The sequence below is a fragment of the Alphaproteobacteria bacterium genome (assembly GCA_017302575.1).
Classification (GTDB): Bacteria; Pseudomonadota; Alphaproteobacteria; order Rickettsiales; family UBA3002; genus JAFLDD01.
Genome location: JAFLDD010000001.1, coordinates 57,672 through 115,342, shown reverse-complemented (window position 1 = coordinate 115,342; position 57,671 = coordinate 57,672). Strand labels below are relative to the sequence as shown.

Sequence of the window (57,671 nt, the reverse complement as noted above, 5' to 3'; positions counted from 1 at the left end):
AATCCGCCATGAGCCTGACACGGCCAGCCAGCCAAGAATGGCGGCGACGATAATATCTGGCCAGATGGTGCTGGATGCGAATACGCCAGCAGCGGCGATCATCACTGCGATGTTGCCGATGGCATCGTTGCGGCTACATATCCATACGGATTCGCGGTTGCTATCGCCGCCACGGTATTTATAGAGCAGCACCGCGCAGCCGACATTAGCCGCCAGTGCAACCGCGCTGATAACGGCCATAATGAGGGGTTCAGGCATTTCAGGCTGTAGGGCGTGGTGGAGCGTTTCAAATGCCACCCACAGCCCCACCAAGCCCAAAGAAATGCCTTTGAACAGCGAAGCCTTAGCACGCTTGCGAAGTGACTGATCCAGCACATAGAGGCTGATGCCGTAATTGGCAGCATCGGAAAGAAAATCTGCGCTATTGGCCAACAGCGAAACGGAATGCGCGGCGTAGCTTGCCACCATTTGCGCCACAAACATCACCGCGTTAGCAATCAAACATATCCACAGCACCTTGCGGTATTCTGCCGATACGACTGATTGCCCGCTGTTATTGCAATGATTGTGGCAGCCGCTCATAAATCTCCTTTCGCCAGCAGGTCACGGGCGAGGTTGAACCGTTTGTAAATGGCGGGAAGCACCAGCAACGTCAGGATGGTTGCGGTGATGAGTCCACCGATCACCACGGTTGCCAGCGGTTTTTGCACTTCCGCGCCAGCACCCGTGGCAATCGCCATCGGCACGAAGCCCAAGGAAGCAACAAGCGCAGTCATCAGTACGGGGCGGAAGCGGGAAAGCGCACCTTCGATGATGGCTTTATTCGCCTCGATACCTTCACGCACCAGCTGGTTGATACGGGTAATCATCACCAGTCCGTTCAGTACCGCCACGCCCGAAAGCGCAATCAAGCCCACCGCCGCCGAGATAGAGAACGGCATCCCGCGCAGCCAAAGGGTGATAATGCCGCCCGTGAGTGCCAGCGGCACGCCAGAGAACACCAGTAAAGCTTGTTTGACTGAGCCAAGCGCGGTGAATAGCAACAGGAAAATCATGAAGAAGCAGGCTGGCACAACAACACTGAGCCGTGCTTTAGCTTCCTCAAGGTTCTTGAATTGCCCACCCCATTCCAGCCAGTAGCCAGCGGGGATTTGCACCTTGCTGCCGATAGCGGCTTGTGCGTCCTCCACAAACGAGCCGATGTCGCGCCCACGCACGTTGGCTTGCACCACCACGCGGCGTTTGCCATTCTCGCGGCTGATTTGGTTGGGTCCGTCCGTCACTTCCAGCTTCGCCACCTGCTTGAGCGGAATATAAGCTGGGCGGCTGTGCGGCTGGCCACCGATGCGGTCTGACATATTATCGTCATCCACTGGCAGCAGCACGGGCAGGTTTTCCAGCACCGTTAAATCCTGCCGCATGGCATCGGGCAAGCGCACCAGAATATCGAAGCGACGATCCCCTTGGAACACCAAGCCAGCCTCGCGGCCTCCTACAGCAATCGCCAGCACGTCCAGCACATCACTGACATTCAGGCCATAACGGGCGATGGCGTTTTTATCCAACTTCACTTCCAGCATGGGAAGACCGCTGGTTTGCTCCATCTTTACATCCGCGCTGCCTTCAATGGATTTTAGCGTCTGCACCAGCTGGGCGGCGGTTTTCTCCATCACGGCGAAATCATCGCCGTAAATCTTCACTGCCACATCTGAACGCACACTCGAAATCAGCTCGTTAAAGCGCATCTGAATCGGTTGGGTGAACTCGTAGTTATTCCCTGGAACATCAGATACAGCCTTATTAATTTTGCGGATGACTTCAGATTTTCTGATACCAGAATCTGGCCACTGGTCTTTATCTTTCAGGATAATGAACGTGTCGGATACGTTCGGCGGCATCGGGTCAGCAGCCATTTCCGCCGTACCCGTTTTAGAGAATACAAACTCCACCTCTGGCACACTGCTCACGGCGCGTTCCACGGCGAACTGCAATTCCTGCGACTGCGTGAGTGAGGTGGAAGGAATCCGCATCGCGTTCATGACAATGTCTTTTTCATCGAGCGTTGGGATGAATTCCTGCCCCATCGTGGAAAAAAGCACGAGTGAAAACACGAAGCCTGCCGCCGCTGCGCTGATGACTTTCATCGGCGCACGCAATGCCCAATGCAAGGCAGGTTCGTACCACCCTTTGCTTTTGGCAATAATACGGCTTTCTTTCTCCTCCACTTTACCTTTCACAAAAATAGCAATCATGGCGGGAACGAACGTAAGCGACAAAACGAATGCGGCAATCAGCGCAAAAATAACCGTCATCGCCATCGGCTCAAACATTTTGCCTTCCACGCCGCTGAATGTCAGCAGCGGGATATACACCATGATGATAATCGCCTGACCGAACACGGAAGGCTGAATCATCTCTCGGCTGGCCACCATCACCTCATGCAAGCGTTCTTGCAGGGTGAGTGTTCGGCCTTCATGGTGCTGGCGGTGCGCCAAGCGGCTCAGGCAGTTCTCGGTGATAATTACCGCACCATCAACAATTAGTCCGAAATCAAGCGCACCAAGGCTCATAAGGTTGCCGCTGATGCCAGCGCGAATCATACCCATGCTGGTCATCAGCATCGAAAGCGGGATAACAAGTGCAGTAATCAGCGCGGCGCGGAAATTGCCAAGGAGCGCAAACAAAATCACGATGACGAGCAATGCGCCCTCAGCCAGATTCTTCTGCACTGTGCCGATAGTGCGATTCACCAGCTTGGTGCGGTTCAGCACCGTTTTAGCGTGGATGCCAACCGGCAGCGATTTGTTAATCTCCGTGATTTTTTCATCCACCGCTTGCGACACCGTGCGGCTATTCTCGCCAATCAGCATGAGTGCCGTGCCAACCACTACTTCATAGCCGTTTTCAGAAGCTGAACCCGTGCGGAGCTCCTTGCCGATACCCACGGTAGCGATGTCTTTCAAGTAGATGGTGATACCGCCACGATTCACCACCACGATATTGCCGATCTGCTCGGCGTCCTCGATACGGCCATCTGCACGCACCACATAAGCTTCGCCGCTGCGCTCGATATAACCCGCGCCAATGCTGGTGTTGTTGCGCTCCAGCACGTTCACCACATCCGAGAAACTAAGGCCAAGCGCCACCAGCTTTTCGGGGTTGGGCTGCACATGATATTGTTTCACATAGCCGCCGATAACATCGACACCCGCCACACCTTTCACGCCTTTCAGCTGAGGGCGGATAATCCAGTCCTGCACGGTGCGGAGATAAGAAGCCAGCTCCACATCGGTTTTTAGCCGCTGGCCTTCGGGCGTGAGGTAGCTGCCATCGGATTGCCAGCCAGCCTTACCATCTTTGATCTCTGCGCCTTTGCCGCGTGGATGTTCATATTCCACTGTCCACATGTAAATCTCGCCAAGGCCAGTTGAGATTGCGCCCATCTTCGGGTCAACGCCTTCTGGCAGGCTCTCTTTCGCTTCTGCAATACGTTCATTCACTTGAGCGCGTGCGAAGTAAATATCTACGTCATCGTGGAATACGGCAGTTACCTGAGAGAATCCGTTGCGCGAAATCGAGCGGGTATATTCAAGACCAGGAATCCCTGCCAGTGCAGTTTCCACTAGGAATGTCACCTGCTTTTCTACTTCCATCGGAGAAAAAGCAGGCGCAATTGTATTGATCTGCACTTGATTATTAGTGATGTCAGGCACAGCATCAATCGGCAGGTTCTTAAGAGAGTAAATCCCAAACACTGCGACCGCTGCCGTGAGTAGCGCAATCAAATAGCGGTGATGCAGGGAGAATCCTAAAATACGCTCAATCATGACTTATCTCCCAATGTTCAATCTGTATCTTCCACACCGGCTTTCCCGATGTCGGCTTTCACCACGAAGCTGTTTTTAGCTACATAGCGTTGACCTGCGCTCAGGCCGCTTTTAATTTCCGTCCATGTCGCATCGCCCATACCTGTTTCCACGGGCTGCGCTTTGAATGTGCCAGCATCCTCTGCCACAAACACCACGGTGTTGCCTTCCATGCGCTGAATGGCTTCGGTTTTCACCGCAAGCGGGGCTTCTTTTTCAGACAGCACCACATACGCACGGATATTCATGCCCGAACGCCAGTGATTATCGGTATTCTCAATCACCGCACGCGCCACTACCGTCTGGCTAGAGGCTTCGGCGGTAGGTAATACCAGCGCAATCGTCGTGTCGGTATTGATAGGGTCATCAAGGCATTGGATACGCACCTTCTGGCCAGCTTTGAGCTTTTCGCCATCTTTGGAGAAAATGAATAATTCCACCCATAACTTGCTTAAATCCGCCACCACGAACAGCGGCGTATCCGCCGCCAATTCACCTACATTGGCATTGCGAGTTATGATGTTGCCAGAAACGGGCGACTTGACCGCATAGACTTGCAGACTGTCGTTACTCTCCACCGTGGCCAGCGTGTCACCAGCTTTCACCACTTCGCCCGGTTCTTTCACCACGCTACGGATTACACCGGGGAAGCGTGCCTTCACTTGCGCGGTGGTATTCTGATTCAGGGTCACGCGGCCACTGACGCTAACGGTTTCCTGTACCATCGCGCTGCCAGCTTGCAGAATCTCGATATTCAGGTTCTTCACCGCATTGTCGCTGATCGTACTTTCCTCTGCATGGCCGCCTTCTTCGCCACTATGCCCGTGGCCATTGGTTGCTTCACAGAGGTAAAGTCCTGGTTTGTAAAGCAAGTGATATTGGTGGAGGAAACTTCGCAGGAAACAGCCCAGAGAAAGCAGCTGACAGATTTGCGGCTGCATTGTTAATGCCGCATTCAATCTTAAAACCAAAGTTACATAAAGCACCGAAGCTAGACTTCGCCTTTATTGACCAGATGGCGCAAGATTTTAAAACTAGTAGAACTGCGATGGCTATACGAATTATAGAAAGCGGAACATTTCCAGCACTGCTAGTTTGTCATGGACATGGGGGCAGGAAATGGTTCGTGCGCCCGTCCAACTTACCAGACTACTATTTCCCGCAGGATGAGCTAGATCCCGAAAGTTTTGCCTTTGATATTTTGTTTGGCAGCGCAGCGGAAGACGTGAGACCAAGAAAAATCGGAGCAGATGCTTGGTTCGGTTTCCGCAATGCAGACCGCTACGAAATTCACGAACAGAGCGTTAGAGTCATGAATAATGATATACTAACACTACTGCAATTTAAGGCTTAATAGTCGAAGGCAGATTTCAAATCTGATTTAATAGCAGCATTCTAGCTAACAAAGGTCAATTTCGGGACAATTAACTTTTGTCCTGGCCACATCAAAAAAGTCAAAGTTCAGTAGATCTCCAACAACAAGAGACGAATTGAAGAAATGGGCATAAATTGCTCAATTTCACCATATCTCTACTTAACTCTAGAATAAAAAGACCGCGGAACGTGCGGCCTAGGGGCATCTATCGAGAAATACTGTGAGGAGATAAAAAGGTTGGTGGAGCGTAGGAGAGTCGAACTCCTGACCTCTTCCATGCCATGGAAGCGCTCTACCAGCTGAGCTAACGCCCCACAAAGGGAAGGTTTGACTAAACGGTTTTTTTTAGCGGCGCAAGCCCTTGTTTAGCGCAAAGAGAGCATCTTTGCGGTGATTTTCTCGTTCGCACTACCCAAAACCTTCAGGCTCACTGCCTTATATTTTGCGGGGACTGCCGTGATCTCAAACGAACGCGTCTGGTTAGTGCCGCCGCCCAATACTGCCGAGAAGATATTTGCTGCCGTTTCTACGGCTACACCTGCATCGGTCGAGGTGTTCTCAATCGTACCGAATGTATCACTCGAAGAAACAGGCTGGCCGAAGAGAATCGCGCCATTGGCCGAGCTGAATGTGCCGCCCTGCCCGCCAATAATTCTCACACCGCCGCCAGGAGGCACCGAAATACCCTGCCCAACTTCAACCGCCGAGGTGGTGATGCCCGCATGGCCACCCGCTTTATTGGCAAAGTCCACTTGATAGGTCACAAACACTACCGGTATTTTATTTTCTTCCGCGAAGTTAATCGCCGCCACTTGCGGATTGCCAAATCCGAAGCCACCCGAACGACCCGACTCACCCGTGAAATACAGCCCTTCCATATTGGAAGGCGCTACATACGTAATCGTCGCATCAGCACCTAAGAATGACGACTCTTCACGTAATGGTGATTTCTCTTTATTCGCGTTGGCGTAATCACGATTTTTGAGCAACTCGCCACGATCCGCCACCGTGTAGCCACGCTTTTCTAGCTGCGCGATGAAATCAGCATACGCTGCATCGGTGATTTCCTGCATCAACGCTGCATCTACCCCTTTAAGGTCGACTTTTGCGGTCGACTTACCGCCAAACCCACCGCCCATCAGGCCACCCGATGCTTTGTTGGATGCTTTGGTTTCCTCAAGGAATCCTACTTTAAATCCGCCAATCACCACCTGCTTCACGTTCTTGAATGCACCTTCTGTCTGCACATCATAATCGGCAGCCGTACCAAGACCAAATAATCCACCACTACGCGTCTCTGCCTTTGTGCCCTTGTCGGTGCTTTGCACTGAGCATGCAGCAAGTAAGATAATCGAGGTTGAAATAAGCAGCGCTTTGGTGAACTTCATGGTAATCTCCGTTGTCTATGAATGTCAGTTCGTCAACAAAGCAGATTCAGCAGAGATGGCAATGAATTTTCTTAGTTATCATCACCCCTTTCTATCGCCCTATCCAATCGATTGATGATATCGCCAATATTCATCAAATCTTCATATTGCTGACTACCCAATAAACTATAATCAAACTGCCAATTTCTATTGGGAGAAGATGGTTACGCAGACGCCACAACAACAGACAGAGAAAACAAACGACTCGGAACATGTTAAGCCGAGCGCTCTAGATGTATTACGCCAAAACACACCAAAAATACTGACCGACAACGCGCCACGCGTCGTCGCTGGCTTTAAGATTGCAGGCTCCGCAGCAATGATTGCTACTGGCAACTGGGCGTTTCGCGTTGCAGGCAGCATGTTCATCCTCGGCAATATCGTTATGTCGATTTTCGGACAAAAGAAAACCGACGAAGAACGTGAAAAATTACAGAACCAAGAAGCAATTGCTATAAAATCGCCCAGTAATAATCCTTTCCTTAATCATATGGGTAAGGTAGTGAACCCGCAAAAATACCCGATTGAATCCGCATTAAGTATCTTCTCAGTTGGCAGTATATTCTGGGCATTATCGGGGCTTGTAAAAGGTAAAGGCGGTAGTCTGGGTGGCGGCCTTTTCAGCATGGCGTCGGACTTGAACGGCGCTTTGAATAAAGAAAATACGGACGACGACCGCAGACTAAAAGATCTGCATTCGCCTCAAGACTGGTTTCAGTATTTCAAGAATCGACCTATTCTTACGTCTTCGCTGTTAAATATCGGTGCGGATGTAACAACCGCAGTCGATGGCATCAAGCATTTACGCACTGGCAACCCCTTCCAGCTTGTCGCAGGCCTTAGTATTCTCTGTGGAAATATATTTCAGGCGATTTATGTCAATAAGAACGATTATAATATCGAGAAGCGCAAACCTCTAAAAGATACAGCAGCGCAACTACCATTAACTCAAGCAGCAACCAGCGCCCCAGCTACGCGAATAGACACTGTTTCTCATGAATCATTGCTGCAACTAAACCAAGCACAACAGCAGCGTTAGTTATCATCACCCATTTTGAGTGCCGCAATGAAGGCCGATTGTGGGATTTCGACATTCCCAACTTGGCGCATGCGTTTCTTACCTTTTTTCTGTTTCTCAAGCAGTTTGCGCTTACGGGAAATGTCGCCGCCATAACACTTCGCGGTTACGTCCTTACGCAAAGCCGAGATAGTCTCACGCGCAATAATTTTTCCGCCAATCGCCGCTTGAATAGCAATCTGGAACATGTGTCGTGGAATCAGTTCTTTGAGGCGACCACATAGAGCACGGCCACGCGGGTCAGCCTGCGAGCGATGCACGATGATACCCAGCGCATCAACGGGCTCACCATTCACCAGAATCGACACTTTCACCAAATCCGACTCGCGGTAGCTGTCGATATGATATTCGAAAGAAGCATAACCGCGAGTACCCGATTTCAAGCGGTCATAGAAATCGAACACTACTTCGTTGAGCGGCAATTTATATTCCACCAATGCGCGCGAACCTACATACGTCAGGTTCACCTGCTGGCCGCGTTTTTCGGTACAAAGCGCCAGCACGTTACCTAGATATTCATCTGGCACGAAGATGGTCGCATGAATCCATGGCTCTTCCTGCGTTTCAATATACGTCACATCAGGGTAATCGGCAGGGTTATGAATCTCGACCTCACGCCCATCGGTCATTTTCAATTTATAGACCACGCTTGGCGCAGTGGTAATCAAATCCAAATCGAATTCGCGCTCCAAGCGCTCTTGGATGATCTCAAGGTGCAAGAGTCCCAAGAACCCGCAACGGAAACCAAAGCCAAGCGCATTGCTGCTTTCCGCTTCGAACTGGAAACTCGCATCATTCAGACGCAGCTTGGCGAGCGATTCTTTGAGGTTCTCAAAGTCCGCCGACTCGGTGGGGTAAAGACCGCAGAACACCACGGGCTGCACAGGCTTAAAGCCTGGCAATGGCTCACTTGCCAGATTTTTTTCATCGGTAATCGTGTCACCCACATTACAGTCGGCAACCAGTTTAATGCCCGTTTGGATATAACCAACTTCACCAGGGGTGAGTTCATTCACGGCCAGTTTTTTCGGCGTGAATACGCCCACTGCTTCAACGGTTTGTGTAACACCAGCATTCATGAAGCGAATCTTCTGGCCTTTTTTCATCGTGCCTTCAAATACACGCACCAGAATGATCACGCCCAGATACGTGTCGTACCAACTATCCACCAGCAGCGCTTTAAGAGGCGCATTCGCATCTCCCTTGGGGTGCGGGATACGCTGCACAATCGCTTCCAACAAATCAGGGATACCAAGACCCGTTTTGGCACTCACTCTCAGCGCGTCGGTACAATCAATGCCGATCATATCTTCCACTTGCTGCGCCACGCGCTCTGGCTCGGCTGCGGGCAAGTCGATCTTATTCAAGACTGGTACAATCTCGTTATTATTATCGAGCGCTTGGTACACGTTGGCGAGCGTTTGCGCTTCCACACCTTGCGACGCATCCACCACCAGCAACGAACCTTCACATGCCGCCAAGCAACGGCTCACTTCATAGGCAAAATCCACGTGGCCTGGGGTATCCATCAGGTTCAGCGTGTATTCCACCCCGTCCTTCGCCTTGTACTTCAGGCGTACTGTCTGCGACTTGATGGTGATACCGCGCTCTTTCTCGATATCCATGGTATCGAGCATCTGCTCGGTCATCTCGCGGGCTTCCACGGCGTTAGTGGCCTGAATGATGCGGTCAGCCAGCGTTGACTTGCCGTGGTCGATATGGGCGATAATCGAGAAGTTGCGTATCTTGGTAAGTTCCGTCATGGGCGCGGTTTTATAGGAAATGGAAGGGGTTGCAAGTCCTAAAACGTCATCAAACTGTCACACAACGTCTTAGGTAAAATGGCTAGAATGCAAAGGAATGGAGAATCCTATGCAAGAACCTAAAGAGACTGCACCTGTTGCTCAAGAAATCGCGATGGATGCGCTAGCACCCGCTCCCGCACCTGTTGCAGAGCCTGTAGCAGCGCCAACCCCAACGCCTGCGGCAGTCGCTGAAGCCACTCCAGCGCCCGTCGCACCCGCTCCATCACAACCATCCGCTATGCCGATTGAAAACCCACCCACACTTGCCCCTACCCTTAGCGCGCAAGAAAAAGAGGTGATGTACGGTGCACTACGCAACAAAATTAAAGGCAGTGCCACAACGGTAGGCGGCGGCCTTGGTACGCTCGCTGGTCTTGTTGGCGGCGGTATCTTTGCATTGGTTACGAAAAGCAAAATCAAAGGCAAAGCGAACGGTATGCATTGGTCGCTTAAAACCCTGCTGCCTGCGGTAGCTATTGGCGCGATTGGCGCTGTGGTAAGCCGTATTACTTGGGGCAAAGGCGAGGCTGATAAAGCCATCACCAACCTTGAACAGCAAATTTCAGCACTGCCACCCGAGCAGCAAGCTGCCGCCTATGAGGAAATTCGCGGTCATTTGGGCGTTAATAACAATACGCCTAAAACCTCGGTTGCTGCGGATACCGCGCAAATTCAGCCAATGCAGGCTATGCAGTCCGCACAACTGGGCGCATAAGACCGTTTCTGTATTCGCTATTTACTTTTTAGCCCATAAAGCTAGCCTTCCTCCACATTCACATTTGGAGGTTTTATGCGCCATTTTCTTGCTACTAGCACTGTATTAATGTCCCTTTCCACTGCTGCATTCGCTGCTGGGGAATGGACACCACCCTCCACCGCACTCGATAAAGTACCAAGCGGCATTTATACGCTCGACAAATCGCACGCCAGCGTCACCTTCACGGTTAAGCACCTTGGTTTCTCGAACTACACCGCCCGCTTTGATGGAGTAGATGCCAAGCTGGACTTCAACGCTAAAGACGTCACCAAAAGCAAGCTAGAGGTGACGATTGACACAGGCAGTGCCAGCGTGAACAACCCCAAAATGGAAGAAAAGTGGGATGGCCCAGCATTCTTCAATATCGCCCAATTCCCAACAGCTACCTTCAAAGCCACAAAGATCGAAAAAACGTCCGATACGGAAGGCACCATTACGGGTGACTTTACTATGCTAGGCGTTACCAAGCCTGTCACCCTGCGCACCACCTTTAATGGCGCTGGTTTCAACCCTTACGCAGCAGCCAATGTGCTAGGCTTTAGTGCTATTGGTAAACTGAATCGCTCAGATTTTGGCTTGAAAGAGTATTTGCCAGCCGTAGGCGATGAAGTTAAGTTCTACGTCGAAGTGGAATTTAACCAGCCGGCGGAGAAAAAATAATGTCACAGGAGCGCTATCATCGTGTTGCCGTATTCCTGCACTGGGTAATCGGCCTTTCAATTATTTTGATGATCGCGCTCGGGTTGGTCATGGAAGATATTAAGCCGATCTCATTGCGGATCGACGCTTATGGCTTCCATAAATCGCTCGGTATAACGATATTATTCCTCTCTCTCTTCCGTGTGTATTGGCGGCTCACTCACCCCGCGCCCGCACTGCCAGCAGGCATGAAATCGTGGGAAGTGCTCGCATCTAAAGCGACGCACATCGCTTTCTACGCGCTCATCATCATCATGCCGCTTTCAGGTTGGCTGCTGGTTTCAGCATCAGGCAAGTATCCTACCATTTTCTTCTGGTTATTTGAAATGCCGCACTTACCTGTCACGGGTCAGAAGGCATTGGGTAAACAGGCATACGAAATCCATGAGCTCACCACGCAATGGATTGCGATACCGCTTATCGCGCTGCATGTCCTTGCCGCGCTCAAGCATCACTTCATCAATCGCGATACAGTGCTGACGCGTATGTTGCCACGCTTTATCGCGGTGAAGCTGGGGCGTTAATGAAACGCACGCTTCTAGCGTTAGCCTTTCTACCAAGCCTTGCTATTGCGCAAGAATGGCAGGTGGACCCTGCCAAATCATCGCTCACATTCACTGCCGAACAAGCGGGTGATGTCTTTGGTGGCGGCTTCAAGCGCTTCACACCTGCCATCACTTTTGATGCAACGGCACTCGACAAAACCAATATTCGCGTGAGCATCGACCTAACATCCGTTGAAGTCGAAGGCAGCGACAGACAGGCCGAGATTAGTAACACCGAATGGTTAGATACTAAGCAGTTCACCAGTGCTGAATTTTCCGCCACCAGCGCACGCAAAGAGGGCGACCACTACATCGCCGACGGTACGTTGAATCTGAAAGGCATCAAAAAGCCTGTATCGTTGAATTTCTCGCTAAGTGAAGCAAATGGCACAACCACTGCAAAAGGAACGGCGCAGTTCAATCGCCGTGATTTTAATGTGGGTGCTGGTAGCGAATGGGAAAGCGACCAGTGGGTCGCCTTCCCTGTTCACATACAATTCACCATTGTCGCAAAGCCCAAAAGCTAGGCCGCTTTTTTCGCACTCTTTTCTGCATCCACCGACGACACATAGCTCTCACGGCTACGAATCTTCTCCAAATAAGCGGTGGTTTTCGCACCAAACGTAATCTCTGGTGAAATGAGCGGCGACCAACTAGCAATCACGCTCAACAAAATATCGCCGACTGTAATCGTATTGCCCGCAATATATTCCTGCGTTGCTAAAACAGACTCTACTTCTGCCCAATATTTTTTAATCGCAGCAACGCCCATTTGGTAAAACTCATTCTCTGGCGCCTTGTCACCAAGCTTGCCTTTCATGCCAAACAAACGACCATAGACTGGGTGCAACGTGCTATTGCCAAACGCCAACCACTCCATCGCCTTGGCACGCTCCCAGCCCGAAGAGGGCAACAACGAACTTTCGTGCGTTTCTGCAATATATGTCAAAATCGCTGCACCTTCGCGCAGCACCTTTCCATCCACCACCAAAATAGGAACCGACCCGCGCGGGTTCAGTTTCATATATTCAGCATTGCGTGGATTGGCTTTGATATCTTCTTTGATCAATTCAAACGATGCGCCCACTTCACGCAATAACACGTGCACCGCAAGTGAGCATGTACCTGGTGCAAAATACAGTTGATAGGTCATAAAATCCTCCTTGGTTAACGTTAAGCAGCTTGCGCGTTGAGAAATGGATAATCCGTGTAGCCCTTCTCTGCACCACCATAGAACGTTGCGCGGTTGTAGGGGTTAAGCTCTGCACCGCGTGCAATACGCTCTGGCAAATCAGGGTTTGCTATGAATGGACGACCGAAGGCAACTGCATCCACCTGTCCGCTTTCTACGGCCTGTTTAGCACTTTCAGGTGTATATCCACCTGCCGACATAAATACACCTTTGAAATGCGCGCGGAATAGTTGCGACGTCGATGGCGCATCCGCATTGACCGCATCACTGCCGCCTGCAGAGGTTGCGCGTGGCTCAATCACATGCACATAGGCAATACCTCGAGCAGAAAGCTGATCAAGCACGTAAGTGAACAGTGCAACAGGGTTGCTATCGCTCATATCGCTGAACGTTCCGTAAGGCGACAAACGCACACCCACGCGCCCCTTACCCCACACACCAATCACTGCATCGACGACTTCCAGCAATAGTCGCGCACGATTTTCAATCGAGCCACCATATACATCGGTGCGTTTATTCGTACCGTCTTGCAAGAACTGGTCGAGCAGATAGCCATTCGCGCTATGCACTTCAATGCCGTCAAAGCCTGCTTCTTTTGCATTCTGCGCGGCCTTTACATAGTCAGCGACCAGCGCAGGCAACTCGGAGGCCTCAAGTGCTCGCGGCGTTTCATAAGGCACTTGCTTCCAATCTGCTGTGAAGGTTTTGCCACTTGGCGCAATCGCCGAAGCGGAGACTGGTAGGCCACCATGGAAGGAAGAATGCGAAATGCGCCCAACATGCCAAAGTTGCAAAAAGATTTTGCCACCTTGCTTATGCACCGCGTCTGTCACCAGTTTCCAGCCCTCCACTTGCTCAGCCGAGTGAATGCCAGGCGTTGCGGGATAGCCTTGGCCTTGCGGCGAAATCTGCGTGGCTTCCGCAATGATCAACCCTGCGCTGGCACGCTGCGCGTAATATTCAGCATTGAGCGCATAAGGAATATTTCCTGGCTGCTTCGAGCGCATGCGCGTTAGCGGCGCCATGATAACACGATTCGCTAATGTTATGTCCCCAAGCTGCATCGTATCAAGTAAAGTCGTCATATCGAATCCTTTCGAAAAGCTATGCGTTAGTACCACCGTCAACGAGCAGCGTTGCACCAGTGACATAGGTAGAATCAGGGCCTGCAAAAAACGCCACTGCTGCAGCGATCTCATCTGGCTTGCCGTATCGTCCTAGCGCTGTCTGGGCAATTTGCTGTGCCGAGCCTTCCCCATTTGCTGGGTTCATATCGGTATCAATGGGCCCTGGGCAAACGGCATTCACCAGAATACCCTTCGCGCCCAAATCCTTTGCCCAACTGCGGGTGAACCCCGTGACCGCAAATTTGCTGGCGTTATACACGTTAAGGCCTGGGCCAATCGCGCGTTCACCGAGGATAGAACTTATATTGATAATACGCGCACCAGATTGCAAATGCGGCACCAGCGCGTTGGTCAATGCGAATACCGACTCAACATTCACATCGAAAATACGACGATAGTGATCATGCGGGATATCACCAATCAGTCCGAAATCTGCAACGCCTGCATTATTGACCAATACATCGACTCGACCGAACTCCTTAATGAACGCGTCCGCAAATGCCTTCATGGTCTCAGGCTTCGAAGCATCAGCCAGATAGGCTTTGCCACCGATTTTTTGTGCTAGCTTCTCTGCTTCCGTCGCTGACTTGCTATAGGTGAGGATGACCTTTGCACCATCCGCCGCCAGTCGTGTGCTAATCGCTGCGCCTATCCCGCGCGCGCCACCCGTTACTAGTGCTATTTTTCCTTGTAGTGGTTTGGTCATCGCGCGCTCCCTTAATGTCAGGGAAAGCTAATCCGATTAGCTGAAGATACAAGAACAGCCTTCGAAATGGACCGTGAGGTTTTAGGAAACAATGGTGCCGCTGAAGAGAATTGAACTCCCGACCTTCGCTTTACGAAAGCGCTGCTCTACCCCTGAGCTACAGCGGCACACTGCGGGGCTTCTAGCGAACCCCCGATTGAAAGCCAAGCGTTATTTCACCGTTTTGTTCGTTACGCTATGACGAATACCGTAAACGAGGTAAATCACCGCACCGCCTAAGAAAAACAGCTTAAGCTGAACGAAGGTGCTCCAAGGCATCTGCGCAATAAGGTACCCGCAGAATGCAATACCCGCCAGTGGCACAAATGGCTTGAGCGGCGTGCTATACGGACGCTCAAGGCCTGGCTGCTTATAGTGCAGATAAAGCACGCAGAGGCAAACCATCGCGAACGCACAGAGTGTACCCAGTGATACTAAGTCGCCCAACTGGCTAATAGGCATCGTGCCTGCCGCAACTGCCACAACCGCACCCACCAATAAAGTGTTGAGGTATGGAGTTTGGAACTTAGGGTGAACCTTAGCGATGAATTGTGGCAACAAGCCGTCCTTCGCCATGGTGTAGAAAATGCGGGTCTGGCCATAAAGCAGCACCAGCATCACCGAGCTGAGGCCCATGATTGCACCAATCTTAATGATGAACGCAAACCACCCCAAGCCAATCGCGTCGACCGCAACTGCAATCGGATCTGGCACGTTCAGCGCGCTATAATGCACCACGCCCGTAAGCACGAGTGCCACCATCATATAGATGATGGTACAAACAACGAGCGAACCGATGATGCCGAAAGGCATATCTTTTTGCGGGTCTTTGGCTTCCGCCGCCGCAGTCGACACCGCCTCAAAGCCTACATAGGCAAAGAAGATGATCGATGCCGCGCGCAATACCCCGTCAAACCCATATTTACCAGGTCCTTCATTTTCTGGCATAAATGGCACCCAATTATCGGTATTCACATAGAAGATACCGATACCGATAAACGCCATGATCACGGTTACTTTTACCGCTACGATGAAGTTATTAACGGTAGCCGATTCTTTCACACCCACGATGAGCAACAACGTAACCGCCGACACGCCAATGACTGCAGGCAGGTTGAAAATAGCTTCTGCTTGCGAGCCATCTGCCAGCGTAACCATCGTACCCGTTGCCGCTGTGTAAAGTGGGTCTAACGCCACGCCAAGTGTTTTTAGGAAGCTCACCACATAGCCCGACCAGCCAACCGCAACAGTTGATGCGGCAAGGCCATACTCAAGTACCAAGAGCCAGCCCATGGTCCAAGCGAACACTTCACCAAGCGTTACATAGGTATAGGTATAAGCACTGCCCGAAACGGGAAGCACCGAAGCCAGCTCTGCATAACAAAGTCCTGCGAACGCACAGGCAAAACCAGCAAATACGAAGGAGAGAATAATCGCAGGTCCTGCATGGTTTGCTGCTGCTGTTCCCGTCATCACGAAAATACCAGCGCCGATAATGCAACCAATACCGAGCGATACCAGATTCCATTTACCAAGCGTGCGCTTGAGCGCATGAGATTTTGCCTCACCCTGAATCTGGGCAACGGATTTACGTGCGAACAGTTTGTTAAGCATGAGAAGCCTCATTTAAGGATTTGAAAGTCCAAGGCTTATCAGCCATTTTGCCAATGCACAAGCATTAGTCTCGCAGGTGCAAAAACACGCGCAAATCCTGCGTACTAGGCAGCTTTCAATGAGCTCAACAGCCCATTTACTTTCTCGCTTAACAATTCAAGCTGCTCATGCACCAAACTACACGCACTGAGCATATCGCGTGACGCATCGCCCGCCTGTACCGATGTCTTAGAAACACTCTCTGTGGTTTCCGCCAACTGGTTGGTGTAGCCCGCAGCTTCACGAATGTTATTAGCAATACCACGTGTCGAGGCATCTTGCTCTTCCACGGCGGCGGCAATCACCGTCGAAATATCATTAATCTGGCGAACCGATTCCGTAATTTCCACAATCGAGCTTACTGTCGACTGTGTTTCGCTTTGAATACCTGAAACAATCTCGGCAATCTGGTCGGTTGCCTTGGCGGTTTGCGTCGCAAGCGTCTTCACCTCCGAAGCAACAACCGAGAATCCTTTGCCTGCCTCACCCGCACGCGCAGCTTCAATCGTTGCGTTGAGCGCCAGCAAGTTAATTTGCGCTGCGATTGAGCGTACAATCTCAATCACATCACCAATTTTCGCCGCACCATCCGCCAATGCTTGAATAGCAGTGCTGGCGTTCTGCGCCTTCTCCACTGCGGATTGTGTAATTTGCGACGACTTAGAAACTTGGCGGCTAATCTCTTCAATCGAGCTTGAAAGCTCTTGCGCTGCTGTACTGACGCTACCAACATTGCTTGAGGTTTGGTTAGCGATAGAGAACAACTCCTTCACGCGCGACGCTACCTTGCCCGACGAGTCCGCAACCAACCGACTTGCAGAGTCCAATTGTCCAGCCGACTCATCTAAACGGTTCGTAATCGCTTTCACCGACTGGTCCATCGTATTAGCCAAATCATTCAGCAACTGCTTGCGGTCCTGCTCAGCCTTGAGGCGTGCTTTTTCTTGCTCAGACTCCAAGCGACGAAGGTTAACTGCATTCTCCTGAAAGATTTTCACCTTACGCGCCATGCTGCCAATCTGGTCACCACTATTAATGTAGGGAACTTCAATCTCCAGTCTGCCTTCAGTTAAATCACGCATACGCTCAGCAAGATTAGTAATGCGCTTCGTAGTATTGCGGTGAATATACCAACCCACCAGCGCATTGACGATAATCGCCGCGACAATCTGCTTGTATAAATCAAGTTTGAAAATATGCGCCGCTTCCGCACCAAAATCGCCTTCTACGTGTAAGTAGGAACGCACTCCAAATGCAACGCCAACCAGCGAAAGGAACAACAAAGAAAATTGTAGTTTGGTAGAAAGCGAAGAGAGAAAGCGATTGGATTGTTTGTTGCTCATAAAGCCCTGACATAGATAAGAGATAAGTTATGGCGTCTATAGCAACCCAAGCTATTCAGTGGCAACTAAAATCTATAAAGTAACTTTTCGTAATTTTGCCAAGGCGATTCGTTTAAGCTCTTCCTCGCCTGCCTTTGGATCACCCACTATGCTTACTTCTTTTCCACTGAGCATATCAATCGCCGAGACCTTCACATAGTTTCCCATACGAATGAACTCAAAAGCAACGTCTTCGCTATTCTTGGGCATCTTCGAATTCATCTTCCGTTGGCAAGCGCTCAACAATTAGCTCGGTTAACTGGTGTCCCTTCTTCTCTGAGACTGTAAAGCGGGTACCAGCAAATTCAAATACCGCGCCTTTTTCTGGAATCACACGTGCATGGTGTAGTACCAGACCCGCAACGGTTGCTGCTTGATCTTCGGGCAAGTCCCAGTCCATTTGGCGATTCAAATCACGTACAGGCAGTCGCCCAGCGACGCGGTAAGCATTCTCGCCGAATGGAATCACTTCTGCCATCTCGAGCGGGTCATGCTCATCATCGATTTCGCCAACGATTTCTTCCAATATATCTTCAAGCGTCACAATACCTTTCCAAGCACCATACTCATCGACCACGCAGGCAAAATGCTTACGCTTGCTACGAAACGCGGAAAGCTGGTCGGCAAGGTTCGTCGTCTCAGGAACAAACCATGGCTTATGCGTAATGCGGCGTATCATCTCACGCGTAATACCAATGCGCTGCTCACGAATCAGGCGCAGCAAATCTTTCATATGCAAAATGCCAATGATATTCTCTGGCTCATCTTTCCAAAGCGGAATGCGGCTATGGTTAATCGCAATCGCCGCATCGATAATCCCTTCAGGCTCAAGACCAAAATCGATCATATCCACCTCTGAGCGGTGAATCATGATTTGCCCAAGCGTACGGTGATCAAGGTCCAGAATACTGCCCAGCATATCGCGGTCGTCTTTTTCGACTTCGCCTTCGCTGTGATGCAATTCAATAGCCCCACGAATCGCGTCATGCGCCGTGCTAAGGGATTTTGCCTTCGTGACATCAAGCCCAACAAGTCGCAGCATATGACGCACCATCCACTGCACTGTAATAGTCACGGGGTAGAGCAGCTTAAATATCACCATCAACCATGGCGAAAGTAACATCGCCGTACGCTCACTATGGTGTATTGCAATCGTTTTTGGCAGCACTTCACCGAAAATAAGCACGACGATTGTCATAAACACAGTGGCATAAAGAGGCCCATACTCTTCACCAAACATCTTGATGCAAATCACTGTCGCAATCGACGCCGCACCAATATTAACAATGTTATTACCCAGCAAGATAGTGCCAATGAGCGCATCTTTCTTGTCGCGCAGTTTAATCACCAGAGCAGCGCGTTTCACGCCCTCCTGCATCAAGGCAAACATACGTGCGCGTGAAATTGCCGTCAGCGCTGTTTCCGAGCAGGAGAAAAATGCCGAAAAACAAAGGCAGATGAAAATAAGAATCAACTCAAACGTCAAACTATCCACCTATAAACTCCTTCACTACCTCGGATGCTAATACCGCATCCACATCCTTTTGCACGCGCGCCTTACCAAGCGCATCAAGAACGATAAACGTAAGTGTGCCAGCCTCCGCCTTCTTGTCCGATGCGAAGTGGGAAACGATACGCGCTACATCCCAATCCTTGCGAATATCCTTAGGTGAGCATGGCATGCCAGACAGCTTCAAATGCGCGCTTAGCCGCTCCTCCAGGCCATCCACATTCAAACCCAACTTTGCAGACAAACGCAGCGCCATCACCATACCAATCGCTACGGCTTCACCGTGCAGCAACGTGCCATCATAGTTGCACTCCGCTTCCAAAGCGTGGCCAAACGTATGCCCAAAATTCAGCAAGGCACGCTCTGCTGATTCCTGCTCGTCGGCACCAACAATCTGCGCTTTCATTTCGCAGCACGCAGCAATCGCACGTGCGAGATACGCAACATTGCCAGCAAGCATTTCTTCGCCGTGGCGCTCGCACCATGCAAAGAAATCTGCATTCATGATAAGGCCATATTTCAAGATTTCCGCATGGCCTGCGCGCATCTCGCGTGGCGGAAGCGTTGCAAGTGTTGTCACATCTACCAACACCGCTTTTGGTTGGTAGAAACTGCCAACTAGATTCTTGCCAGCCTTGGTGTTGATGCCCGTTTTGCCACCCACCGAGCTATCGACTTGCGCCAGCAATGTCGTCGGCACTTGAATGAAATCCACACCACGCAGCAAGATGCTTGCTGCAAATCCAACCAAATCACCGATTACGCCACCGCCAAGCGCAATCAACGTTGTCTTGCGGTCTGGCTTCAACGCCAGCAAAGCATTCATCAGCGTTTCTAATTGGGCAAATGATTTGGTTTGTTCTCCGCCCGCAAGGGTCACAACATCTGCACGTATTGCGCGCGCTTTGAGGCCCGCAACCAACGTTTCTGCAAAGTCTTTCACTGCACTATCCGCAACCACAATCACACGTGGCGCACGCAGTAATGGTGCGATGTGCTCGGCAGCGTGTGTAAGCAGCCCTTCACCTACTAGAATGTCATAGGCACGCTCGCGTAGCGGCACTTTTACTTTTGTAACAGTCATGGATTTACCTCTGCGCTATTGAGCGCAGCAATGACGGATTTCACTACATTATCATGCGGGCCTTTTCCTGAATCCACCGCGATATCCGCCTGCGCATAAACGGGGTAACGTTCATCCATCAACTTACTAAGAATCGCGCGCTTATCGCCCGTCTCAAGCAAGGGGCGATGACCACGACGCGATACACGTTCCAACAACACGTCCAAATCCGCACGCAACCATACGGATGTCGCATCACGCTTAATGAGTTCACGCACGTGCGGCTGCATCCACGCACCACCGCCAGTGGCTAGCACTAGTGGCTCGCCATGTAGCAACCGCGTAATCACGCGTTGCTCTAGATCACGGAAAATAGGCTCGCCATACATCGCGAACATATCCGAGATACTGCAACCTGCTGCTTCCACAATCTCGTCGTCAGAATCGACAAACCTCCAACCAATCTCTTTGGCCAAGCGGTGGCCAACGCTGGATTTGCCAGCACCCATCAAGCCGATAAGCACCAACGTGCGCGAACGCCACGGTGCGGCCAAACGCACAGGTTTTGTAGTGTGTAACTCTGGTGAGGTACTTGTCATGGGTCCACAAGTTAACTAGAATCGCGCTATTACGCAATCATTCGTGAGTAACCTATGAAAAAACTAGTCCTAGCCCTGCCCGTCCTTGTTATTCTTGTCCTCGCTGCTGCTATGTTTTCCACCCCAAGCGTGACCCCCACCAACGTTGAGGTGGACGTGCCGCTAGCCTCACTACAGAAATAAGAATGATTGTTCGCCCAACCATCCCTTCCGATTGGCTGGCTTTCAAAGAATCCTTCATGGAGATGCTGCTGACCGAGAAAGGCTCGGCGCTCAACACACTCCAATCCTATAGCCGCGATATTGACGACTTCTTCATGGACGCCGCCAAGCACGGCTGGCTGATGCCAACCGTCACCCATAAAGATATCAGCAGCTATCTTGCGAGTTTGACTAAGCGCAAGATGGAACCCTCCACACTCGCCCGCAAGCGTTCGGCGCTGAATCAATGGTTCCGCTTTCTGGTGCGCGAGCATGTGCGGGCCGACAATCCCGTCGCGTTGACAAGCGCCCCAAAGCGCAATCGCCCACTGCCAAACGTCCTCACCGAAGTAGAAATCAACACGCTGCTCGATACCGCCCGCGCCGATACCTCACCCGAGGGGATACGCTTACTCGCCTTGCTCGAACTGATGTACGCTTCAGGCATGCGCGTCAGCGAGCTGGTGACACTCACCACCCGTCATATCGAACGCGACGCATCCAAAAAAGGTACAGTGCAGCCCTATTTCATGATTAAGGGCAAGGGCGGCAAAGAACGCCTCGTGCCGCTCCATCCACGCGCCATTGGTGCGATGGAAGCCTATATGGCGATTCGCCCTGTATTTGAATCGGGCGACAAAGAGAGTAAATGGCTTTTCCCTTCGCGTGGCAAATTTGGCTACGTCACACGCCAGCGCGTCTGCCAACTGCTCAAAGAACTGTGCTTGAAAGCCAACCTCGACCCCGAGCGCTGCTCGCCACACACACTGCGTCACAGTTTTGCGACACACCTGCTCAGTGGCGGTGCGGATTTGCGGGTGATTCAGGAATTATTGGGACATGCCGACATCAGCACCACACAAATATACACGCATGTGGCAGGCGAACGTTTGGAAAAAGTGGTAAATACCCATCACCCGTTAGCGAAGAATACTCGCTAATGAAGGAGTACCAAAAGGCGATGATGGCGCGCTAGCAGAGTCAGTTTCTAATGCTGTTTTGAAAGCTCGCATAAACTCTTCGTTGTTAATAGCCGCAAGCACCGCCTCATTAATTGATGCTCGACCATTACCATGTCGCTGGACAGCATCGTTAATTCCTATAGCACGACCAACACGCTCAATCGCTTCTTCCGAAAGTCGCCCAATATTACCATCGACAGAACGATCATTGGCACCACCTCGGTCTGTTGCAAGACCTGCGCGCTCTAGGGCGCTTTGAATAGATGTTGCTTGAAAACTGTCATCAAACAAAATCGCGCTCTGTGTGTAATGCAAAATATTTCCATTTGGGCAGCGGCCTAATCTTTGTTCTACAGAGCTTCTTACTAGATTAGCCGCAAGCTGGGCCAAACGCGATGATTCAGTTGCATCAATACCCTGCGTCATAGATGGTAGCGCATTAGAGAAGCTAGAGGAAACTCTTAGAGTGCTTAGTGCCGAAGGGGTAATTGAAGTGGTTTCAGAAATTAATCTGTCCATAAACTCTTCTGTAATATCATATCGATCCCGACCGCGAGGATTGTACTCTATTCCAAATCGACGTTTAAGCTGTAATACTGCCGCTTGTGAAGCAGGCCCAAAATCACCATCCACAACACCATCAGCTCTAGCATCAGTGGCTACACCAAGCGATTCCATACGACGCTGTAAATCCAAAACATATTGAGGCGAGCGTATTGAACTATCTACATAGCTTAAATCAACCAGAGCATTATCTCGTGGAATTTGCCATGGACGACGTGCATAATACGACTCCGTGAATCGGAAAAAATCGTGCCCACCAATAACTATATTTCTCTCTAAATTGCCCCGTCTAACCTCACTGCCCATCCAAGAGTCAGGCAGGCTAGACGCTTCAAAGAAAGTCGCACCGTGTGTTGGGTCGGGCAATTGGCCATTATAAATTTGCTCGGCTATTCTCTCTGCACGCTCATATGCAGCGCTCCCATCAGGGCTGCTTGCACGAATCCTCGCGAATGCGCCATCCGCCATTGGGGAATATTCGTAAACACCATTTGATAAACGTCTGGTAACTACGTCTTCAATAGTTCTGGGCCACTCAGTTTCGAAATTAGTGCGGTTGCGTATTACCCAAGCCGCACCAGCAAGTCCTTGGTCGCTCTCACCACCTGCCTCTGCTAACATCATCCATATCAGATAATTCCTCTCTGACTGGGATAATTGGCTCCAACTTGTTGCGCCTCTTGTCATTCAATCGCACTCCTACAGGCTCAATATACCCTAGGAATGTTACGATTTTATGAAGATGGGGCGGATTTATCGTCTTTTTTAGCCGATTTTGGGCCACCCTCGCAGGCGACGACACTAATATCATAAATCGGGTGCTCAAGCCCAGTGAGTGAGGGGCTGGAGGCCATCATCCACCCCGAAAACAGGGCCTGCGGCTGGGTTTCGTCTGGTTTTTGCTCAGAAATACTCAATAGCGCCGCCGCATCAGGCTGGGCGTTTTCCACACTGGCGCGGCAAAGCTGCGCCTGAATCGTCAGATTCCCGAAACGCTCCTGCCCACCAGGCGGCAGAGTCGCCAAAATCGCATGCCCCGTTACCTTATTGAGCGCACGCAGTTTCACAGGGCGTGGCGCGGCGTCCTTATCTTCAAATAGCGTACCCGTTTGCAGTGTCGTTTTGGAGGGATCCTGCAACGCGTCGGGCAATTCACCTTCGATAAGGTCGCTATAAACAGGCGCTTCGGCTTCCATTCCTTCAACAACACCCACAGGTGCTGACTCTGTCGTCCGTGGGCCCGTAGGCACGGGAATTAGCGCGTCGGGCGACGCGCGGCCAAACGGCACATCTTTTGGTAAAGCTTGTTTGCCAAGCGGAGCTACAGGATTCTTTGTGGTGTAAACACCGCTCTCACGCTTGGGAAGCTGCAGTTGGAACGGTATCACCTGCTGTTGCTGCTGAGCAAAGGCACTACTGCTCACGATGCATAATGATGCAAGCAGTTGGATGGGTTTCATGAATTACTCAATACCCGTGCTGAGGCTGTTCTCGTCGTCAGACTTTTCTTCCGAAACACCGCCGCCAGAGAATACGAATTTACCGATCATCTCCTCGAGGTTGACCGACGCTTGGGTGTAGCTAATCGTGTCACCGTCTTGCATGACTTCCTCAGCACCACCTGGTTCGATGGTCACGAACTTCTCACCCAACAAACTGGCGCTCTGAATCGCAGCAGATGAGTCTTTAGGTAATTTCACTTCTTCTTTGATACGCATGGTGAGCACTGCTTCATAGGTTTTGGGATCAAGATCCAAGGTCTCGATCACGCCAACCTTAATTCCGCCAATACGCACATCACTGCCAACACCCACACCGCTTACGCTGGTAAAGTCAGCTTTGACTTCATAACCATCCACCGCTTTCACGTTGCTATTATTGTAAGCAAAATACAAAAAACCGCCAGCCACGGTCAACACTACCGCGCCCATGACTGTTTCAATCACATTATTGGCCATAATTACCTCAAAAAGGAGAATGGGTGATGGTTAGCACGAGCCGAATCGCATGTCCAGTTACCTAGATTTAAGAATTGAGCTAAGCGAGGTTTTTTAAGATGAGTGGTAGGAGTTTTGTCACTTAGCGAGTGAGCGTACACGTCAGTACGTGACATGAGCGAGGGGATAAAACGACACCCCAATCACTTAAAAAATCCGCTTAATCACCAGCCCAAGCCAGACTTCTGGGCACTCTTGCAGTTACCATAAAAGTCACAATCCGAATCACTGGCAGACTTGCGGCCATAGAACTTATCCAGCCACTCACGCTCTTTTTTATTCTCTTCGCTTTCGGTGCTTAAACTATCAAGTCCAGGAAACGTCTTGGCCTCGTCTGTATCCAGACTGCCAAGCCCCATGCCTTGGCATGCGCTCAATCCCAGCAGCAGCATTATCACGAAGGGTGCGTGGCGCATCACTCAGGTTTCCATGCCTGATAGTCCGCCTCATTAGAGGCGCGTTTGCCACCTTTTAGCAAATGCCCAGGCGGTAAATAACGCCCTTGCGTACCCGTCAGATTCGGCAGGTGCTGTTTTTGCCATTTAAATTTCTTGGTCACTTTTTCTGCAAGTGGTGCTTCATGTGTGTGGTGCAGCCAGCCATGCCAACCTGATGGCACTTTGGTAGGTTCCGCAATACCCTTATACATAACCCAACGACGCTTGCGGCCCTGAGCGTCCCTACGTCCTCGCGACTCATAATAGCGATTGCCAAACTCGTCCTTACCGATGAATTTGCCGTGAAAAATCGTGAATAAACGTGTACCAGTCGTCGCAGCCATAAGTTCCTCTTAGCGCAGTTTTTTTAGATACGGCAAAATGTTGGTGTAATCATCTGTCCACACATTTGTATCAGCTTCTGGAACAAGTTTCCACCATCCATTCGACGCGTCAATAATGGGCGACAAGGTCGCTTCATCGCGCGCCAGAACCACCCAGTCCGATGGATAAGTGAGACTATTATCACCCTCAAAATGCTTAGTGTAAGCCACCATGCCGCTTGCTTGTGCCTGAAGTCCAATCAGTGGGTTCAATTCCAAATGGCGGTTGGTGATATGAATAATCAAAACACCCTCAGGCATCAGCTTATCCAGATACATCGCGAAGGCTTCTTTAGTAAGCAAATGCACAGGAATCGCGTCTGAAGAAAAGGCATCGATGATAATGGTACCGTATTTTTCATGCGGCATCTGCGCCATCGTCAATCGACCATCCCCCAGAATAATATCGTGCGCGCCCTTACAATCCGAAAGATAGGTGAAGAGATTCACATCTTGAGCAATACGCACCACTAGGGGGTTAATCTCGAACAAATCCATGTGCTGGTTGGTGTTGGTTTGGCACTTCACCACACCAATACCAAGCCCAATCGCTGCTATAGGCGCGTCACTCACAGCAGGCGCGCGATGGGGCATAATCATGGGCAGTGCCGAGTAATAGGACGCGGCACTCAGTCGATAGGCGGGATCCAAACTTTGCAACCCATGAATCGTTGTGTTGTGCTGCAAATACCGCTTACCCTCGCGCTCATAGACACGTGATACGCCATAAAAATTACGTTCTTTCAGTAGCGATTCCTTACCCGCACGCAACACCATCAATGCCAACAAGCCAACAGCGACAAGTACAAATAGCAAGCGCCATTTTTTATAAGTGAGCACATAACCAACCAGTGCTGCGGCACATAAAACCACCTTATATTCAAAGATGCTATTAAGCAGCATGGGCGCAGCAATCGCGTTGAATACACCACCTAATGCACCACCAATCGACAAGCACACATAGTACCATGTGAGGTATGCAACCTCTGGCTTTCGTTCAGCGAGGTGTCCATGAATCGCGAATGCTAAGGTAGAAAACCCAAGAATATGCGGCAAGATCACGTAGCCATGACCAACATGGACCATATCCGTCAGTAATACCAAACAGAGTACAGCCATAAACGGCGCAATGCGCTTGGCGAGCGGCACGAAACGGGGCTTCGCTGCAAACGCGTCCACAAAGCTCAGCAGATAGATGGCAAACGTAAGCACCCAGAAAAAAGGTACCGAGGCAATGTCGATCGTAATATGCGTGGTAAGGCCAAGCGACAAGCTGGAGGGAATGAACGCAAGCGCAACCCACAACAACGAACGCGCCGCAGGCACTTGAGACCAGCCCATACCCTGCCCTTGCGACGCGGTCGCTTGCGCACTCATGCGAGTGGCAAACGCAATCAGCATCGCAGAGACCGCGATGAAGCCATAACCCCACCCCGCCATTTGCAACGATACAGGCGCGTTCGGTTCAATCAGCGCAATATAGCCAATCAGCGCCGACATCGAGCCCAAGTTGCTTGCGCTATAAAGCACATAGGGCTTCGCAGCGAGTGATGACTGCGAATAGCTCACCCAGCGCTGTAACAAAGGCGCAGTCGCCGCCACACAGAAAAATGGAATGCCAACGCCCTGTAATAATTGCCAGACAAGGCTACGAATCGGCGCATGCGAAATCTCCGCCGCATCGGGCGCGGTAAATGCAATCGGCAATAACATGCAGGCACATGCAATCAACGCCGCGTGGGTAATGATTTGAGCGCGTGGCTTGAGTAGGCTTGTGAGAAAATGGGCATAAAGATAGCCAAGCAGCAGCAAGACCTGAAAGCATAACATCGCCGTATTCCAAACGGCAGGCGTGCCGCCAAATTGGGGCAAAATGACCTTCGTTGCCATTGGTTGTACAACGAACAGCAAAAACGCCATCGAAAAACTAATGAGATAGGCAACGAGCGTGGCCATGGTTCACCCCCGCAATAGCAGGCCACAAATCAGCCCCCAAGACAAGCGCCCCCTTAAGCTAAAATTATCCAGTATTTTAGATAATTTATTTCTATCGCATTTAGGGAACATATTAATCGTTTGTTAAGCCATCGAACGTAGTATTAACGGTATGAATGCACCCCTACAGTTGGAAGCAGACTATGACTCGCAGGTTAACGCGGCACAAGGTATGCTTGGCGATCTGCTTGGTCAAGTAACCGACCCCGAACAGCGCCGAGAGATATTGTCGTTACTTGGCAATCTACATTCCATCGGCCCACAAACCAATGTGAGTGCTTTGCTTGCACAAGCAAATACTGTGGCAATTGCCGCAAGAGACAAAGCCTCTACCAACGAAAGTCTAAGGCGTATCGTTAACGAGTATATACTCGAACAACAGCAAGCCGCACAGCTTAACGCCCGTATTGCATGGATGAGTTACATCACCAGTGAAGAATTCATCGATGAAAACACGACCTACAGTGCAACAAATCTTACTGGTATTTATGATGCTAACGGCATACTTCGCGATGACTTGTTAATTACCAACGCCGAAGCTCAAGCAGCAGGTTACACAAGCGCTGCAGCTTATGCACAAAGTCTTGGTTGGAGGGATGCTAATGGTGCATCACTCGTAGTTGAGAACGATACTGGCAATGTTATCACGGGCGCAGATGGTGAAGATATACCTCCACGCCAATACTACACGATGAACAATGGCGTTCCGACTATTATCTTTCGTGAACAAGATCGATTGTCAGTAGCAGCCCAAGATGCAACTGCAACCATACAACGCATACATGCCGATCAAACCTTGACCCCAGAGCAACGCGCTACTCAAATAGACGTTATCCAACTGCACACTCAAAGGAGGTTGATAGCCGCTGGTGCAACGCCTGAAGATTTCTCTATGGAGCTTTCTCCTGAACAACGTCAGGCAGGTGGATTGTACATAAACCCGCTTACTGGCGAGCATTTTCGTGCAGATGACGTACCCGAAGGCGAAAGAGTAGTACCCCTAGATCATTACGATATGTTAGTAAGGCAACAGCGAGAGGCTCTTGTAGAAAAATCTGGATCTTAACGGCGATAGATTTGTTTCTACAGAAGAGAAGACACGGCTAGCAGATAGCATGGATCTCAATGATGACGGCAGAGTAGAAGCCAGTGAGGTCATACGTTTCACACAATTAGAGCAAGCACACGGCATTGACTTGGCTGATATCGCACGCTCATTGGATGCGGCCGGAGTGCGCATAGGCACTGGTTCCGCACAAGAAATTGCTGATGGGATGCAACAATTCGTTTCAACCCCCGCCCAACAAGCTGCTGCCGCGATTACTCAGCGCTAGGTTAATTATCCAAGAAGCTACGCATTTTGCGGCTGCGGCTTGGGTGCTTCAGTTTACGAAGCGCCTTCGCCTCAATCTGGCGGATACGCTCACGTGTTACACTGAATTGCTGGCCCACTTCCTCAAGCGTATGATCGGTGTTCATACCGATACCAAAACGCATGCGGAGTACGCGCTCTTCACGTGGAGTGAGTGACGCCAGAATACGCGTCGTTACTTCACGCAAGTTGCTCTGAATCGCCGAATCAAGCGGCAATACGGCGTTCTTGTCCTCGATGAAATCACCAAGATGCGAATCTTCCTCGTCACCCACTGGCGTCTCGAGCGACACAGGCTCCTTAGCGATTTTCATTACCTTGCGCACTTTGTCGAGAGGCATCACAAGACGTTCTGCCAACTCTTCCGGTGTTGGTTCGCGGCCAATTTCATGCAACATCTGGCGGCTGGTGCGAACGATTTTATTGATCGTCTCGATCATATGCACGGGAATACGAATGGTGCGCGCTTGGTCAGCAATCGAACGTGTGATGGCTTGGCGAATCCACCATGTCGCATAGGTCGAGAATTTATAACCACGGCGATATTCGAACTTATCAACCGCTTTCATAAGACCGATGTTACCTTCCTGAATCAAATCAAGGAATTGCAGACCACGGTTCGTGTACTTTTTCGCAATCGAAATCACTAATCGAAGGTTAGCCTCGATCATCTCTTTCTTTGCGCGGCCAGCATCGCGCTCACCCTTGCTCACGGCCGATATAACGCGCTTCAACTCACCGATATCCAAGCCAGTCTCCGCCGAGATTTTACCAATCTCCGAGCGAATATCCTCAACCGCTTTTTTCTCTTTTTCGGCGAATTCTTTCCAGCCTTTTTCCTTGAGCTTCGCCACGCGCTTTAGCCAGTTTGGCTCCAACTCATGACCTGAATATTCTTTCAAGAAGTTCTGGCGCGACACTTTGTGCTTTTCTGCCAACTTAAGTAGCTGCATCTCAAAACCCAGCAAGCGCTTATTGATGCCGTAAACCGTATGCATCAAATACTCGACCTTCATGTTGTTGAAACGAATGGAGAGCAAAATCTCCACCATTTCATCCAGCAGGGCTTTATATTTTTTACCATCTGGGCCAGTGAATAATTCTTTGTCACCCATGGCCTGTGATTGTTTTTTCTCTTGAAGCTTACGCAAGGTTTTCGAGAGTTTCGCGAACTGGTCGAACTTCTCAAGCACTTGTGGCAGCAGTTCCTGCTCCATCGCAACAAGTGACAATACCGCAGCCTCGTCGTCGTAATCGTCTTCTTCGACTTGCTCTTTACGACCACCTTCAAGCTTAGCGTATTCGTCCTCTTCTTCCTCGTCGTCCTCTTCTTCGTCCTTCTTGCTGAGCACACCTTCACGCGCAGCTTCAGCAAATTTTTCTTCGGTACCCGCGCCGTAGGTTGCGTCTAGATCAATCACTTCGCGCAGCATCATCTCGCCATTGCTGAGACGATCGCGCCATTCCAGAATCATTTTCATCACGGTAGGCGATTCGCAGAGCGACGAAATCACCATTTCGCGGCCACCTTCGATTCGCTTAGCAATCTCAATCTCACCTTCGCGGCTGAGCAGCTCTACGTTACCCATCTCGCGCAGATACATGCGCACAGGGTCATCCGAACGACCGTAGGACTCTTCTACTTTTGCAGCATTCTCTGCTTCAAGCTCGAAGCCGTCACCCGCAACTGCCACCTCTTCTTCACCTTCAACAAAGGGGGCATCATCCGCCTTGTCATCCACGTCAGGCAGTTCAATCACCTTCACACCTTGTTTACCAAGGCGGGTCATCAATTCATCCATCACCTCAGGAGAGAATTCACCTTCAGGCAGACGCTTGTTAAGTTCATCAAACGTCAATACGCCCTTGCGCTTACCAATCTTGGTGAGCGCTGCAATCAACTCATCCGAAAGTTCCACTTTTGCTTTGGATGTTTTCGATGCTTTGGTTTCTTTAGCAGCAGGTTTTTTTGCAGCTTCCTTCACTGGCGCTTTTTGAGCAGCCTTTTTATCGTCTTTCTTCGCAGCGGCCTTTGGCGGCAAATCAAACAGCGCAAGCTGCTTGCTATCCTTTTTGGATTTAGCCGCAGTAGCCTTAGGCATAGCTTTCTTCGCTACTGGTTTAGGAGCGGGCTTTTTCGCGATAGGTTTTTTGGGAGCAACTTTTTTTGGCGCAACTTTCTTCGCCGCAGGCTTCTTCTTGATCACAGATTTAGCTACTTTCTTCACAGGTTTCTTGGGGGCGGGTTTCTTTTTCGCTTGAACTTTTTTCGCCAGTTTTTTGTTTGCCGATTTCTTGGACGCCATGCATTGACCTCGTTGTCAAGTGGGTAAGAGGCCGCATATATGCACTATGTTTTGAGTGTTTACAAGTGTTTAATTGGGGTTTGTCAAGAGGCTGTCAAGCACCTCTACAAACAACAAAAAAGGGTGCCTTCTTAAGGCACCCTTTATCAATCTCCAGCATTCAAGCCTAGCTTCGGAATACGCTTCGTGCGGTTTGCGTTAATTGTGCATCCGATTTGGGAGCACCATTTGTATAATTTGCTACCGCAGCTCTGAACTCCGCAGCTAATTCTGGATTAACGATGGTTCTTACCACATCACCACGACTACCCAATACCTCAAGTGTATTACCTCCGCTACGACCAGTAATCGTAAGGTCACCAACCGTTGCTACTGGTATAGGATCTCCATCAGTATCCACTCGTTCATATGATGCGTTAAGCGTGCTGTCTGCCATAAAATCTCCTTTTCGTGATTCGTAAGACAAAGCTAACAATAACTAGTTTATAATAAGTTAATATCTTATATTTTTAGCCGCCCGCCACCGGGTCTTCTCTATAAAACCGCGTGCGCTCCAATTCCACATGCTCAAGCTGGGTTTTAAGGTCAATGACACGCTGTTGATTTTCCTCACTTAATTCAGCCTCATAGGCGCGCTGGGCTTCGGCAATATCTGCCTTGAGTCGCAGCCTGTCGATATCATTCATCACCTCTGGCCAGAGGCGCTGGGCGAGCATCACCCGTGCGGTTTCGTCCCCTGCCCGCGCGATTCCCAAATCTTTAAGCGCCGTCTCGATAAGCTTGAGCTCCAGCGTATCTTCGCGCAGCATCTCCTCTAGCGCTTGTGCAGACAACGCAGGATATTCGATATGCGCCTCCGTAATACGACCATGCAGCTTAGCAAGCGCAGGCGTTGGGAGCGGCACACTTAACCATGCCTCTTCAGCATTTGCGTCTTGTAGTAATGGCGGGTGCGTAATGACCAGTGCTATCAACTTCGCCACGGGCGTAACCAGCGCCGCTTCAGCATCACGCGGCATGAAAGGCGCTGGTGGTGCAGTCACGCCTTGTGGTTGCTGCGGTTTGCCTTTTTGGTAAGGCACAAATTTAGGCTGCGCCGCAGGCTGCTGCTGCACACGCAATTTATCACGCATGAATTGCTTATAATAATGCTGTACCGTCGGATGCTTGATTTGCGTAATACGCTGCATGAGCTGCGCTTCTTGCTGCGCCTTCGCTTCGGGCGTATTCGCTTCTTGCCCCATCACCTGATTCCACAACACATCCGAGAGTGGTTGGGCGCGCTTCAGTACTTCAAACATCGCCTCCACACCTTGAATGCGAATCAGCGAATCGGGGTCTTCACCTTGCGGTAGCTGTGCGAACTTGAGCGTCTTACCTGGAACCAATAACGGCAACGCCAAATCCGACACGCGTGTCATGGCACGCGCACCGGCACTATCACCATCAAGGCACATGACAGGCTCTCCCACCAACTGCCAGCAAAGTTGCAATTGCTCGGGCGTTACTGCTGTGCCTAGTGGGGCGACTGCATGTTCGATTCCTGCTTGCGCAAGTACAATCACATCCATGTAGCCTTCGCATACCGTTAGCTCGCCAGTCGCAATAGCCGAACGTCGCGCAAAATCGAGATTGAACAGCATGCGCCCTTTGTGAAAGAGCGGCGTCTCAGGTGAGTTGAGATATTTTGGTGCTTCCGAATTGGGCTCACCTGGTAATACGCGACCACCAAATGCCACCACTTTGCTTTTGCGATCACGAATCGGAAAGATCAGTCGGCGACGGAATCGCGAGTAAGGCGTTTTGTCTTCCACGTTAATCAGCAAGCCAGCCTCGATGAGTTGAGCCTGCGTGATTCCCTTTTCGCGCATCGCTTTGCTTAGCGCATCACGGTCGGCAGGCGCATAACCTATGCGAAATTTTGCAAGTGTCTCTTGGTTAAGGCCGCGCTCGCGCGCATATTTACGGGCGAGCTCCCCCTCGGCCGACTGGTCAAATTGCTCCTCAAACCAGCTACATGCCGTCTCTACTATATACTGTAGGCCTTTGGCCTGCTCCTCGCGCTCCACCTCGGCCTTACTATAAGTAGGCAACTGCATCCCCGCCTGAATGGCCAAGCGTTCAATAGCCTCGGGGTAGCTAAGCCGCTCATAATCCATGGTAAAGCCAACGACATCCCCATGCGCGCCACAACCAAAGCAATGAAAGAACCCCTTTTCGTCATTGATGGTGAAGCTCGGCGTCTTCTCTTTATGGAAGGGGCAAAGGGCATGAAACTCCCTCCCTGCCCGTTTTATAGGCACAGCTTTACCGATCACTTCCGAAAGTCGGTAGCGGGATTTGAGGTCATCGATAAACGATTGAGAAAACTTCATTTTTTCTATGTTCTACTTTATTTTCACATTGTGCAAATAGTTCTATTGACCATGGGGGTTTTAGCGCCCTATGTTGAATGCAAGGGGTACATAGTTACTCCCGATTTTCCGAAATCAAAACAAAAAAGAAAAACAACCAAGGGCAACGCAATGACGAATCACTGGCACGAACTTTCTGTTCCTGAATTTCTAAAAGTCGGCAAAGAAGTTTTACCACTACTTATCAGACGCCATCAACGTGCCAAGCGCATTTGTTTGCGCTACCATCCGACTAAGCATGCAATCTCGCTCACGCTGCCACGTCACACACGCGTGAATGACGGACTGAACTTCCTCAACCAAAAAAGTGATTGGCTGATTACCACCTTAATGGAAATGCCAACCAAGAAGCGTATCAAGCCAGGCGTAGTGATTCCAATCCTTGGTGAGCGCGTGCGCATTAAGCACGATGCAGATCAACGTGCTGCTTATAAACTCGACCGCGATGCACTGATTATCTCAGGCGAGCGCGCAGACTTCCAAAAACGTACGACCGACGCACTTCGCAAAATCGCTAAAAAAGAAATTGCACTGCTGGCCGAGAAGAAAGCAAAGAAACTTGGCCGTCGCATCAACCGCGTCACCGTACGTGATACACGCAGCCGTTGGGGCAGTTGCTCGTCCACGGGTAACCTTTCCTTCTCATGGCGTTTGATTTTCGCACCAAGCGAAGTGATGGATTATGTAGTGGCACATGAAGTCGCGCACCTGCGCTATATGAACCACTCCGACAAATTCTGGAACATGGTCGAATATCTCTGCCCCGATTACGAAGTGGCCAAAGAATGGCTCAAGCTGCATGGCAAAGAACTCTATCGCTTTAATGCGTAATCATGTATAAGTGATAGCCATGATGCATCGTCGTGGTTTCAGCTTAGTCGAACTTTCTATTGTTCTCGTAATCCTCGGATTACTCACGGGCGGCATCCTCGCTGGCCAGTCACTCATCCGCGCATCGGAACTTCGTGCCGTAACGACAGAAGTCGCGCGCTACACTACAGCCGCCCAAACCTTCCGCGATAAATACTTCTCACTTCCCGGCGACACGCGTGACGCGACGCGCTTCTGGCTGCGCATGACCAATACCGCTGATTGCGTGACCAACTCTTCTGCGGCAGTTAACGCTGCTGGCAGCTGCGATGGGGATGGTGATGGCATGGTCGAAGTTGCAGGTGCTGCCAGTCAATCAGGTGAGATGCATCAATATTGGCGCCAACTTGCCCTCTCCGGCTTAATTGAGGGCACATATACTGGAACGGCAACCGCTACCAGTGCCTCACATGTATCAGTAGGCTCCAATGCCCCACGCTCTAAACTTGGTCAAGCAGGTTGGGGGGTTGTCTGGTACGGTACTACGAGCGATGCAGCGCGCTTTACCAGTAACTACGGGAATGTTTATACCTTCGGTGCCACCTCCGGCACCAGTGAGAATGATGGTGTAGTGCTCAAGGCCGAAGAGATGTGGAATATCGATACCAAGATGGATGATGGCAGACCTGCTTACGGAACTGTCATCTCGCGCAAGAACGCTTCACGTCCGAATTGCGCAACGACAGATGTCGAGAGCACGGCGCAATATGCGCTCACCACTACGGCGATTGGCTGTAATGCCTACATCAAAACAGGGTTCTAGAAATCTCTAACGACGCCTGCGATCACCATCAGGATAGGTGTATTCCACTTTACCTTCCTCCACGCCTAGCTTCTTCCAGAAACCTGGGGTGAGTACTTCTTCTTCCTTCTCCTCACGCGCTTCATTAGGCTGAGCGGCCTCGATCGCTTCTTCTGGCATGTCTTGTACTGGCGCATCAATGATGGGTGGGAATCGTTCAACCGACATTTCCTGAGCTGCGGGCACTTCGCCTTCAATCGTCTCCTGACCTTCGCCCCACTCTTCGCCTTGGCGTTTGAATGGTGCATCCGCCTGAATAGGTTGTCCATCTGCATCAAATTGCGGTTCTTCTGGCGTCGTCTCACTGCCACCAAACAACCAAGGCAACAAACCTTCGCTATTGCTGGTGCTGTTCGGAATCGACTGCACAGGAACACCTTCCATGGCACGCACCATAAAATCGCGCCAGATCATTGCAGGCAGGCTACCGCCTGTAATCTTCGCCATCGGCTGGTTGTTGTCATTCCCCACCCATGCACCCGCAACTAGTTGCGGCGTAAAACCAATAAACCATGCGTCTTTGTAGCCTTGGCTAGTTCCAGTCTTACCAGCAGCAGGGCGACCAATATTCGCACGCGCACCTGTACCAGCACGTACCACATCCAGCAGCATATAGTTCATCATCTCCACCGTACCACGCGCCAAAACAGGTTCGCGCTCCGTAGGTTCGTGCTTGAATAGCTCTTCGCCTTTCGTAGTGCGAATACGCTCAATACCGTAGGGCTTTACCTTAAATCCTTCATTGGCGAGGTGGCCATAGGCTCCCACCAAATCCAGCAACGTCACCTCCGAAGCACCAAGTGAAATAGAAGGATGCGCAGGAATATTCGGAATACCCAAACGCTGCGCCATCTGCGCGACTCGCCAGACTCCAGCATATTGCGCCAACCGTACCGACACCGTGTTCAGCGATTCACGGAATGCCTGCGCCGCAGGAATAAACCCTTTATAATCGCCTGTGTAATTTCCTGGCGTCCATGTTTTGTTACCAACTTGCAGCGTGATGGGCGCATCTTCCACTTCGCTCATCGGCGTTAAGCCTGCTTCGATTGCCGCAAGATATACAAACAACTTAAACGAAGAACCAGGTTGGCGCTTTGCTTGCGCCGCGCGGTTATATTGGCTTTTGCCGTAATTCAAACCACCAATCATGGCTTTCACTGCACCATCTGGCGACATCGCAATCATTGCGCCTTGGCTCACGTTCTTGCCTTCACCTTCCATCGCCACCACATTTTCTACAGCATCGTTGGCGTAGGCCTGCAAGTCAGGATCCATCGTCACCGTAACAACCAGATCACTTTCCACGTTGCCGACATACTCAGGCAATTGGTCGACAATCCAATCGGTGAAGTAGCGCACATGGCCCCCTTCTACCGCTTTAATCGAACCTTGGTCGTATTCACGAATGACGCTTTGTGCTTTCTGCGGGGTCATCATACCTGCATCGACCATGTTCAGCAGCACTTGCGCCGCACGGTTTTTTGCACGTTGCATACTAGCGGTCGGCGCAAAGCGTGACGGCGCTTTAAGCAGCCCCGCAATCATCGCCGATTCCATCATGCCCATATGGGTGGCGGGCTTGCCAAAATAACGTAGTGACGCCGCATCAATACCAAACGTTCCCGCGCCGAGATACACACGGTTCAGGTAAATCGCCATAATCTCTTGTTTAGTGAAACGCCCCTCCAGCCAGAAGGCCAAAATCGCTTCCTGCAATTTGCGCTTCAGTGAACGCTCTGGCGTCAGGAATACGTTCTTCGCCACTTGCTGCGTAATGGTAGATCCCCCCTCAACCACACGCCCAGCCATGATATTTTTTACCGTTGCCCGCGCAATGCCCCACACGTCGATACCATTATGGGCAAAATAGCGTCGGTCTTCGGTAGCAATCACTGCTTGGATAAGATGCTTGGGCATCTGCTCGTACGAAACATAATTGCCGTAAATATCACCATAAGTAGCAAGGATTTTACCATCCTGCGCTTCAACCGTTACGCCGCGCTGCTTCTTCACCACATCAAGCGAACTAATATCGGGCAAATCGCGCACGATGAGAATCAACCCAATGCCGCCCACGATCATCAGCAGCATCATGACGCTAAAGCTTGCACCCACTAAACGACGGCGCAACGCACTGCGCTCTTTGCGTGCCTTCAACCCTTTCGGGGCACGCCCGCCCACATAAAGCTTATTACGCACAGGCTTCTTCTTCACGGGCGCCCGCTCGCGCGCACCTGTGGGCGCTGATAGCTTGGGCTCTCCGCGCTTTATGGATTTCTTCTTGCGAAGCTTGCGTTTTTTCTTTTTGCCAAAAAATAACATGCGGCGCTCTATAGCGGATGTTAGTGGCATCGTCACTAAGCTTATGTTAGGAACCGTTTTATGAGCACTGAAACTGACTTCCACCGCTTTGCCGATGCCACACTTGCTGCCCTATTCGAGCAGCTTGAAAGCGCCTATGAGAGCGGCTCTTTAGAGGACTTAGACCTGCAAGACGGCATCCTGACCATTCAAACCCAAAGCGCTCAGACCTTCGTCGTCAGCAAACATACTGCTTCGGGGCAGATATGGCTGGCATCGCCCCTCACGGGCGGCCTGCATTTTTCCTTCCAAGACGGTGAGTGGAAATTGGCCGACGGCACCATACTTGCCGAACGCCTAACCCTTGAGCTTATGCAAGTAGGCGGCCTATGACATACCCCGTCATCAAAGATGATAGCCTTCCCAAAGGCAAACTCAGCAATTTGCGCTACTTGGCGCATTATCTTCGCCCTTACAAAAACGGAGTGATTGGCGCGAGCGTCGCACTCGTGATTACTTCCAGTGGCGTATTAGGCATTGGCAAAGCGCTGCAATACCTCGTCGATGAAGGCATCGCCAAAGGCAACCCAGCATTGCTTGGTAACGGCTATCTCATTTTACTGGGCGTCGTTGTCATACTCGCAGTGGCCACTTATGCACGCTATCTTTGCGTATCATGGGTGGGTGAGCGCGTGGTGGCCGATATTCGTCGCGACGTATTTGCCAAAATTCTTTCTATGCACACTGCCTATTTTGAATCCACCCGCACGGGCGATTTACTCTCGCGCATCACCACCGACACAACCTTACTACAAAACGTCGTTGGTTCTTCTGTGTCGATTTTTCTACGCAACACACTGCTATTCACCGGCGGTGTTATCATGCTGCTCATTACCAGCTCGGCACTCACCCAATATGTATTGCTCATGCTACCAATCGTCATTGTGCCCGTAATCGTTTTAGGCCGCAAAGTGCGTGCCCTTTCTCGCGCTACACAAGACAAGGTCGCCGACATTTCCTCCCACGCCGAAGAGGCAATAGGCGCGATCCACACCATTCACGCTATGACCCTGGAACAAAGCGAGAATAAGCGCTTCAATCGTATCGTTGAATCCACGCTCGCCACGGCACTGAAACGTATTCGCACACGCGCCTTGCTTACGGCTATTGCTATCACGCTTATTTTCGGCGCGATTGTAACGGTGCTCTATATTGGCGGGCAATACGTCGTTGCTGGAAAAATCACCCCTGGTGATTTATCCGCCTTTATTTTCTACGCCGTAGTAGTTGCGGGCGCTATGGGTGCTGTCAGCGAAGTCGTTGGTGAATTGCAGCGCGCTGCTGGTGCCACCGAACGCTTGATGGAGATGATGCAGCTAACACCCATCATCACTGCCCCAAAAGAGCCACATGTATTCAAAACAAATCCTGAAGGACGTATCGCATTCGAGCACATCACCTTCAATTACCCTGCACGGCCTGACCATGCCGCGCTCAGCAATATCTCGTTTCGTATCGAGCCAGGCGAGACCGTAGCAATCGTCGGCCCATCAGGCGCTGGCAAGACCACCCTCTTCCAATTATTACTGCGCTTTTATGACCCACAATTCGGCATCATCCGCGCCGATGGTGTCGATATACGCCACCTCGATCCACGCTACTGGCGCGGCTTCATCGGCACCGTGCCACAAGACCCCACTATCTTCTCCACCAATGTGTGGGACAATATTCGCTGCGGCAATCCAAGTGCAAGTGATGCAGCCGTACGTGCAGCCGCAACCACCGCTTCAGCGCTCGAATTCATTGAGGCTTTACCGCAAGGTTTTGATACGTATCTAGGTGAAAAAGGTGTGCGGCTTTCAGGCGGCCAGCGCCAGCGTTTAGCTATTGCACGCGCGATTGTGCGCAATCCTCGTATCCTGCTGCTCGACGAAGCCACCAGCGCATTGGATGCAGAAAATGAAACCGCGATTCAAACTGCGCTCACTGCCGCAACACAAGACCGCACAACACTAGTAATTGCACATCGCCTTGCAACCGTTCTCAAAGCCGACAGAATTATTGTGTTGAATGATGGCAAAATCGAAGCGATGGGCACACACACAACTTTGCTTGAAACCAGCCCGCTTTATAAGCGGTTGGCAGAGCTCCAATTCACATCGTCAGAATTGGCTATAGCGTAGCACAGTCGTCGCTATTTCAAGAACACATCCGCACGCTCTGCCTGTTCTTTATTACCCATTGCCTGCACATTGATTTTTAGTTGGTTCACGCCTTGATCAATCAAATGCGCGCGAATCTGCAAGGCACGCGAGAGCGAGATACGGCGCGCAATGGAAGCTTGCTCTGCTGTACCTGCTGCATAGGCAACAATTCGCACGTTACGGTCTTCACGGGTAATTTGTTTAGCGAGATCGGTCAGCTCTGCCTTGGATGCTTCATCCAACTCCGTAGCATCTTTACTGAAGGTAAACTGCGCGCTCGCCGTGCCCTCCACCACTGGTTTTGCTGGCTCTTTCTTAATATCCGCTTTCACGAATTCTGGCTTTGGTAACGGTGCCATTGCTACTTTAGTTTTCTTGGCGGGTGCTTCAGGCGATGATTTGAGTTGCGAGAAATCAGGTAATGGCGGTGGCGCATCCTTATCCGTTTCTTTTGGCTGTACTGCTGGCAACTCGATAGGTGGTAATGCTGGCTCAGCTTCACCTTTCGTTACTTTAGGCATTTCCTCTGGCGCATCCAGTGGCTGCAAGACAGGCGGCTGCGTATCCTTACTCATCACACCATCTTGTGGCGCCACAATATCCAGTGAGGATTTTTCTTCGCCCCCACCCGTAATCGGAGTCAACGAAGGTAGCGCAGGTGGTGGTAAATCAACGTCATTACTGCCTGCGGCGATTGGTTTATTTTCCAATGCTGGAATCTCAGGCAATGCCGCGATTTGTGTTTCTTCACGCTTCACTGGCGCAGTTGACTTTGGCAATACTGCCTCCATCGGCGTTGCGGCTGCTTCTGCTAAACGCTGCTTCTCTTCCAATTGCGCGCGACGTGCCGCTTCCTGCTGATCAGCAAGTTGTGCCGCCGCTTCATCGGCTTTCATTTTGGAATCAACAGTTGGATCAATGATCGTCGTCTTGTCACCAATCACACCCTCTTTTTCAGGTTGCTTGGCGAACAACGTATCCATCCGTTTTTCAAGGGATGGCAATAATGGTTTTTCGTCTGGCGCAGCACCAACTGCAGGTAATTCTATTGGCGGTAATTCCACTGCATCCTTCTTCACGACCAATACATCAGGTGCTGGCGCAGGTTCGGGCAATGCAGGCGGCAATTGCTGTGCTTCCTGTTTAGGTGGCTCTGGCAACGCAAGGTCAGACTTCAATTCAGGAATGCCTGGCGCCGCTTTGAAATCAGGAATCTCTGGTAGTGCTGGTGCTTCCGTTTTAGCGGTTTCAGTAGGTTTAGGTGCTTCCTTCTCAAGCGCCTCCATCAGCTTCTTTTCATCCATTGGCTTAGGTGGCTCGGCCGCTACTGGCGGTGGCGGTGCCGCTACGGGTTTTTCTGCGGGAGCTGCTGGTTTTGGGGGTTCTGCTTTTGCAGTCTCAACAGGCTTAGCTGCTGGTTTTGGCTTCGGCTTTGGCGCTTTGGCAACCACTGGCTCCAATCGTGGTGCTGGGCCACTGGATGCACCAAACGGTGCATTCACAGGCTTGCGCTGGGCCACCATATTTTCCTCAGGCTGCATAGGCTGCTCTTCGGGGATCTTGCGGCCACTGGCCGTCACACGCTGGCTTGGACCAGTGTTGGTGGTAGGTGCGCTATAGCCCACAGGCGGAAGTGCGGTAGCAGATATGCTATCACGCCCTTGAACGGGAGCAGCAAAACTGGTTCCCCGCGCGGCGGCCTCAAGCTCTTTGAGGACTTCAAAATTCACCTCGACACTCGGCTTGGTAGGCCTGCGCATCTGCGCCTCAGCCGAAGGCGCACCCCACGCGCACAGCAAGGCAGCGCATAGAATGCGTGCACGCCAAGACTGGTTCAACTGGTTACGCATATGAGGCATGTTCTTGTTTTTCTACTCGTAATAGCTGCCGAGGGTAGCCTAAACTTGTATCAAACCGCTAATGTGGGAGGCAAGCAACTTACCCCATGATATTCACAGGCAAAATAGTCGCCTTTTTAGGGATTTAGCGGGAAAAACTTGCGCACTACATTGCTTTGGCATAAGACGCGCGGATGCAAGCATCTCCGCTCCTACATGTTATGACCCGCGCCGTCCTTAAATGTGCGAAGCCGCTCGTGCGTGATTTTGGCGAGGTCGATAAGTTACAAGTCTCGAAAAAGGGCGCGTCGAACTTCGTGACCAACGCTGACTTGCGCACTGAAAAAACACTGGTTGAGGAATTAACCTCCGTACGCCCAAAATTCGGATTCTTAACCGAAGAGAGCGGCATCATCGAAGGTAAAGAGAAAACCCACCGCTTCGTGATTGACCCGATTGATGGCACCACCAACTTCATGCGCGCCATTCCCTATTTCTGCGTATCGGTTGCCGCACAAGAAATGACCGACAATGGTTGGGAAAGCATCGCGGGTGTTATCTACGATCCCATTCACGATGAGTTGTTCACCGCCGAGAAGAATCAAGGTGCCACCGTCAATAACTACAAACTTCGCGTTTCGAAACGCACAGAAGATTTCTTGGTATCCACCTCATCGCCACGCAAATCACGCGAAGGCTACAAAGCCATGGTTGAGCGCCTCGAGCGTGTCACCGACCACGGCGCTGTCGTACGCTGCTCAGGTTCCGCCGCACTTGATTTGGCCTATGTTGCCGCAGGTCGTTTGGATGGCACATGGTACCATAATCTCAACGCATGGGATATGGCAGCAGGCCATTTGATTGTACGCGAAGCAGGCGGTGTTGTCGCAAGCCTGGAAGGTAAGCCACTAAATGCGGATGGTGGTAGTATAGTTGCTGCATCGCCAGCGATTTACAAAACCCTTCAGGGCTTACTGATCTCTCACGCAGCCTGACGTTTGAGCGCTTTTTTAATCGCCTGATTAAACTCTTTCACCGCTTCCGCAGCGCCCTTGGGGTGACTCCACACTGCATTAATGGCTGCAACGAAATCAGCGCCCGCCTCAACAAGTGGCCCACAATTCTGTGGTTGAATCCCACCAATAGCCACGCACGGAATCAGCGTATAAGTGCTCCACCATTCAATAATATCGGGCTTAGGCGTGCCATATTTTGCAAGCTTATCGGGTGTTTTGGAAGTGGTGGGGTAGAAAGCGCCAAACGCCACATAGTCCGCACCATGATCTCCCGCTTCCATCGCTAAATGCGAGCTATCATGACAACTCACACCAATCACACGTTCCTTGCCTAATATACGACGAGCTTCTTCGGCCATCATATCCTCTTGGCCGAGATGTACTCCATCCACTTCAAGCTCTAGCGCTAGGTCCACACGATCATTGAGAATAAAGGCAGTACCTTTAGCGCGGCAAAGCGGCATCAAAACCCGTACGGCCTCACGAATCTCTTTATCGCTTGCACCTTTCAACCGAAGTTGGAACGCGCCGACATCCCCCGCATTCAATGCAGATTCAAACGTTTTCGCAAACGCGCCAAGTTCGATAGTTGGCGGTGAAATGAGATAGAGTCGACACGGATAAATGAGATCTTCAGATTCAGTCATGCATCTGTATTAGCGTAATGCACTACACAAATCCAGCCCCCTAGCGATTACGGGGATTACTACGGCTGGCTTCCACGACATCCAATGCCTCATCCAACATAATTTCAGCCAATGCGCGCTGCTGTGTATCCGAGAAGTTCAAATTCGGAATCTCATTAAGACGCTCAATAGTTGCTTCCAGCAGTAATTCTTTGTCTAAATTTTTTGGGCTGCGTGCCGCCAGAACAGCATCCAGCACACGTTCGCTTACAAATCGTAAATTGATAATTTGTTGTGCTCGTTCGCCAAAACTGCCTTCTGCAGAGCCAGTGCCTACGAATGCTCTGCCCTGCGCAGCATTGACAACCCGACTATCTTCAGGAGCTGGCCAGTAATCGCCTAATATAGTTAAATCATTGCGTCTTAGTGCCTCGATACGCATCTGACGATTGACGACGCCAAGCAACGTCTCACCATCAATAGCGTAAGTATTCATCATGGCTGTGTGCTCAGAAAAATTTCTTACATCCGTTAGGAATCCTACATACAGATCATTGAGAGTATTAGGCGCCCCCATAAATAACCGCATAAAGAATTCCTCGCGTGTACCTGCGGTCTTACGATGACGTCTCGCTACATGGCCTTCATCATGCTCCTCTAGCATCCACTCATCTAGTTCTCTACGTTCTTCAGCCCTCACGTTTGCGCATGCTTCAAGTGCCGCATCAAACACCGTAAAAGAGAGATTCGTGACAGCATGGTAATCCACATCATCGCTTCCCGTTTCGTGGCAAATCAGCTTATGTTTTTGCGCATAGGCCGTGATTTTAGCGCGCTCAACGGAGATTTGTTCTTCTGTAGGTGAGTCAATGATAGAAAGTGAAAAAGCGGCACGAAATGCCATGCTCTTTAACGTTTTCCATGCAGCAACTTCTTCTGCCATTTCACGAATCTGGCTAAACGCTGAACTATGTTGAATTTGATGAAAATCGCCCTTGATGCGTTCCGACATAACGGAAGGATCAACCGACGGCACCTTATAATCCGTGCTTTCTGAAACAATTAGCCACACAAGCAGATCAGGGTCTTTACGAAAATGGCTACCAGAAGGTATGAGATGCATAATGTCGGAAATAAGTTTTTCAGCGCCATCATCCACGCGCTTTTCTAGCAGATCAATGTAATCCAAATATGCGCCCGCTTCTACACGGCTGCGTATATCCTGATTCCCGTCACTTCCATCATCGTCGTAATACATGCCGTTATTTTACGCATTACACGGGCTGTAGCGTATGACAATTCTATGAAGAATCAGCCTAAATTAGACTGCTTTATACACGTTGATGATATCGTTCAACAGGCTCTCAGCCTCAGCCTTAGGGCGCTGGAAGGCATTTCGACCCATAATCGAGCCATCACCGCCACCAGCCGCAATACCCTTCACTTCATCCAACACTTCTGCATTGGACTTGGCACCACCGCCCGAGAAAATCACGATGCGGCGGCCACCAAACGTCGTTTGCTTGATGTGTGCAATACGCTCAGCAAGCGTGCCAACGGCAATCTTTTCTTTCTCGTACACTTTCTTCGCCTCAGCCTGCTCGATATGCGCAGTCGGCGGCTTCACCTTAATAATATGTGCACCCACAAGTGCCGCGATATGCGCGGCATAGGCTGTTACATCAATTGCCGTCTCGCCTTCTTTGCTCAAACCCGCACCACGCGGATACGACCACACAACCACCACCAAACCTTTTGCTTTCGCTTCGGCGGTCAGTTCACGCAGTTCTTCGAGCATGTCATTGGCTTTCGCCGAACCAGGGTAAATCGTATAGCCAATCGCGGCACATCCCAAACGCACTGCATCATCCACGGTTGCGGTAACCGCTTGGTCAGGCTGTTCGTCTTTCGGGGCAAGCGAGTTATTGCTGTTCACCTTCAAAATCGTTGGTAACTTGCCTTTAAAGCTATCAACGCCTGCTTCAATCATTCCAAGCGGCGCTGCGTAAGCATTCAACCCAGCATCTAGCGCAAGCTGGAAATGATAATGCGGGTTATAGGCCGCAGGGTTCACCGCGAAGCTACGCGCAGGTCCATGCTCGAAACCTTGGTCAACGGGCAGAATCACCATTTTACCAGTGCCACCCAGCTTACCTTGCATCAACATGCGGGCGAGGTTTTTTTTGGTCGCGTCACTCGCGCCCTCGTACCAGCCCAGAATTTCTTTTACCTTCGGTGTCATACCCATAACATTCTCCATTACTGCGACTGGTGTAAACGCTCACACCATTCTGTCAAGCTAGGCGGCAGCGTTATCCAAAAACTTTACACCTTGTGCCTCGGCTATTGATTGTAATTTGGCGGCCATGGTTTCATTGGCCTCGCAGCGTACATTCAACCCCAAACGCATCGCATCATGTGCCATGGCGGCATTGCGTCCGCAGCACACCCATAGCGTATAAGTCGTTTTCGGAAATTCCTCGGCAATCAGTTTTTGCACCGCGTCCCAATAGCCGACACCCGCAATACAACCTGAATTAAATGGCGTAATACACTCGCGCTCACCCGCTTCAAGCGCGGCTTTCAAATCACTAAGCTGTCGCACGACGCGCATGAGTCGCCCCGTTCAGCAATGCTGCAATCCCTGGCAATTCCTTACCCTCAAGCCACTCAAGGAATGCGCCACCTGCCGTGGAAAGATAGCTGAGTTCGTTCGCAAGCCCTGCATGCGCAAGCGCCGCCACCGTGTCACCACCACCCGCAACGCTATGCAGGCTACCTTCGCGCGAACGCTGCGCCACCAGTCGCGCCAACTGCACGGTAGAAGCATCAAACGGCTGCGTTTCATAGGCTCCCACAGGCCCATTCCACACCAGTGTTTTGCACTGCTCAATCACCTCGAATAACCGCACCATCGAGCGCGGGCCAACATCCAGAATCGACATAACTTTGGGGATACTCTTCACATCCACCACCTGCGAAGCCGCATGCGGCGCCAGTTTATTCGCCACCACCGCATCCACGGGCAAGACAATCTCGCAGCCTTTTGCCGCCGCTTCTTTCAGAATCTTCTGCGCAGTCTCTTTCATCTCTTTTTCGCATAGACTTGCACCAACATCATACCCCTGTGCGTGAAGGAACGTATTCGCCATCGCGCCACCAATAATCAGCTTATCGACCTTACCCGTCAGGTTGCCAAGCAACTCCAACTTGGTCGAAATTTTTGAACCGCCGACAATCGCCGCCATTGGGCGATCGGGCGTGGTGAGTGTTTTACTGAGCGCTTCGACTTCCTGTTGCAATAGTCGCCCCGCCGCCGAGGGCAAATGATTATTGATTCCGACAACCGAAGCATGCGCACGGTGCGAGCACGAAAACGCATCATTCACATAGGCATCGCCCAATTCAGCAAGCGCCTTGGCGAATTCAGGGTCATTCCCCTCCTCGCCTTTGTGGAAGCGCAGATTTTCCATCAAAATCACATCGCCCTCGCTGGCATTTTGCACAGCCATTTTCGCGGTGTTACCAATACAGTCTGGCGAGAATTTTACAGGCCTATCCCACAGATTTTCTGACAATGCATCGACCAATGGCGCAAGCGACAACGCGGGGTCAAAGCTCTTCGGGCGTCCCAAATGCGACAACACCACGACTTTTGCGTGGCGCTCAATCAGGTATTGCAAGGTCGGAATAATGCGTAAAATCCGTGTGTTATCAAGCACACGCCCTGCCTGCATGGGCACGTTCAAATCAAGCCGTACCAATACGGTTTTGCCGTTCACATCCAGCGATTCAAGGGTCGGTAAGCTGCTCATGAGAGCTTTATTGGCCTACTTTTTTTGCCAAGTCCAGCATTCTGCAGCTAAAGCCCCACTCATTATCATACCATGCCGCTACGTGCACCAGCGTGCCGCCCACCACATTGGTGGCGGTAAGGTCAGCGATTGAGCTGGCATTATCATGGTTGAAATCGATGGAAACCAGCGGGCGCTCGTTAATCTTGAGCACGTTTTTTGGCATCTTGACGCTCGCTGCTTTGAGCGCAGCATTCACGTCTTCTTTCATGGTCGCTTTTTTCACTACCACGTTCAAATCCACCATCGACACATTCGGCGTTGGCACACGAATCGCCGCGCCATTCAGCTTGCCCGCAAGTTGCGGCAGCACAAGGCCGAGCGCCTTGGCAGCACCTGTTTTGGTCGGCACCATTGAAAGTGCTGCGGCACGCGCACGGCGCAAGTCTTTGTGCGAACCATCATGAATATTCTGGTCACCCGTATAGGCATGAATCGTTGTCATATAGCCAGACTCGATACCAAAGGCTTCGTCTAACACCTTCGCAACAGGTGCGAGCGCATTGGTCGTACAAGAACCGATAGAAAATACGGTATGCTCAGCCTTCAGGCCGTTACAATTCACACCATACACAAACGTCGGGCAATCATCACCCGCAGGTGCTGAAATCAACACGCGCTTTGCACCTTGCGTCAGGTGAACCGCTGCCGCATCTTTCGTAGCGAAAGCGCCCGTGCATTCTAAAACAATATCAACGCCCAACGCTGCCCAATCCAGTTTTTGCGGGTCACGCTCATGCGTTACTTTAATTTTTTTACCAGCAACGGTGAGCACATCACCCTCATGCGAAACACCGCCTTTGAAGCGACCATGCACTGAATCAAATTCCAATAGATGCGCGTGGGTTTCGGTGGCCGCAGGGCCATTCACCGCAACGACCTCAATATCATCGTATCCCTCTTCGCTAACAGCGCGCAATACGCAGCGCCCAATACGACCCAGTCCATTAATACCGATTTTGATTGTCATACGAACCTCTGCGGCGCTTATAACGCCTGAATAGTGCTACACAATTAAAATTTTACAAACTTCAGTAAAATGCGCACTGCCCATTCCCAGCGATAGGCGCTGAGCGGGCGTGTCATGCCGAACATGATGACCTCGTTTTTCGGGTCATTCACGAACTCGCCATAATACCAGCGCTTGAATTTCAGCTTCATACTCATGCGTTTTCTGCCGCTTTCACGATCGCATCTACGGTGATACCAAATTGCTTATAGAGCTCCGGCGCAGGTGCAGAGGCACCAAAACCCTGCATACCAATGAACACGCCATTCTCACCAATCCAGCGCTCCCAGCCAAAGCCGATACCTGCCTCAACCGCAATGCGCAGTGCATTACCGCCCAATACTTGTTCTTGGTAACGCTTCGGCTGTGCTGCAAACAAATCCATACATGGCATCGAGACCACGCGGGTTGAGACACCCTTCTCTTCCAGTTTGGTTTGCGCTTCGGTGCAGAGATGCAGCTCCGTACCCGTACCAATCAGCACCACTTGAGGCGCAGTCGAAGCCTCGCGCAAAATATAGGCGCCTTTCGCGCACAGATTATCTTTGGTGTATTCCGTGCGCAGTGCAGGAACCGCCTGTCGGCTGAGTGCCAGCACCGAAGGCGTCTCGCGTGAGGCAATTGAAAGTGCCCAGCACTCTGCTGTTTCCATCGCATCCGCAGGGCGGAACACATTTACATTCGGCATCGCACGCAGGCTTGCTACATGTTCTACAGGTTGGTGTGTCGGGCCATCTTCACCCAAGCCAATTGAGTCATGCGTCATCACGTAAATCACGCGCTGCTGCATCAATGCGCTGAGACGAATCGAAGGACGGCAATAATCCGTGAATACAAGGAATGTACCAGAATAAGGCACAAAACCACCATGCAGAGCGATACCATTCATCGCCGCAGCCATGCCATGCTCGCGCACGCCATAATAAATATAGCGGCCGCTAAAATCACTCGCCGTAACGCCTTTCATCGGCTTCGTTTTCGTATTATTCGAACCCGTCAAATCCGCCGAACCACCCAGCAAGGCTGGCGCGTGGGGCACAATCGCCTCGAGCACATTCTGGCTCGACTGGCGCGTTGCTTCTTTTGGCTGCGACTCGGCAAGAGCGCGTTTAAACTCGTCCATCGCCTTGACCCACGCATCACCCAAATCACCCGCCATACGCGCGCTGAATTCGCTTTGCGTATCTTTTGGCAGTGCTGCAAACTTCTTTTCCCACGCAGCATATTCTGCCGCACCACGCTTGGCAGCATCGCGCCATGCGCTCAAAATATCATCGGGAATTTCAAAGGGTGCATAGCTCCAATCCAGATTCTTACGCGCACCTGCAATCTCTTCATCACCCAGTGGCGAACCATGGCTTGAGTTCTTACCCGCTTTGGTTGGCGCACCTTTCGCAATCACCGTTTTGCAGGCAATCAGCGTTGGCTTGTCGGACTTCTGCGCCTTCAAAATCGCCGCGCGAATCTCCGCGGCATCATGCCCATCAATACTCTGCGTGTTCCAACCCTGCGCCTCGAAACGTTTGCAATGATCGTCGCTAATCGCAAGTGAGGTTGGGCCATCAATCGAAATTCCGTTATCATCGAACAACACGATGAGTTTATTGAGCTTCAAATGCCCCGCGAGCGAAGCGGCCTCAAGGCTAATGCCTTCCATCAAGCACCCATCCCCTGCAATCACATAGGTATAGTGATTCACTGCATCACCGAACTCGGCATTCAGCAAACGCTCAGCCAGCGCGAAGCCCACGCTGTTGGCAATGCCTTGGCCTAGCGGGCCTGTTGTCGTCTCAATCCCTTGCGCATGGCCATATTCTGGGTGACCCGCCGTTTTCGCGCCCCATTGGCGGAAGTTCTTGATTTGCTCAAGCGTCATGTCCTCGTAACCCATCAGGTAATGCAGCGCGTATTGCAGCATCGACCCGTGACCCGCCGAGAGAATGAAGCGGTCACGATTCGGCCACTCAGGGTGCTTAGGGTCGATATTCAAGAATTCGGTGAATAGCACCGTCGCTACATCTGCCATCCCCATCGGCATACCGGGGTGGCCGGATTTTGCTTTTTCCACCGCATCCATACTCAAGGCGCGAATCGCATTCGCCATCTGGTCATGAGTAACGGAGGTTAAGGGGGATTGTTTCATAGCGGCACTCTTCATGTCGTAATCTCCAAAGGAGCGTTGAGTTGCGCACGTGTGTACACGCGCCTGTGCGCGAGCGCAAGGGCGGTTATCAAGGTTATCCACTAGATGAGAATAGAGATTGCAATTGCTAAACCGAATGGCTATTCGTTGAGTTAACAAGAACATAAAATGAAAAACGCATCTAAAGCGTTACATTAAGGTAAGCATGACGAACCCAACTCTCAAAGCGGCATTTGACCGTTTGAATACCGCCATTGGAAGGCTTGACGCCGCTAGTGCGAATGCCGCATTGCGCCAATCTCTCGAAGGTGACTCGCAGGCGCAAGCCAATGCAGAACTCGTCTCTGAGTGGGAACAAAAACTTGCCGCTAATGAGTCTGAACTCATCGCCGTGCGCGAGGAAAATGACTTCCTGAAAAACGACAATTTACGCCTAGGCAATCAGTTGCAAGAATTGCAGCAAGAGCATCTCGAACTCCAGCGCGCCGCAGGTGGTATCGTGCAGCGCTTGGATGGTTCCATCAAACAACTCGACATGATTTTGGAGCACTAGCATGAGCACCGTCAAAGCAGTGATTGCTGGTAAAGAATACAAGCTCGCCTGCGAAGACGGGCAAGAACAGCACCTTGAGACACTCGTAAAACAGGTCGATGGCCGTGCACAAACCTTGCTCAAGCAAGTTGGCAAACTGCCAGAGAACATGCTGCTGGTATATACATCCCTGATGATTGCCGACGAATTGCACGACGCGAAAAAAGAAATGCGCAAACTCGTCGCTGCGATGGAAAATGGCTCCGACGGTGCAAAACTCGCCGCCATGGAAGCCGAAATGGCCACCCATATCGAGACCATGGCTTCACGCATCGAGCAACTGGCACAAAGGCTGGAAGCTGCCTAGGCCAGAGTTCTTGCATTTGGGCGGGTTTTGCCCTATTCTCACAAGCGAATGGATACTGCTGAATTCGGTGCAGGCGCAATTATTCCAAGACCGACTAGCAACTCCACGGGAACTGTCACTGCTACTGGCCCGAGGCCTATAGTATACGGTGCCCACCTTAACTTAAGGGTCTACGGAGAATTTAGACGACCCACGCTTTCGGTGGTTCCATTCACTTTTTATTTGCTCTAGACATCCTTTCGATGCTCTCAAAACCTCAATTACGCAGCGATATGCAAACCAAGCGCGCGTCTCTTGGCGCAGTGCAAATCGCGCAAACATCGCAAGCCATTGCCCGTCATTTCGCCGACCACCCGATTCTTGCTTTCGCACCCTCTTGTGCTGGCTACATCGCCATGCGCGGTGAAGTGGACGTCATGCCCATTCTCGCCTTCATGCAAAATCTGGCCAGAGAAACCGCGCTTCCACGCATCACCTTAAAAGACGCACCCCTTACCTTCCATCAGTGGCGTGCGGGTGAAGCACTGGAAACCCACACACTTGGCATGAAGGAACCGCTCGCCAGCGCGCCCATCGCCATTCCCAACATCATACTCGTACCCCTGCTTGCTTTTGACGCGGCGGGTTATCGCTTAGGCTATGGCGGCGGCTATTATGACCGCACCATGCAGACATTGCGTGCAGAAGCAAAAGCTCCACTTTTTATTGGCGTTGCTTATAGCTGGCAGGAAGTCAAAGCCCTGCCCGCCGAACCGCATGATGCAAAACTCGATGGCATCCTTACCGAACTCGGTGTAAGCCTCTTCCCATGAAAATTTTATATTGCGGAGATGTGGTCGGCCGTAGCGGGCGCGATGCGGTGCTTGAGAATGTACCGATCTTGCGTGCAGCACACCAGTTGGATGCAGTGATCGTCAATGTCGACAACGCCGCCGCAGGCTTTGGCACCACAGGTGAAATCTTGAACGATTTCAAAAAAATCGGTGTCGATGTCATGCCGGGTGGCGATCACGTATTCGACCAGAAAGACGCCCTCGGCCTACTTGCTACCGACGCAACCTTGCTGCGCCCCCATAACTTTCCTTCATCCGTTGCTGGCACGGGCTGCAAACTCTTCACACTCGCTAATGGCAAAAAATTATTGGTGCTGCATTTGCTCGGCCAAGTATTCCATCGCGAATATCTGAATAGCCCATTTGAATGCGCGCAGGCAGCACTGGAACCATACAAGCTTGGCAAGAACGTGGACGCAATTTTGGTCGATATGCATGCTGAAGCCACCAGCGAGAAAATGGCCATGGGTGTTTTCTTGGATGGTAAAGTAAGCTGCGTGATTGGTTCGCATACACATGTGCCCACGGCTGACGCACATATATTAGCAGGTGGTACCGCCTATCAAACGGATGCGGGCATGTGCGGCGACTATCACAACACGGTGATTGGCTTCGACCCCGAGGGCCCTATGCAGCAATTCTTGAACAAATTCCGTAAGGTGCGCATGGAGCCTGGCAAAGGCAAAGGCACACTTTCAGGTGCGATTATCACAATCAAAGAAAATGGATTGGCTGAATCTATCACGCCGATTCAGATGAAGTAGCCTACTCGGCGTCTTCCTCGTCGAATGCTTCAACCTTGGCAGCACGCTTAGCGCGCGGCTTATCACTGCCCGCTTTAGCCTTGGTAAGCTTGCCTTTAGCGGCGTCCCACACGAACGTGTTCACGATGGTTTTGGTTCCCGTCGTCACAATATCGCCGTTTGGTAACTGCAGCACATCAAAACCCTCTTTCAGTGCTTCATTGATCACCGAAGAAGAATGACGCAGATACTCAGGGTTTGCCATGAGATCAGCAAGTTGTTGGTCACCGACCGAGGCTGATTCTTTAGCCTCTTTCGAGATATTCATCGTATTCAGAAAGGTCGTTTTATACGCCATATCGAATCCTACCTATCTCTAACCGTTAAGGCGCGCACGCCATGTTTCAACGCTTTGTTAACTTTTAAACCTAAGCCCGCTTGCCCGCAAGTGCTTGAGCTACATTCCACCTGCCGACTTCTGGCTTTACAAATCGATTGTGCCTAGTTCGCCACAATCCAATCTGTTAGCTTTTTGTTAACGAACATTTACATAGCAGATGAAACAGGCGGCACAATAGGCCGCGTGAAATCTTAACAGAACCGTCACAAAACTCTTCTCGGGCCGGATATTCAAACAAAAAAGCGGCTCGGAGGTCGCCCTACCGAGCCCAAGAAGGAGCTAGACACTCGTAGAAAACCAGCGCGGGTTACCCAACGCTGGCTTTCAATTCATTGCGTTAGAGCTGGTTAAGCTGCTCCAACAATTCGTCGGTGGTTTTAATCACCCGTGTATTCGCTTGATAAGCGCGTTGCGCGACGATCATGTCGGTCAACTGCTCAGCAAGATCCACGTTTGATTGTTCCAGTGCGCCCGATACCACGGTACCCGTGCCGTTCGTGCCGGCTTCACGCAGGTTCACTTCACCTGATTCACGAGTTTGTGAGTAAACGTTACCGCTAATGGCACGTAACCCATCGTAGTTCGCGAAGTCCGCAATCGGTAACTTGTAAAGCGCTTGCGTTTCACCGTTCGAGTAGGAAGCAATCACTTCACCCTCATCGGTAATCGATACACTCACAAGCTGACCTACTGGTGCACCGTTCTGGTTCGCAAACGATACGTTGTACGAACTATCAAACTGGGAAAGACCATCGGTCAAACCAATCACTGAAGCGCCTACCGTACCAAATGGCTGGCCTGCAGTACCTAGATCCAGCGCGATGCTGCTAGTAGATGCACCGTTGGTCCAGTTAATGCTTAGTGCGTTGGTAAGACTCGTGCTGACCGAACGTAAGCTACCATCGCCGTTGAAGTTAATGGTACCCGTAGCAATCTGACCATCTGGCAAGGTGGTGCTGACATCCGTTTCAGGAATCGCGTGAATCTCAACCGCCCACGTATTCTGAGCCGTTTTGATGAAGCTGAAGCGCACATCATGTCCCGAACCTAAGCTGTCATAGATTCGGATATTGCGGCTGAACTGCGCCGTAATATTGCCCGATGCCATGTTATCACCCACAGTGCCCGTCACGTCATAGCGTGGCCCAAGCGTGCCTGTATCAATCTGCGAATAGGTTCCCGTCAATGGTGTGGTTGGTGAACCGTCACCATCCGCGATGGTCAGAGCACCCATAATCGAGCCTTGGTTCGAACGACCAATCACCGAAACAGAGTTACCAGCAGGTGCTGCATAGTTACCCGCAGTTGGGTTGATCGATACACCAGCAGGAATCGTATAGCGCACAGTGTAGCTACCAACAGTCACGTTGGTCACATCAAGGAATGAGCCGTTTGGCCAACCATATGGCAGACCAGAACCCGCCAAGTTAAGACCCGAGACCGATACGAAATCGTTGACGGTCAGACCTGTTGGTGGCGCCGTGTTGATCACGATATCAATCGAACCAGTGAATGGACCACCACCTGGGATAGTCACGGGCGTACCAACCGTAGGCACGGACGCTGCAGGAATCAATGCAAGGTCGCGCAACTGAATGGTGGTGCTTGGATCATCCACACGAATCTCAATCGAAGAAGCGGAGAGTGGGTTCAACACCGTAGCACTCAGACCAACGTCTGAATTTACAATGTTTGCCAAGCTCTGCAGCGAGTTGAATCGGCGTGTATCCGTACCAGGAAATGCTGCTGGCAATTGAACGTTGGCGAGGCCAAGTTCTGCAACCCAGTCCAATCCGCGACGGGTACCATCACCGCTACCAACAATGTCACCGTTTGCAAAGGTCACTGCTTCTGCTGGGTCTTCCGATGATACCACCAGACGCGTACCAGCCACACGTGCCGACAAACCATTCACTTCGTTGATCGCCTGCGCAAGCGTTGCAAGGCTGTTGAATTGGCCATCGAACGTATTGGGACTCGTATTCACATACGTGAAGGTCATCGCAGGCTTAGTCGTCGTTGAAATAGTGAAGGTCAATGCAGCCGTTGTAAAGCTGGTCGAAGGCGTTGAACCACCAAGGAATGTCGAACCTGCGCTGGTCGCATTCAGAATGTTACCTGAATACTGGCGCGTATCGGCAAAAATGTTGCCAGGGTTCACGTTGGTACCTGGTGCACCACCATGTGCCGTGCCAACCGTAATCGAGAAGGTATTGTTTGAAAGCCACGTAATCGTGTGCGTTGCGTTCAACTGCGCTGCTGGCGTTGCACCGAGTGCACCCGCGAAACCAGATAGATCCACTTGGTCACCCGTGATCAAACCGTGGTTAGCAAGCGTAATCGTGTAGGTGTTACCCGCACCAACTGTGATTGCAGAAGCCGCCGCACCAAGTGGGCGCAGTACGGTCGTATCAATGTTGCTGTCACCCACGTTAGCAACACCTGCTACCGAGATGTCACGACCTACCGTGAATCCACCATAAAGATAGCGATAGGTGTTACCCGTACCTGTCAACACTTCGAACATATCACCGCGATGCAGATTGTTCTGTGTCGCGAATCCATATTCATCACCAACAATAATTGCTTCCGCGTTAATATTCGCGTTCGCTGTGGTGCGTGCATCAGGCAAGCCCGTTACTGCTTCACCAGGGAAGATCGCTTCGCCTGCATTGAGGTTTGCACCCAGCTCAATCACACTGGTTGACTGCGCAACACCAGAAGCCGATTCCACGTTTACCGTTTCGAGCGAATCAAAGTTGGTGAATGCGATCGTATTCAAGTTACCTGGCTCACCTGGCAGACGACCTTCACGGTCAAGTGGCCAACCTTGTAGGAAGAAGCCTTGGGCATTCACGAAGTTACCAAGTGAATCTTGGCGGAATGAGCCAGCGCGCGTAAAGAGTGGTAATGCGCTTGTATCGCTTGCATCGGTAACCGTCGATGTTTGGCGTACCACGAAAAGTCCATTACCCGACATTGCGATATCGGTAGGTGCGTCAGTCGAAGAGAGCAGACCCTGCTTCGATACGGCAAGACGTGTACTGCCGCGCACACCACCTGTTTGGTAGGTACCAGTTGTCGAGCTGTTCACCACGAGGGTTTGGAACTCACCCGTGGATTGCTTGTAGCCGACTGTGTTTACGTTGGCGATGTTGTCAGAAATCACACCGATTTTGCTGCTCTGTGCGCGAAGACCAGAAACGCCCCCGAATAATGCACCATATAAACTCATAAATTCCTCCCTAGTTCGTCAGGTAAATCCCGTTAATCCCTATTAAATATCTATGATGCATTTCCCGTGCCAAGATCGACGATCACTGGGTCACGCACCGCTAAAATTTCATCAAATGGCACTTCAACATCACCGACTGAGAGCAAGATTTTGCCTTCTTTCGAGCTCTCTACGCCCGTCACAATTCCGACTGCACGCGTATCGACATCCATGTCGTTACCGGCAGCATTTTTTGCCTTCACCGTAATGGTGTATTTACCGTTTGGCTCATCGTCGCCGTTGAAACTATTAGTACCGTCCCACACCACAAGGTTGCGGCCCTTATCAAGCGATCCTTGGCCGTTAAATACAGCCCTGCCCGCCGCGTTGGTGATTGTCACCTGTGCCGATTGAGCTGACTCTGGAAGGAAATAACTAAACGTCGCCTGTCCTGCTGAAAGCGTACCCGTGTTTCCTTCCGTCTCCACTTCACGATTGAGGTAGCTAACGGCGGTGGAAAGTTGGGTTTGCTGTTGCGCAGCAATCAATTTCTCAATGCCTTGATTGGTTCTGGCTTGTTGCTCGACCGTACTGAACTGCGCTAACTGCGAGGTCATCTCGTTCGTGTCTAGCGGATTGGTTGGGTCCTGATTTTGCAACTGCACCGTAAATAACTTCAAGAATGTATTGAGGTCGCCACTCAGCCCCGTACCTGCCACCGTAGCGGTGGAGGGATTGGTGGTCTGACTAATCGCATCAATAGGCATGGCGACCTCAACTTTCTTACGTTAATTAACCAATCAACTTGAGCAGGTTCTGGGTAAGCTGGTTCGCTTGCGCGAGTACGCTTACGCCCGCTTGAACTTGCACCTGAGCATTTGCGTAATCCGTCGACTCCTTGCTGATATCCGTATCAAGGAGTGCGCTACGCGCTGAGTCTTGGTTCTGCACCGAGAATTGAATATTGTTCGATGCAAAATCGAAGCGTGACTGCAATGCACCTACGTTGGCACGAATCGCCGTAACACGGTTGATCGCAATATCCAGAACATCGGATGCTGCTGAAGCCGCCGCTTGCGTTGCAATGCTCAACACTTTGCCACCGTAGATGTTCTGGGTGGTGACACTGTCAATTTTTACACCTAGTGTTTCACCTGCAGCATTACCCACACGGAAGCTCAGTTTTGCACTGCCAGCATCAATCCCGAAAGCGTTCTTCAGCGCTGCTTCCAATGCATCTGCATTAGCTTGAGTGGTGAGATCAAGCGCGGTTACTGACGAACCAGCAATCGCCGTATTACCAGTTTGAAGTGTCAGAACACGATTTGGATTACTGATGTTTTGCAAAGTAATGGAAGTGTTGATACCAATCTGGTTACCAATACCCGACAAGCTCACATAAGTCTCGCCATTCACTTGCACAGTGAATTTAACGTCCGTTGAACCAATCGGTGCCTCATCA

General features: G+C 51.1%; 54 protein-coding genes, 2 tRNA genes and 1 pseudogene (2 of these 57 cut by a window edge). 18 read left to right on the top strand and 39 right to left on the bottom strand.

The window, feature by feature from the left end:
• The 3 genes in view from J0M34_00560 to J0M34_00550 are tightly spaced (at most 17 nt apart) and all read right to left on the bottom strand, a layout consistent with a single transcriptional unit that may run on beyond the window.
• Positions 1–582: the 5' portion of a cation transporter gene (locus J0M34_00560; GenBank protein MBN8542738.1), read on the bottom strand. Its footprint begins 39 nt before the window's first position; 582 of the gene's 621 nt are visible here — the first part of the coding sequence; the start codon lies at positions 580–582; its stop codon lies beyond the left edge, outside the window.
• On the bottom strand, positions 579–3,827 hold the full coding sequence (locus tag J0M34_00555) for a CusA/CzcA family heavy metal efflux RND transporter (protein ID MBN8542737.1): 3,249 nt from the start codon (positions 3,825–3,827) through the stop codon (positions 579–581). Before J0M34_00555 ends, J0M34_00560 begins: the two co-directional genes overlap by 4 nt.
• Positions 3,828–3,844: 17 nt before the next feature.
• Positions 3,845–4,738, bottom strand: a complete 894-nt coding sequence (locus J0M34_00550; protein MBN8542736.1) for an efflux RND transporter periplasmic adaptor subunit — start codon at positions 4,736–4,738, stop codon at positions 3,845–3,847.
• Between J0M34_00550 and J0M34_00545 the strand changes: the two genes are divergently transcribed.
• Positions 4,702–5,220 (top strand): hypothetical protein, encoded by a 519-nt coding sequence (locus tag J0M34_00545; protein MBN8542735.1) that lies wholly within the window; start codon positions 4,702–4,704, stop codon positions 5,218–5,220. The two genes, J0M34_00550 and J0M34_00545, sit on opposite strands and share 37 nt — an antisense overlap.
• 259 nt (positions 5,221–5,479) lie before the next feature.
• Here J0M34_00545 and J0M34_00540 read toward each other — a convergent pair.
• Positions 5,480–5,555, bottom strand: a tRNA-Ala gene (locus J0M34_00540).
• A gap of 51 nt (positions 5,556–5,606) precedes the next feature.
• A complete protein-coding gene (locus J0M34_00535; protein MBN8542734.1) occupies positions 5,607–6,629 on the bottom strand; it encodes a hypothetical protein in 1,023 nt (340 codons plus the stop codon).
• A gap of 199 nt (positions 6,630–6,828) precedes the next feature.
• On the opposite strand from J0M34_00535, the gene J0M34_00530 reads away from it, so the two are divergent.
• Positions 6,829–7,707 carry a hypothetical protein gene (locus J0M34_00530; GenBank protein ID MBN8542733.1) on the top strand — a complete coding sequence of 293 codons (879 nt, stop codon included), beginning with the start codon at positions 6,829–6,831 and terminating at the stop codon, positions 7,705–7,707.
• Here the strand turns inward: J0M34_00530 and lepA are convergent.
• Complete coding sequence (gene lepA, locus J0M34_00525; protein ID MBN8542732.1) at positions 7,704–9,509, bottom strand: elongation factor 4; 1,806 nt, start codon at positions 9,507–9,509, stop codon at positions 7,704–7,706. The two genes, J0M34_00530 and lepA, sit on opposite strands and share 4 nt — an antisense overlap.
• A 109-nt stretch (positions 9,510–9,618) precedes the next feature.
• On the opposite strand from lepA, the gene J0M34_00520 reads away from it, so the two are divergent.
• The 4 genes from J0M34_00520 to J0M34_00505 all read left to right on the top strand — a co-directional run bounded on the left by J0M34_00520 (position 9,619) and on the right by J0M34_00505 (position 12,079).
• The gene (locus J0M34_00520) at positions 9,619–10,266 is read left to right on the top strand and encodes a hypothetical protein (protein ID MBN8542731.1); all 648 of its coding nucleotides are present in this window, start codon (positions 9,619–9,621) and stop codon (positions 10,264–10,266) included.
• 75 nt (positions 10,267–10,341) lie between these two features.
• The gene (locus J0M34_00515) at positions 10,342–10,968 is read left to right on the top strand and encodes a polyisoprenoid-binding protein (GenBank protein MBN8542730.1); all 627 of its coding nucleotides are present in this window, start codon (positions 10,342–10,344) and stop codon (positions 10,966–10,968) included.
• Positions 10,968–11,531 carry a cytochrome b gene (locus J0M34_00510; protein MBN8542729.1) on the top strand — a complete coding sequence of 188 codons (564 nt, stop codon included), beginning with the start codon at positions 10,968–10,970 and terminating at the stop codon, positions 11,529–11,531. The genes J0M34_00515 and J0M34_00510 overlap by 1 nt, the downstream gene beginning before the upstream one ends.
• Complete coding sequence (locus J0M34_00505) at positions 11,531–12,079, top strand: YceI family protein (GenBank protein ID MBN8542728.1); 549 nt, start codon at positions 11,531–11,533, stop codon at positions 12,077–12,079. The genes J0M34_00510 and J0M34_00505 overlap by 1 nt, the downstream gene beginning before the upstream one ends.
• Here the strand turns inward: J0M34_00505 and J0M34_00500 are convergent.
• From J0M34_00500 to J0M34_00455, 10 genes and pseudogenes are all read right to left on the bottom strand, one after another.
• Positions 12,076–12,705, bottom strand: a complete 630-nt coding sequence (locus J0M34_00500) for a glutathione S-transferase family protein (GenBank protein ID MBN8542727.1) — start codon at positions 12,703–12,705, stop codon at positions 12,076–12,078. The genes J0M34_00505 and J0M34_00500 overlap by 4 nt on opposite strands.
• Positions 12,706–12,725: 20 nt before the next feature.
• Positions 12,726–13,829 (bottom strand): alkene reductase, encoded by a 1,104-nt coding sequence (locus J0M34_00495; GenBank protein MBN8542726.1) that lies wholly within the window; start codon positions 13,827–13,829, stop codon positions 12,726–12,728.
• A gap of 19 nt (positions 13,830–13,848) precedes the next feature.
• Complete coding sequence (locus J0M34_00490) at positions 13,849–14,577, bottom strand: SDR family oxidoreductase (protein ID MBN8542725.1); 729 nt, start codon at positions 14,575–14,577, stop codon at positions 13,849–13,851.
• A 92-nt stretch (positions 14,578–14,669) separates the two neighbouring features.
• Positions 14,670–14,744: transfer RNA gene (locus J0M34_00485), tRNA-Thr, on the bottom strand.
• A gap of 43 nt (positions 14,745–14,787) precedes the next feature.
• A complete protein-coding gene (locus J0M34_00480; protein ID MBN8542724.1) occupies positions 14,788–16,230 on the bottom strand; it encodes an amino acid permease in 1,443 nt (480 codons plus the stop codon).
• Positions 16,231–16,334: 104 nt separating this feature from the next.
• Entirely contained in the window at positions 16,335–17,612 is a 1,278-nt protein-coding gene (locus J0M34_00475; GenBank protein MBN8542723.1) for a hypothetical protein, read from the bottom strand.
• Positions 17,613–17,684: 72 nt separating this feature from the next.
• A complete protein-coding gene (locus J0M34_00470) occupies positions 17,685–17,873 on the bottom strand; it encodes a hypothetical protein (GenBank protein ID MBN8542722.1) in 189 nt (62 codons plus the stop codon).
• Positions 17,848–19,125: pseudogene (locus tag J0M34_00465) on the bottom strand (HlyC/CorC family transporter). The gene J0M34_00470 and the pseudogene J0M34_00465 overlap by 26 nt, the downstream one beginning before the upstream one ends.
• A gap of 13 nt (positions 19,126–19,138) precedes the next feature.
• On the bottom strand, positions 19,139–20,245 hold the full coding sequence (locus tag J0M34_00460) for a 3-dehydroquinate synthase (protein ID MBN8542721.1): 1,107 nt from the start codon (positions 20,243–20,245) through the stop codon (positions 19,139–19,141).
• On the bottom strand, positions 20,242–20,823 hold the full coding sequence (locus J0M34_00455) for a shikimate kinase (protein ID MBN8542720.1): 582 nt from the start codon (positions 20,821–20,823) through the stop codon (positions 20,242–20,244). The genes J0M34_00460 and J0M34_00455 overlap by 4 nt, the downstream gene beginning before the upstream one ends.
• 185 nt (positions 20,824–21,008) lie before the next feature.
• On the opposite strand from J0M34_00455, the gene J0M34_00450 reads away from it, so the two are divergent.
• Positions 21,009–21,965: a site-specific tyrosine recombinase XerD gene (locus tag J0M34_00450; protein ID MBN8542719.1), complete on the top strand. Its 957-nt coding sequence runs from the start codon at positions 21,009–21,011 to the stop codon at positions 21,963–21,965.
• Here J0M34_00450 and J0M34_00445 read toward each other — a convergent pair.
• From J0M34_00445 to J0M34_00420, 6 genes are all read right to left on the bottom strand, one after another.
• Entirely contained in the window at positions 21,945–23,174 is a 1,230-nt protein-coding gene (locus tag J0M34_00445) for a cell wall hydrolase (GenBank protein ID MBN8542718.1), read from the bottom strand. The genes J0M34_00450 and J0M34_00445 overlap by 21 nt on opposite strands.
• Positions 23,175–23,284: 110 nt before the next feature.
• The gene (locus J0M34_00440) at positions 23,285–24,010 is read right to left on the bottom strand and encodes a DUF2155 domain-containing protein (protein ID MBN8542717.1); all 726 of its coding nucleotides are present in this window, start codon (positions 24,008–24,010) and stop codon (positions 23,285–23,287) included.
• Between the two features lie 3 nt (positions 24,011–24,013).
• The gene (mlaD, locus tag J0M34_00435; GenBank protein ID MBN8542716.1) at positions 24,014–24,508 is read right to left on the bottom strand and encodes an outer membrane lipid asymmetry maintenance protein MlaD; all 495 of its coding nucleotides are present in this window, start codon (positions 24,506–24,508) and stop codon (positions 24,014–24,016) included.
• A 203-nt stretch (positions 24,509–24,711) separates the two neighbouring features.
• A complete protein-coding gene (locus J0M34_00430; protein ID MBN8542715.1) occupies positions 24,712–24,963 on the bottom strand; it encodes a hypothetical protein in 252 nt (83 codons plus the stop codon).
• Positions 24,963–25,328 (bottom strand): NADH:ubiquinone oxidoreductase subunit NDUFA12, encoded by a 366-nt coding sequence (locus J0M34_00425; GenBank protein ID MBN8542714.1) that lies wholly within the window; start codon positions 25,326–25,328, stop codon positions 24,963–24,965. Before J0M34_00425 ends, J0M34_00430 begins: the two co-directional genes overlap by 1 nt.
• 9 nt (positions 25,329–25,337) lie before the next feature.
• Positions 25,338–27,323 (bottom strand): fused MFS/spermidine synthase, encoded by a 1,986-nt coding sequence (locus J0M34_00420; GenBank protein MBN8542713.1) that lies wholly within the window; start codon positions 27,321–27,323, stop codon positions 25,338–25,340.
• Positions 27,324–27,474: 151 nt separating this feature from the next.
• Between J0M34_00420 and J0M34_00415 the strand changes: the two genes are divergently transcribed.
• Positions 27,475–28,428: a hypothetical protein gene (locus tag J0M34_00415; protein MBN8542712.1), complete on the top strand. Its 954-nt coding sequence runs from the start codon at positions 27,475–27,477 to the stop codon at positions 28,426–28,428.
• 49 nt (positions 28,429–28,477) lie between these two features.
• Positions 28,478–28,696, top strand: a complete 219-nt coding sequence (locus J0M34_00410; protein ID MBN8542711.1) for a hypothetical protein — start codon at positions 28,478–28,480, stop codon at positions 28,694–28,696.
• Between the two features lies 1 nt (position 28,697).
• Here the strand turns inward: J0M34_00410 and rpoD are convergent, their stop codons facing one another.
• The 3 genes from rpoD to J0M34_00395 all read right to left on the bottom strand — a co-directional run bounded on the left by rpoD (position 28,698) and on the right by J0M34_00395 (position 33,415).
• Positions 28,698–31,040, bottom strand: coding sequence for an RNA polymerase sigma factor RpoD (gene rpoD, locus J0M34_00405; GenBank protein ID MBN8542710.1), 2,343 nt, complete (start codon positions 31,038–31,040; stop codon positions 28,698–28,700).
• A 166-nt stretch (positions 31,041–31,206) separates the two neighbouring features.
• Positions 31,207–31,476 carry a hypothetical protein gene (locus tag J0M34_00400; GenBank protein MBN8542709.1) on the bottom strand — a complete coding sequence of 90 codons (270 nt, stop codon included), beginning with the start codon at positions 31,474–31,476 and terminating at the stop codon, positions 31,207–31,209.
• A gap of 73 nt (positions 31,477–31,549) precedes the next feature.
• Positions 31,550–33,415, bottom strand: coding sequence for a DNA primase (locus tag J0M34_00395; protein ID MBN8542708.1), 1,866 nt, complete (start codon positions 33,413–33,415; stop codon positions 31,550–31,552).
• 150 nt (positions 33,416–33,565) lie between these two features.
• On the opposite strand from J0M34_00395, the gene J0M34_00390 reads away from it, so the two are divergent.
• Complete coding sequence (locus J0M34_00390; GenBank protein ID MBN8542707.1) at positions 33,566–34,285, top strand: M48 family metallopeptidase; 720 nt, start codon at positions 33,566–33,568, stop codon at positions 34,283–34,285.
• 19 nt (positions 34,286–34,304) lie between these two features.
• Complete coding sequence (locus tag J0M34_00385; protein MBN8542706.1) at positions 34,305–35,087, top strand: prepilin-type N-terminal cleavage/methylation domain-containing protein; 783 nt, start codon at positions 34,305–34,307, stop codon at positions 35,085–35,087.
• A gap of 6 nt (positions 35,088–35,093) precedes the next feature.
• On the opposite strand, the gene J0M34_00380 is transcribed toward J0M34_00385, so the two are convergent.
• On the bottom strand, positions 35,094–37,451 hold the full coding sequence (locus tag J0M34_00380) for a PBP1A family penicillin-binding protein (GenBank protein ID MBN8542705.1): 2,358 nt from the start codon (positions 37,449–37,451) through the stop codon (positions 35,094–35,096).
• A gap of 60 nt (positions 37,452–37,511) precedes the next feature.
• Here J0M34_00380 and cyaY point away from each other — a divergent pair, with 60 nt between their 5' ends.
• Positions 37,512–37,823, top strand: a complete 312-nt coding sequence (gene cyaY, locus J0M34_00375) for an iron donor protein CyaY (GenBank protein MBN8542704.1) — start codon at positions 37,512–37,514, stop codon at positions 37,821–37,823.
• Complete coding sequence (locus J0M34_00370) at positions 37,820–39,613, top strand: ATP-binding cassette domain-containing protein (protein ID MBN8542703.1); 1,794 nt, start codon at positions 37,820–37,822, stop codon at positions 39,611–39,613. The genes cyaY and J0M34_00370 overlap by 4 nt, the downstream gene beginning before the upstream one ends.
• Positions 39,614–39,624: 11 nt before the next feature.
• Here J0M34_00370 and J0M34_00365 read toward each other — a convergent pair whose 3' ends face one another.
• On the bottom strand, positions 39,625–41,484 hold the full coding sequence (locus J0M34_00365) for an OmpA family protein (GenBank protein MBN8542702.1): 1,860 nt from the start codon (positions 41,482–41,484) through the stop codon (positions 39,625–39,627).
• A 182-nt stretch (positions 41,485–41,666) separates the two neighbouring features.
• Between J0M34_00365 and J0M34_00360 the strand changes: the two genes are divergently transcribed.
• Positions 41,667–42,467: an inositol monophosphatase gene (locus J0M34_00360; protein ID MBN8542701.1), complete on the top strand. Its 801-nt coding sequence runs from the start codon at positions 41,667–41,669 to the stop codon at positions 42,465–42,467.
• On the opposite strand, the gene thiE is transcribed toward J0M34_00360, so the two are convergent.
• From thiE to tkt, 8 genes are all read right to left on the bottom strand, one after another.
• Complete coding sequence (gene thiE, locus J0M34_00355) at positions 42,455–43,135, bottom strand: thiamine phosphate synthase (GenBank protein MBN8542700.1); 681 nt, start codon at positions 43,133–43,135, stop codon at positions 42,455–42,457. The genes J0M34_00360 and thiE overlap by 13 nt on opposite strands.
• Positions 43,136–43,175: 40 nt before the next feature.
• Entirely contained in the window at positions 43,176–44,372 is a 1,197-nt protein-coding gene (locus J0M34_00350; protein ID MBN8542699.1) for a hypothetical protein, read from the bottom strand.
• A 63-nt stretch (positions 44,373–44,435) separates the two neighbouring features.
• A complete protein-coding gene (locus tag J0M34_00345) occupies positions 44,436–45,362 on the bottom strand; it encodes a class I fructose-bisphosphate aldolase (protein ID MBN8542698.1) in 927 nt (308 codons plus the stop codon).
• 51 nt (positions 45,363–45,413) lie between these two features.
• A complete protein-coding gene (locus tag J0M34_00340; GenBank protein ID MBN8542697.1) occupies positions 45,414–45,728 on the bottom strand; it encodes a hypothetical protein in 315 nt (104 codons plus the stop codon).
• The gene (locus J0M34_00335) at positions 45,706–46,929 is read right to left on the bottom strand and encodes a phosphoglycerate kinase (GenBank protein ID MBN8542696.1); all 1,224 of its coding nucleotides are present in this window, start codon (positions 46,927–46,929) and stop codon (positions 45,706–45,708) included. Before J0M34_00335 ends, J0M34_00340 begins: the two co-directional genes overlap by 23 nt.
• Before the next feature lie 7 nt (positions 46,930–46,936).
• Positions 46,937–47,938 carry a type I glyceraldehyde-3-phosphate dehydrogenase gene (gene gap, locus J0M34_00330; GenBank protein ID MBN8542695.1) on the bottom strand — a complete coding sequence of 334 codons (1,002 nt, stop codon included), beginning with the start codon at positions 47,936–47,938 and terminating at the stop codon, positions 46,937–46,939.
• Between the two features lie 44 nt (positions 47,939–47,982).
• A complete protein-coding gene (locus J0M34_00325) occupies positions 47,983–48,135 on the bottom strand; it encodes a hypothetical protein (protein MBN8542694.1) in 153 nt (50 codons plus the stop codon).
• Positions 48,132–50,120 (bottom strand): transketolase, encoded by a 1,989-nt coding sequence (gene tkt / locus J0M34_00320; GenBank protein MBN8542693.1) that lies wholly within the window; start codon positions 50,118–50,120, stop codon positions 48,132–48,134. Before tkt ends, J0M34_00325 begins: the two co-directional genes overlap by 4 nt.
• 205 nt (positions 50,121–50,325) lie before the next feature.
• Between tkt and J0M34_00315 the strand changes: the two genes are divergently transcribed.
• The 4 genes from J0M34_00315 (at position 50,326) to J0M34_00300 (ending at position 52,616) form a co-directional block, all read left to right on the top strand.
• On the top strand, positions 50,326–50,673 hold the full coding sequence (locus J0M34_00315; protein MBN8542692.1) for a hypothetical protein: 348 nt from the start codon (positions 50,326–50,328) through the stop codon (positions 50,671–50,673).
• A 1-nt stretch (position 50,674) separates the two neighbouring features.
• Positions 50,675–51,019 (top strand): cell division protein ZapA, encoded by a 345-nt coding sequence (gene zapA / locus J0M34_00310; GenBank protein MBN8542691.1) that lies wholly within the window; start codon positions 50,675–50,677, stop codon positions 51,017–51,019.
• A gap of 242 nt (positions 51,020–51,261) precedes the next feature.
• Positions 51,262–51,831 carry a 5-formyltetrahydrofolate cyclo-ligase gene (locus J0M34_00305; GenBank protein MBN8542690.1) on the top strand — a complete coding sequence of 190 codons (570 nt, stop codon included), beginning with the start codon at positions 51,262–51,264 and terminating at the stop codon, positions 51,829–51,831.
• Positions 51,828–52,616, top strand: a complete 789-nt coding sequence (locus J0M34_00300) for a YmdB family metallophosphoesterase (protein MBN8542689.1) — start codon at positions 51,828–51,830, stop codon at positions 52,614–52,616. The genes J0M34_00305 and J0M34_00300 overlap by 4 nt, the downstream gene beginning before the upstream one ends.
• Before the next feature lies 1 nt (position 52,617).
• Here J0M34_00300 and J0M34_00295 read toward each other — a convergent pair whose 3' ends face one another.
• The 4 genes from J0M34_00295 to J0M34_00280 form a co-directional block, all read right to left on the bottom strand.
• Positions 52,618–52,953, bottom strand: a complete 336-nt coding sequence (locus tag J0M34_00295) for a DUF2671 domain-containing protein (GenBank protein ID MBN8542688.1) — start codon at positions 52,951–52,953, stop codon at positions 52,618–52,620.
• A 379-nt stretch (positions 52,954–53,332) separates the two neighbouring features.
• A complete protein-coding gene (locus J0M34_00290) occupies positions 53,333–56,230 on the bottom strand; it encodes a flagellar hook-basal body complex protein (GenBank protein MBN8542687.1) in 2,898 nt (965 codons plus the stop codon).
• Positions 56,231–56,280: 50 nt separating this feature from the next.
• Positions 56,281–56,976, bottom strand: coding sequence for a flagellar hook assembly protein FlgD (locus tag J0M34_00285; GenBank protein ID MBN8542686.1), 696 nt, complete (start codon positions 56,974–56,976; stop codon positions 56,281–56,283).
• Between the two features lie 25 nt (positions 56,977–57,001).
• Positions 57,002–57,671: the end of a hypothetical protein gene (locus J0M34_00280; protein ID MBN8542685.1), read on the bottom strand. 1,409 nt of this gene lie beyond the right edge of the window; only the last 670 of its 2,079 coding nucleotides appear in the window; its start codon lies off the right edge, out of view; its stop codon occupies positions 57,002–57,004.

Bases quoted from the DNA above. Each gene is read 5' to 3' on its own strand.
- J0M34_00555 (MBN8542737.1), bottom strand. From the start codon at position 3,827: ATGATTGAGCGTATTTTAGGATTCTCCCTGCATCACCGCTATTTGATT.
- J0M34_00535 (MBN8542734.1), bottom strand. From the start codon at position 6,629: ATGAAGTTCACCAAAGCGCTGCTTATTTCAACCTCGATTATCTTACTT.
- J0M34_00530 (MBN8542733.1), top strand. From the start codon at position 6,829: ATGGTTACGCAGACGCCACAACAACAGACAGAGAAAACAAACGACTCG.
- lepA (MBN8542732.1), bottom strand. From the start codon at position 9,509: ATGACGGAACTTACCAAGATACGCAACTTCTCGATTATCGCCCATATC.
- J0M34_00520 (MBN8542731.1), top strand. From the start codon at position 9,619: ATGCAAGAACCTAAAGAGACTGCACCTGTTGCTCAAGAAATCGCGATG.
- J0M34_00515 (MBN8542730.1), top strand. From the start codon at position 10,342: ATGCGCCATTTTCTTGCTACTAGCACTGTATTAATGTCCCTTTCCACT.
- J0M34_00510 (MBN8542729.1), top strand. From the start codon at position 10,968: ATGTCACAGGAGCGCTATCATCGTGTTGCCGTATTCCTGCACTGGGTA.
- J0M34_00505 (MBN8542728.1), top strand. From the start codon at position 11,531: ATGAAACGCACGCTTCTAGCGTTAGCCTTTCTACCAAGCCTTGCTATT.
- J0M34_00500 (MBN8542727.1), bottom strand. From the start codon at position 12,705: ATGACCTATCAACTGTATTTTGCACCAGGTACATGCTCACTTGCGGTG.
- J0M34_00495 (MBN8542726.1), bottom strand. From the start codon at position 13,829: ATGACGACTTTACTTGATACGATGCAGCTTGGGGACATAACATTAGCG.
- J0M34_00490 (MBN8542725.1), bottom strand. From the start codon at position 14,577: ATGACCAAACCACTACAAGGAAAAATAGCACTAGTAACGGGTGGCGCG.
- J0M34_00480 (MBN8542724.1), bottom strand. From the start codon at position 16,230: ATGCTTAACAAACTGTTCGCACGTAAATCCGTTGCCCAGATTCAGGGT.
- J0M34_00475 (MBN8542723.1), bottom strand. From the start codon at position 17,612: ATGAGCAACAAACAATCCAATCGCTTTCTCTCTTCGCTTTCTACCAAA.
- J0M34_00470 (MBN8542722.1), bottom strand. From the start codon at position 17,873: ATGAATTCGAAGATGCCCAAGAATAGCGAAGACGTTGCTTTTGAGTTC.
- J0M34_00460 (MBN8542721.1), bottom strand. From the start codon at position 20,245: ATGACTGTTACAAAAGTAAAAGTGCCGCTACGCGAGCGTGCCTATGAC.
- J0M34_00455 (MBN8542720.1), bottom strand. From the start codon at position 20,823: ATGACAAGTACCTCACCAGAGTTACACACTACAAAACCTGTGCGTTTG.
- J0M34_00450 (MBN8542719.1), top strand. From the start codon at position 21,009: ATGATTGTTCGCCCAACCATCCCTTCCGATTGGCTGGCTTTCAAAGAA.
- J0M34_00445 (MBN8542718.1), bottom strand. From the start codon at position 23,174: ATGATGTTAGCAGAGGCAGGTGGTGAGAGCGACCAAGGACTTGCTGGT.
- J0M34_00440 (MBN8542717.1), bottom strand. From the start codon at position 24,010: ATGAAACCCATCCAACTGCTTGCATCATTATGCATCGTGAGCAGTAGT.
- mlaD (MBN8542716.1), bottom strand. From the start codon at position 24,508: ATGGCCAATAATGTGATTGAAACAGTCATGGGCGCGGTAGTGTTGACC.
- J0M34_00430 (MBN8542715.1), bottom strand. From the start codon at position 24,963: ATGCGCCACGCACCCTTCGTGATAATGCTGCTGCTGGGATTGAGCGCA.
- J0M34_00425 (MBN8542714.1), bottom strand. From the start codon at position 25,328: ATGGCTGCGACGACTGGTACACGTTTATTCACGATTTTTCACGGCAAA.
- J0M34_00420 (MBN8542713.1), bottom strand. From the start codon at position 27,323: ATGGCCACGCTCGTTGCCTATCTCATTAGTTTTTCGATGGCGTTTTTG.
- J0M34_00415 (MBN8542712.1), top strand. From the start codon at position 27,475: ATGAATGCACCCCTACAGTTGGAAGCAGACTATGACTCGCAGGTTAAC.
- J0M34_00410 (MBN8542711.1), top strand. From the start codon at position 28,478: ATGGATCTCAATGATGACGGCAGAGTAGAAGCCAGTGAGGTCATACGT.
- rpoD (MBN8542710.1), bottom strand. From the start codon at position 31,040: ATGGCGTCCAAGAAATCGGCAAACAAAAAACTGGCGAAAAAAGTTCAA.
- J0M34_00400 (MBN8542709.1), bottom strand. From the start codon at position 31,476: ATGGCAGACAGCACGCTTAACGCATCATATGAACGAGTGGATACTGAT.
- J0M34_00395 (MBN8542708.1), bottom strand. From the start codon at position 33,415: ATGAAGTTTTCTCAATCGTTTATCGATGACCTCAAATCCCGCTACCGA.
- J0M34_00390 (MBN8542707.1), top strand. From the start codon at position 33,566: ATGACGAATCACTGGCACGAACTTTCTGTTCCTGAATTTCTAAAAGTC.
- J0M34_00385 (MBN8542706.1), top strand. From the start codon at position 34,305: ATGATGCATCGTCGTGGTTTCAGCTTAGTCGAACTTTCTATTGTTCTC.
- J0M34_00380 (MBN8542705.1), bottom strand. From the start codon at position 37,451: ATGTTATTTTTTGGCAAAAAGAAAAAACGCAAGCTTCGCAAGAAGAAA.
- cyaY (MBN8542704.1), top strand. From the start codon at position 37,512: ATGAGCACTGAAACTGACTTCCACCGCTTTGCCGATGCCACACTTGCT.
- J0M34_00370 (MBN8542703.1), top strand. From the start codon at position 37,820: ATGACATACCCCGTCATCAAAGATGATAGCCTTCCCAAAGGCAAACTC.
- J0M34_00365 (MBN8542702.1), bottom strand. From the start codon at position 41,484: ATGCGTAACCAGTTGAACCAGTCTTGGCGTGCACGCATTCTATGCGCT.
- J0M34_00360 (MBN8542701.1), top strand. From the start codon at position 41,667: ATGCAAGCATCTCCGCTCCTACATGTTATGACCCGCGCCGTCCTTAAA.
- thiE (MBN8542700.1), bottom strand. From the start codon at position 43,135: ATGACTGAATCTGAAGATCTCATTTATCCGTGTCGACTCTATCTCATT.
- J0M34_00350 (MBN8542699.1), bottom strand. From the start codon at position 44,372: ATGTATTACGACGATGATGGAAGTGACGGGAATCAGGATATACGCAGC.
- J0M34_00345 (MBN8542698.1), bottom strand. From the start codon at position 45,362: ATGGGTATGACACCGAAGGTAAAAGAAATTCTGGGCTGGTACGAGGGC.
- J0M34_00340 (MBN8542697.1), bottom strand. From the start codon at position 45,728: ATGCGCGTCGTGCGACAGCTTAGTGATTTGAAAGCCGCGCTTGAAGCG.
- J0M34_00335 (MBN8542696.1), bottom strand. From the start codon at position 46,929: ATGAGCAGCTTACCGACCCTTGAATCGCTGGATGTGAACGGCAAAACC.
- gap (MBN8542695.1), bottom strand. From the start codon at position 47,938: ATGACAATCAAAATCGGTATTAATGGACTGGGTCGTATTGGGCGCTGC.
- J0M34_00325 (MBN8542694.1), bottom strand. From the start codon at position 48,135: ATGAGTATGAAGCTGAAATTCAAGCGCTGGTATTATGGCGAGTTCGTG.
- tkt (MBN8542693.1), bottom strand. From the start codon at position 50,120: ATGAAACAATCCCCCTTAACCTCCGTTACTCATGACCAGATGGCGAAT.
- J0M34_00315 (MBN8542692.1), top strand. From the start codon at position 50,326: ATGACGAACCCAACTCTCAAAGCGGCATTTGACCGTTTGAATACCGCC.
- zapA (MBN8542691.1), top strand. From the start codon at position 50,675: ATGAGCACCGTCAAAGCAGTGATTGCTGGTAAAGAATACAAGCTCGCC.
- J0M34_00305 (MBN8542690.1), top strand. From the start codon at position 51,262: ATGCTCTCAAAACCTCAATTACGCAGCGATATGCAAACCAAGCGCGCG.
- J0M34_00300 (MBN8542689.1), top strand. From the start codon at position 51,828: ATGAAAATTTTATATTGCGGAGATGTGGTCGGCCGTAGCGGGCGCGAT.
- J0M34_00295 (MBN8542688.1), bottom strand. From the start codon at position 52,953: ATGGCGTATAAAACGACCTTTCTGAATACGATGAATATCTCGAAAGAG.
- J0M34_00290 (MBN8542687.1), bottom strand. From the start codon at position 56,230: ATGAGTTTATATGGTGCATTATTCGGGGGCGTTTCTGGTCTTCGCGCA.
- J0M34_00285 (MBN8542686.1), bottom strand. From the start codon at position 56,976: ATGCCTATTGATGCGATTAGTCAGACCACCAATCCCTCCACCGCTACG.